60 protein-coding genes, 2 tRNA genes and 1 rRNA gene (1 of these 63 cut by a window edge) are annotated in these 54,667 nt (G+C 69.6%); 19 read left to right on the forward strand and 44 right to left on the reverse strand.

Going from position 1 to position 54,667, the window contains the following annotated elements:
- Positions 1-93: ribosomal RNA gene (locus KBX00_RS25145) — 16S ribosomal RNA — on the reverse strand; the annotation flags it as partial.
- A gap of 744 nt (positions 94-837) precedes the next feature.
- On the opposite strand from KBX00_RS25145, the gene KBX00_RS25150 reads away from it, so the two are divergent.
- A complete protein-coding gene (locus KBX00_RS25150) occupies positions 838-1,065 on the forward strand; it encodes a hypothetical protein (protein ID WP_210830535.1) in 228 nt (75 codons plus the stop codon).
- A gap of 4 nt (positions 1,066-1,069) precedes the next feature.
- Here KBX00_RS25150 and KBX00_RS25155 read toward each other — a convergent pair whose 3' ends face one another.
- The 6 genes from KBX00_RS25155 to KBX00_RS25180 form a co-directional block, all read right to left on the reverse strand.
- Positions 1,070-1,867 (reverse strand): carbon-nitrogen hydrolase family protein, encoded by a 798-nt coding sequence (locus KBX00_RS25155; protein WP_210830536.1) that lies wholly within the window; start codon positions 1,865-1,867, stop codon positions 1,070-1,072.
- Positions 1,868-1,930: 63 nt separating this feature from the next.
- Positions 1,931-3,226: an ATP-dependent Clp protease ATP-binding subunit ClpX gene (gene clpX, locus KBX00_RS25160; protein WP_210830537.1), complete on the reverse strand. Its 1,296-nt coding sequence runs from the start codon at positions 3,224-3,226 to the stop codon at positions 1,931-1,933.
- Positions 3,227-3,434: 208 nt separating this feature from the next.
- On the reverse strand, positions 3,435-4,097 hold the full coding sequence (locus KBX00_RS25165) for an ATP-dependent Clp protease proteolytic subunit (protein WP_164447422.1): 663 nt from the start codon (positions 4,095-4,097) through the stop codon (positions 3,435-3,437).
- Positions 4,098-4,111: 14 nt separating this feature from the next.
- A complete protein-coding gene (locus tag KBX00_RS25170; protein ID WP_099850373.1) occupies positions 4,112-4,753 on the reverse strand; it encodes a ClpP family protease in 642 nt (213 codons plus the stop codon).
- A gap of 170 nt (positions 4,754-4,923) precedes the next feature.
- Positions 4,924-6,270 (reverse strand): trigger factor, encoded by a 1,347-nt coding sequence (gene tig, locus KBX00_RS25175; RefSeq protein ID WP_210830538.1) that lies wholly within the window; start codon positions 6,268-6,270, stop codon positions 4,924-4,926.
- 157 nt (positions 6,271-6,427) lie between these two features.
- Positions 6,428-6,501 (reverse strand) — tRNA-Pro (locus tag KBX00_RS25180).
- 270 nt (positions 6,502-6,771) lie between these two features.
- On the opposite strand from KBX00_RS25180, the gene KBX00_RS25185 reads away from it, so the two are divergent.
- Positions 6,772-6,845, forward strand: a tRNA-Gly gene (locus tag KBX00_RS25185).
- Positions 6,846-6,898: 53 nt separating this feature from the next.
- Here KBX00_RS25185 and KBX00_RS25190 read toward each other — a convergent pair.
- From KBX00_RS25190 to KBX00_RS25220, 7 genes are all read right to left on the reverse strand, one after another.
- On the reverse strand, positions 6,899-8,146 hold the full coding sequence (locus KBX00_RS25190; RefSeq protein WP_301548588.1) for a site-specific integrase: 1,248 nt from the start codon (positions 8,144-8,146) through the stop codon (positions 6,899-6,901).
- Positions 8,146-8,364, reverse strand: a complete 219-nt coding sequence (locus KBX00_RS25195) for a helix-turn-helix domain-containing protein (protein ID WP_210830539.1) — start codon at positions 8,362-8,364, stop codon at positions 8,146-8,148. The genes KBX00_RS25190 and KBX00_RS25195 overlap by 1 nt, the downstream gene beginning before the upstream one ends.
- Before the next feature lie 21 nt (positions 8,365-8,385).
- The gene (locus tag KBX00_RS25200; protein WP_210830540.1) at positions 8,386-10,185 is read right to left on the reverse strand and encodes a replication initiator; all 1,800 of its coding nucleotides are present in this window, start codon (positions 10,183-10,185) and stop codon (positions 8,386-8,388) included.
- Positions 10,182-10,823, reverse strand: a complete 642-nt coding sequence (locus KBX00_RS25205) for a DUF2637 domain-containing protein (protein ID WP_210830541.1) — start codon at positions 10,821-10,823, stop codon at positions 10,182-10,184. Before KBX00_RS25205 ends, KBX00_RS25200 begins: the two co-directional genes overlap by 4 nt.
- On the reverse strand, positions 10,820-12,202 hold the full coding sequence (locus tag KBX00_RS25210) for an FtsK/SpoIIIE domain-containing protein (protein ID WP_301548589.1): 1,383 nt from the start codon (positions 12,200-12,202) through the stop codon (positions 10,820-10,822). The genes KBX00_RS25205 and KBX00_RS25210 overlap by 4 nt, the downstream gene beginning before the upstream one ends.
- Positions 12,203-12,240: 38 nt before the next feature.
- On the reverse strand, positions 12,241-12,540 hold the full coding sequence (locus KBX00_RS25215) for a hypothetical protein (RefSeq protein ID WP_210830543.1): 300 nt from the start codon (positions 12,538-12,540) through the stop codon (positions 12,241-12,243).
- Between the two features lie 95 nt (positions 12,541-12,635).
- Entirely contained in the window at positions 12,636-13,064 is a 429-nt protein-coding gene (locus tag KBX00_RS25220; RefSeq protein ID WP_210830544.1) for a hypothetical protein, read from the reverse strand.
- A gap of 124 nt (positions 13,065-13,188) precedes the next feature.
- Here KBX00_RS25220 and KBX00_RS25225 point away from each other — a divergent pair, with 124 nt between their 5' ends.
- The gene (locus tag KBX00_RS25225; RefSeq protein ID WP_210830545.1) at positions 13,189-13,404 is read left to right on the forward strand and encodes a hypothetical protein; all 216 of its coding nucleotides are present in this window, start codon (positions 13,189-13,191) and stop codon (positions 13,402-13,404) included.
- 23 nt (positions 13,405-13,427) lie between these two features.
- Here KBX00_RS25225 and KBX00_RS25230 read toward each other — a convergent pair whose 3' ends face one another.
- The 4 genes from KBX00_RS25230 to KBX00_RS25245 form a co-directional block, all read right to left on the reverse strand.
- Positions 13,428-14,153 carry a GntR family transcriptional regulator gene (locus KBX00_RS25230; protein ID WP_210830546.1) on the reverse strand — a complete coding sequence of 242 codons (726 nt, stop codon included), beginning with the start codon at positions 14,151-14,153 and terminating at the stop codon, positions 13,428-13,430.
- Between the two features lie 70 nt (positions 14,154-14,223).
- Entirely contained in the window at positions 14,224-14,502 is a 279-nt protein-coding gene (locus KBX00_RS25235) for a hypothetical protein (RefSeq protein WP_307869075.1), read from the reverse strand.
- Positions 14,499-14,741: a hypothetical protein gene (locus tag KBX00_RS25240; RefSeq protein WP_210830547.1), complete on the reverse strand. Its 243-nt coding sequence runs from the start codon at positions 14,739-14,741 to the stop codon at positions 14,499-14,501. Before KBX00_RS25240 ends, KBX00_RS25235 begins: the two co-directional genes overlap by 4 nt.
- The gene (locus KBX00_RS25245; protein WP_210830548.1) at positions 14,734-14,985 is read right to left on the reverse strand and encodes a hypothetical protein; all 252 of its coding nucleotides are present in this window, start codon (positions 14,983-14,985) and stop codon (positions 14,734-14,736) included. Before KBX00_RS25245 ends, KBX00_RS25240 begins: the two co-directional genes overlap by 8 nt.
- 383 nt (positions 14,986-15,368) lie before the next feature.
- On the opposite strand from KBX00_RS25245, the gene KBX00_RS25250 reads away from it, so the two are divergent.
- Positions 15,369-16,592 (forward strand): helix-turn-helix domain-containing protein, encoded by a 1,224-nt coding sequence (locus tag KBX00_RS25250; RefSeq protein ID WP_210830549.1) that lies wholly within the window; start codon positions 15,369-15,371, stop codon positions 16,590-16,592.
- A gap of 24 nt (positions 16,593-16,616) precedes the next feature.
- Positions 16,617-17,084, forward strand: a complete 468-nt coding sequence (locus tag KBX00_RS25255) for an NUDIX hydrolase (protein ID WP_307869076.1) — start codon at positions 16,617-16,619, stop codon at positions 17,082-17,084.
- 34 nt (positions 17,085-17,118) lie between these two features.
- Here KBX00_RS25255 and KBX00_RS25260 read toward each other — a convergent pair whose 3' ends face one another.
- The 3 genes from KBX00_RS25260 to KBX00_RS25270 all read right to left on the reverse strand — a co-directional run bounded on the left by KBX00_RS25260 (position 17,119) and on the right by KBX00_RS25270 (position 21,109).
- Positions 17,119-18,672, reverse strand: a complete 1,554-nt coding sequence (locus KBX00_RS25260; RefSeq protein ID WP_301548598.1) for a DUF262 domain-containing protein — start codon at positions 18,670-18,672, stop codon at positions 17,119-17,121.
- 475 nt (positions 18,673-19,147) lie between these two features.
- Entirely contained in the window at positions 19,148-19,990 is an 843-nt protein-coding gene (locus KBX00_RS25265) for a hypothetical protein (protein WP_210830551.1), read from the reverse strand.
- A 738-nt stretch (positions 19,991-20,728) separates the two neighbouring features.
- On the reverse strand, positions 20,729-21,109 hold the full coding sequence (locus tag KBX00_RS25270; RefSeq protein WP_210830552.1) for a VOC family protein: 381 nt from the start codon (positions 21,107-21,109) through the stop codon (positions 20,729-20,731).
- A 583-nt stretch (positions 21,110-21,692) separates the two neighbouring features.
- On the opposite strand from KBX00_RS25270, the gene KBX00_RS25275 reads away from it, so the two are divergent.
- Together KBX00_RS25275 and KBX00_RS25280 are read left to right on the forward strand one after the other, a co-directional pair.
- Positions 21,693-22,265, forward strand: coding sequence for a hypothetical protein (locus tag KBX00_RS25275; protein WP_210830553.1), 573 nt, complete (start codon positions 21,693-21,695; stop codon positions 22,263-22,265).
- A gap of 30 nt (positions 22,266-22,295) precedes the next feature.
- On the forward strand, positions 22,296-22,577 hold the full coding sequence (locus tag KBX00_RS25280; protein ID WP_210830554.1) for a hypothetical protein: 282 nt from the start codon (positions 22,296-22,298) through the stop codon (positions 22,575-22,577).
- A gap of 239 nt (positions 22,578-22,816) precedes the next feature.
- Here KBX00_RS25280 and KBX00_RS25285 read toward each other — a convergent pair whose 3' ends face one another.
- Positions 22,817-23,851 carry an acyl-CoA desaturase gene (locus tag KBX00_RS25285; RefSeq protein ID WP_210830555.1) on the reverse strand — a complete coding sequence of 345 codons (1,035 nt, stop codon included), beginning with the start codon at positions 23,849-23,851 and terminating at the stop codon, positions 22,817-22,819.
- 137 nt (positions 23,852-23,988) lie between these two features.
- Between KBX00_RS25285 and KBX00_RS25290 the strand changes: the two genes are divergently transcribed.
- Entirely contained in the window at positions 23,989-25,269 is a 1,281-nt protein-coding gene (locus tag KBX00_RS25290; protein ID WP_301548590.1) for a sensor histidine kinase, read from the forward strand.
- Complete coding sequence (locus tag KBX00_RS25295; RefSeq protein ID WP_210830556.1) at positions 25,221-25,856, forward strand: response regulator transcription factor; 636 nt, start codon at positions 25,221-25,223, stop codon at positions 25,854-25,856. The genes KBX00_RS25290 and KBX00_RS25295 overlap by 49 nt, the downstream gene beginning before the upstream one ends.
- Positions 25,857-26,033: 177 nt before the next feature.
- On the opposite strand, the gene KBX00_RS25300 is transcribed toward KBX00_RS25295, so the two are convergent.
- On the reverse strand, positions 26,034-26,573 hold the full coding sequence (locus KBX00_RS25300) for a hypothetical protein (RefSeq protein WP_210830557.1): 540 nt from the start codon (positions 26,571-26,573) through the stop codon (positions 26,034-26,036).
- A 112-nt stretch (positions 26,574-26,685) separates the two neighbouring features.
- Between KBX00_RS25300 and KBX00_RS25305 the strand changes: the two genes are divergently transcribed.
- Positions 26,686-27,918 (forward strand): GNAT family N-acetyltransferase, encoded by a 1,233-nt coding sequence (locus KBX00_RS25305; RefSeq protein WP_210830558.1) that lies wholly within the window; start codon positions 26,686-26,688, stop codon positions 27,916-27,918.
- Positions 27,919-28,013: 95 nt separating this feature from the next.
- Complete coding sequence (locus KBX00_RS29740; RefSeq protein WP_210830559.1) at positions 28,014-28,334, forward strand: hypothetical protein; 321 nt, start codon at positions 28,014-28,016, stop codon at positions 28,332-28,334.
- A 66-nt stretch (positions 28,335-28,400) separates the two neighbouring features.
- On the opposite strand, the gene KBX00_RS25315 is transcribed toward KBX00_RS29740, so the two are convergent.
- The 4 genes from KBX00_RS25315 to KBX00_RS25330 all read right to left on the reverse strand — a co-directional run bounded on the left by KBX00_RS25315 (position 28,401) and on the right by KBX00_RS25330 (position 31,347).
- Positions 28,401-28,868 carry a ribose-5-phosphate isomerase gene (locus KBX00_RS25315; protein WP_210830560.1) on the reverse strand — a complete coding sequence of 156 codons (468 nt, stop codon included), beginning with the start codon at positions 28,866-28,868 and terminating at the stop codon, positions 28,401-28,403.
- Positions 28,869-28,937: 69 nt separating this feature from the next.
- The gene (locus tag KBX00_RS25320) at positions 28,938-30,134 is read right to left on the reverse strand and encodes a DUF1015 family protein (RefSeq protein ID WP_210830561.1); all 1,197 of its coding nucleotides are present in this window, start codon (positions 30,132-30,134) and stop codon (positions 28,938-28,940) included.
- 112 nt (positions 30,135-30,246) lie between these two features.
- Entirely contained in the window at positions 30,247-30,585 is a 339-nt protein-coding gene (locus KBX00_RS25325) for a hypothetical protein (protein WP_210830562.1), read from the reverse strand.
- 138 nt (positions 30,586-30,723) lie between these two features.
- Entirely contained in the window at positions 30,724-31,347 is a 624-nt protein-coding gene (locus tag KBX00_RS25330; protein WP_210830563.1) for a disulfide bond formation protein DsbA, read from the reverse strand.
- Positions 31,348-31,563: 216 nt separating this feature from the next.
- On the opposite strand from KBX00_RS25330, the gene pepN reads away from it, so the two are divergent.
- Positions 31,564-34,113 carry an aminopeptidase N gene (gene pepN / locus KBX00_RS25335; protein ID WP_210830564.1) on the forward strand — a complete coding sequence of 850 codons (2,550 nt, stop codon included), beginning with the start codon at positions 31,564-31,566 and terminating at the stop codon, positions 34,111-34,113.
- A gap of 78 nt (positions 34,114-34,191) precedes the next feature.
- Complete coding sequence (locus tag KBX00_RS25340; RefSeq protein ID WP_210830565.1) at positions 34,192-34,755, forward strand: Uma2 family endonuclease; 564 nt, start codon at positions 34,192-34,194, stop codon at positions 34,753-34,755.
- Between the two features lie 72 nt (positions 34,756-34,827).
- On the opposite strand, the gene KBX00_RS25345 is transcribed toward KBX00_RS25340, so the two are convergent.
- The 16 genes from KBX00_RS25345 to KBX00_RS25420 all read right to left on the reverse strand — a co-directional run bounded on the left by KBX00_RS25345 (position 34,828) and on the right by KBX00_RS25420 (position 48,727).
- Positions 34,828-35,241: a DUF5130 family protein gene (locus KBX00_RS25345; protein WP_210830566.1), complete on the reverse strand. Its 414-nt coding sequence runs from the start codon at positions 35,239-35,241 to the stop codon at positions 34,828-34,830.
- A complete protein-coding gene (locus KBX00_RS25350) occupies positions 35,228-35,512 on the reverse strand; it encodes a hypothetical protein (protein WP_210830592.1) in 285 nt (94 codons plus the stop codon). The genes KBX00_RS25345 and KBX00_RS25350 overlap by 14 nt, the downstream gene beginning before the upstream one ends.
- Positions 35,513-35,582: 70 nt before the next feature.
- Entirely contained in the window at positions 35,583-37,046 is a 1,464-nt protein-coding gene (locus tag KBX00_RS25355) for an amidase (protein ID WP_210830567.1), read from the reverse strand.
- Positions 37,047-37,173: 127 nt separating this feature from the next.
- Positions 37,174-37,602: a PIN domain-containing protein gene (locus tag KBX00_RS25360; RefSeq protein WP_210830568.1), complete on the reverse strand. Its 429-nt coding sequence runs from the start codon at positions 37,600-37,602 to the stop codon at positions 37,174-37,176.
- Positions 37,599-37,817 (reverse strand): type II toxin-antitoxin system VapB family antitoxin, encoded by a 219-nt coding sequence (locus tag KBX00_RS25365; protein ID WP_269737856.1) that lies wholly within the window; start codon positions 37,815-37,817, stop codon positions 37,599-37,601. The genes KBX00_RS25360 and KBX00_RS25365 overlap by 4 nt, the downstream gene beginning before the upstream one ends.
- Before the next feature lie 28 nt (positions 37,818-37,845).
- The gene (locus tag KBX00_RS25370) at positions 37,846-38,865 is read right to left on the reverse strand and encodes an amidohydrolase family protein (RefSeq protein WP_210830569.1); all 1,020 of its coding nucleotides are present in this window, start codon (positions 38,863-38,865) and stop codon (positions 37,846-37,848) included.
- Positions 38,865-39,389 (reverse strand): 3-hydroxyanthranilate 3,4-dioxygenase, encoded by a 525-nt coding sequence (locus KBX00_RS25375; protein ID WP_210830570.1) that lies wholly within the window; start codon positions 39,387-39,389, stop codon positions 38,865-38,867. Before KBX00_RS25375 ends, KBX00_RS25370 begins: the two co-directional genes overlap by 1 nt.
- A complete protein-coding gene (locus KBX00_RS25380) occupies positions 39,386-39,838 on the reverse strand; it encodes a RidA family protein (RefSeq protein WP_210830571.1) in 453 nt (150 codons plus the stop codon). Before KBX00_RS25380 ends, KBX00_RS25375 begins: the two co-directional genes overlap by 4 nt.
- Before the next feature lie 337 nt (positions 39,839-40,175).
- The gene (locus tag KBX00_RS25385) at positions 40,176-40,949 is read right to left on the reverse strand and encodes a 2-keto-4-pentenoate hydratase (RefSeq protein ID WP_210830572.1); all 774 of its coding nucleotides are present in this window, start codon (positions 40,947-40,949) and stop codon (positions 40,176-40,178) included.
- Positions 40,946-42,001, reverse strand: coding sequence for a 4-hydroxy-2-oxovalerate aldolase (dmpG, locus tag KBX00_RS25390; protein WP_210830573.1), 1,056 nt, complete (start codon positions 41,999-42,001; stop codon positions 40,946-40,948). The genes KBX00_RS25385 and dmpG overlap by 4 nt, the downstream gene beginning before the upstream one ends.
- Positions 41,998-42,927: an acetaldehyde dehydrogenase (acetylating) gene (locus KBX00_RS25395; RefSeq protein WP_210830574.1), complete on the reverse strand. Its 930-nt coding sequence runs from the start codon at positions 42,925-42,927 to the stop codon at positions 41,998-42,000. Before KBX00_RS25395 ends, dmpG begins: the two co-directional genes overlap by 4 nt.
- Positions 42,924-43,718 carry a 2-keto-4-pentenoate hydratase gene (locus tag KBX00_RS25400; RefSeq protein ID WP_210830575.1) on the reverse strand — a complete coding sequence of 265 codons (795 nt, stop codon included), beginning with the start codon at positions 43,716-43,718 and terminating at the stop codon, positions 42,924-42,926. The genes KBX00_RS25395 and KBX00_RS25400 overlap by 4 nt, the downstream gene beginning before the upstream one ends.
- The gene (locus tag KBX00_RS25405; RefSeq protein ID WP_210830594.1) at positions 43,715-45,196 is read right to left on the reverse strand and encodes a 2-hydroxymuconic semialdehyde dehydrogenase; all 1,482 of its coding nucleotides are present in this window, start codon (positions 45,194-45,196) and stop codon (positions 43,715-43,717) included. Before KBX00_RS25405 ends, KBX00_RS25400 begins: the two co-directional genes overlap by 4 nt.
- 20 nt (positions 45,197-45,216) lie before the next feature.
- Positions 45,217-46,548, reverse strand: a complete 1,332-nt coding sequence (locus KBX00_RS25410) for an NAD(P)/FAD-dependent oxidoreductase (protein ID WP_210830576.1) — start codon at positions 46,546-46,548, stop codon at positions 45,217-45,219.
- Positions 46,545-47,825: a kynureninase gene (gene kynU, locus KBX00_RS25415; protein WP_210830577.1), complete on the reverse strand. Its 1,281-nt coding sequence runs from the start codon at positions 47,823-47,825 to the stop codon at positions 46,545-46,547. Before kynU ends, KBX00_RS25410 begins: the two co-directional genes overlap by 4 nt.
- Before the next feature lie 8 nt (positions 47,826-47,833).
- Positions 47,834-48,727 carry a tryptophan 2,3-dioxygenase gene (locus KBX00_RS25420; RefSeq protein WP_210830578.1) on the reverse strand — a complete coding sequence of 298 codons (894 nt, stop codon included), beginning with the start codon at positions 48,725-48,727 and terminating at the stop codon, positions 47,834-47,836.
- A 148-nt stretch (positions 48,728-48,875) separates the two neighbouring features.
- Between KBX00_RS25420 and KBX00_RS25425 the strand changes: the two genes are divergently transcribed.
- The 3 genes from KBX00_RS25425 to KBX00_RS25435 all read left to right on the forward strand — a co-directional run bounded on the left by KBX00_RS25425 (position 48,876) and on the right by KBX00_RS25435 (position 50,795).
- Complete coding sequence (locus KBX00_RS25425) at positions 48,876-49,325, forward strand: Lrp/AsnC family transcriptional regulator (RefSeq protein ID WP_210830579.1); 450 nt, start codon at positions 48,876-48,878, stop codon at positions 49,323-49,325.
- Between the two features lie 72 nt (positions 49,326-49,397).
- Positions 49,398-49,946, forward strand: a complete 549-nt coding sequence (locus tag KBX00_RS25430) for a hypothetical protein (protein ID WP_301548591.1) — start codon at positions 49,398-49,400, stop codon at positions 49,944-49,946.
- A gap of 12 nt (positions 49,947-49,958) precedes the next feature.
- Positions 49,959-50,795 (forward strand): class F sortase, encoded by an 837-nt coding sequence (locus KBX00_RS25435; RefSeq protein ID WP_210830580.1) that lies wholly within the window; start codon positions 49,959-49,961, stop codon positions 50,793-50,795.
- Between the two features lie 282 nt (positions 50,796-51,077).
- On the opposite strand, the gene KBX00_RS25440 is transcribed toward KBX00_RS25435, so the two are convergent.
- The gene (locus KBX00_RS25440) at positions 51,078-51,611 is read right to left on the reverse strand and encodes an HNH endonuclease (RefSeq protein ID WP_210830581.1); all 534 of its coding nucleotides are present in this window, start codon (positions 51,609-51,611) and stop codon (positions 51,078-51,080) included.
- A 250-nt stretch (positions 51,612-51,861) separates the two neighbouring features.
- On the opposite strand from KBX00_RS25440, the gene KBX00_RS25445 reads away from it, so the two are divergent.
- The 3 genes from KBX00_RS25445 to KBX00_RS25455 all read left to right on the forward strand — a co-directional run.
- Positions 51,862-52,914, forward strand: coding sequence for a mechanosensitive ion channel family protein (locus KBX00_RS25445; RefSeq protein WP_210830582.1), 1,053 nt, complete (start codon positions 51,862-51,864; stop codon positions 52,912-52,914).
- A gap of 223 nt (positions 52,915-53,137) precedes the next feature.
- Entirely contained in the window at positions 53,138-54,538 is a 1,401-nt protein-coding gene (locus tag KBX00_RS25450) for an MFS transporter (protein ID WP_210830583.1), read from the forward strand.
- 63 nt (positions 54,539-54,601) lie between these two features.
- Positions 54,602-54,667, forward strand: the beginning of a protein-coding gene (locus KBX00_RS25455) for a globin (protein ID WP_210830584.1). 363 nt of this gene lie beyond the right edge of the window; only the first 66 of its 429 coding nucleotides appear in the window; it begins with the start codon at positions 54,602-54,604; its stop codon lies off the right edge, out of view.

Genomic DNA, 54,667 nt, shown 5'->3' on the forward strand with positions numbered 1-54,667 from the left:
GCTCGAGTACCCCGAAGGGCCTTTCCGCTCGACTTGCATGTGTTAAGCACGCCGCCAGCGTTCGTCCTGAGCCAGGATCAAACTCTCCAACAAAAACCTGTCGAAAAATCCATCCCAGCAACAAAAAATGTTGCCAAAGGAATCCAAACCAACCAGAAAAACTGGCCAGCCCGGGAAAAAATCAATTTGGCACTGGCTTATCAAGCACCCTGTTGAGTTCTCAAAGAACAACCACACACCAAACTCGGCTCCGTTGAGGAAACCGCGCCCGGGGCAACCGCTCCAAACTATCCGAACCCCGCTCCGAGGTCAACCTGAGGAATCAGGTGAATCGTAGCTAGCTCGGGGCCCACGCCAACGCTCGCCTTTCGGCGTCAACAGCTGTCGTGGAGAACCGCAGACCGGCCGATCACCACTCAAGGCAACCCGCCCGGCTCCTGCCGGCTCCAGAACACTACCCGGTCGGCTTCGCGTTCGCAACTCCATCTCGTAGAGTCGCTCCGCACCGCCCGGCCTCGGCCTCGCTTCGACGTGGTCTTCGCGTTGCCGGCGCCCGTTGTCGGCCGGTTTGCCCGACCTCCCGCGTGCAGAGAGAAAGTTACGCGGCCGCCCTGGAGAAGGCAAATCATCGTTCGTCGATGCGATGCTCGGCTTGTCGGGCACCGGGACGAGTCGGTCCCCTCGCGGGGCTGACCGGGATGGGCGGTGGGCCGTGGCCGAGCCGGATCCGTCCAGACGCACTGCCGGACAGGGCCGACCAGGTGCACTCACGCCGTCCATGCGGAGTGTCTTTGCGCCGACGACCACGCAGGGTCCCGACGTGCCAGAGTGTCTGGCATGGATGACGTGTCCCGGCCCATGAGCCCGGTCCTCGCCGAGGACGCGCTGCTCGGCCTCCTGCTACCGATATGGCAGTTGCTCATCGGGGCCTTCGTACTCTTCGCGGTTCTCGTCTCGATCGGCCGCCTGGCTCGACGCGGCCCGTCCCGGATGAGTACCGCCCTTCTGATCACCGCCGCCGCCATCGCCGGCTTCGCAGTTGTCGGTGTGTTGCTTCAGGGATAGGTCGTCAGAGCCGGCGGTTCGCCAGACTCGGCAACTCGGCACGAATCCGGTCCAGGCGGTCCAGGTCGATGTCGGTCACCGCGAGCCCAGGGCCGTCGGGCAGCTGGGACAACACCGTTCCCCACGGATCGATCACCATGCTCCGCCCGTAACAAGTACGGCCAGGCTCATGGTCACCAGTCTGCCCGGCTGCCGCGACGAAGCACTGGTTCTCGATCGCGCGGGCCCGCAGCAGCACCTCCCAGTGGTCCCTTCCGGTGTGCATCATGAAGGCCGCCGGCACCACCAGCAGTTGGGCGGCGCCAACGGTGGCCAACTGTCGGTAGAGTTCCGGGAAGCGAAGGTCATAACAGATGGACAGGCCCACCCGCAGCCCCTCGACATCCACCACGACCGGCTGGTCGCCGGCGGCCACCGTGGCGGACTCCTGATAGGAGACGCGGCCCGGGATCTCCACGTCATAAAGATGGATCTTGCGGTAAGCGGCGGCGAGTGTGCCGGACCGGTCAAAGACCAGCGTGGTGTTCCAGGTACGACCCGGGTCGGGGCCTGCCTCGTGGAAGGAGCCGGCGATCAGCCAGACACCGCGCCGACGCGCGGCAGCGGCGAAGAACTTGCCCACCTGGCCGTCTGCGGACTCTGGCGCCGGCATCCCGGCACCGGGGCCGAGGTAGTCGACGTACTCCGGCAGCAGCACCAGGTCCGCGCCGGCATCGGCAGCGCGATCGATCAGGGCCTCCGCGGCGGCGAGATTCGCCTCTCGGTCATGCCGAGAGTTCAGCTGGCAGACGGCGACGCGCATGGCTGCCAGCGTACGGGTGAGCGGGCGGTCGGGCACAGTTTGCGGTCGTGGCGCCAGCCGGGATCAGGCGGACTTCTCCTCGCGCTCGCGCCGAGCGCGGCGACCCGTGAACTCGCGCGGAACGATCGTCGGGTTGACGTTCTCCAGTACCGCCTCTCGGGTGATGAGCACCCGGGCGGCGTCAGGGTTGCTGGGTACCTCGTACATCACGGAGAGCAGGACCTCTTCCATGATGGCGCGCAGCCCGCGAGCGCCGGTGCCGCGCAGCATGGCCTGGTCGGCGATCGCTTCGAGGGCCGGCCGTTCGAACTCCAACTCGACGCCGTCCAGCTCGAACAGGCGCTGGTACTGCCGGACCAGGGCGTTGCGCGGCTCGGTGAGAATCCGCACCAGCGCGGTGCGGTCCAGGCTCCGGACGCTCGTGATCACCGGCAGCCGGCCGATGAACTCGGGGATGAGCCCGAACTTGAGCATGTCCTCCGGCATCACCTGGCTGAAGATGTCGTCGGTGGAGCGGTCGGAGACGGCGCGGAGACGGGCGCCGAAGCCGGTGCCGCCGTGCCCCGTGCGCGCCTCGATGATCTGATCCAGGCCGGCGAAGGCACCACCGCAGATGAACAGCACGTTCGTGGTGTCGATCTGGATGAACTCCTGGTGTGGGTGCTTACGACCGCCCTGCGGGGGCACGTTCGCGACGGTGCCCTCAAGCATCTTCAGCAGCGCCTGCTGGACGCCCTCACCGGAGACGTCACGGGTGATCGAGGGGTTCTCCGACTTGCGGGCGATCTTGTCGACCTCGTCGATGTAGATGATGCCGGTCTCGGCCCGCTTGATGTCGTAGTCCGCCGCCTGGATCAGCTTGAGGAGGATGTTCTCCACGTCCTCGCCGACATAGCCGGCTTCGGTGAGGGCGGTGGCATCGGCGATCGCGAAGGGCACGTTCAACATCCGGGCCAGAGTCTGCGCCAGGTGGGTCTTGCCACAACCGGTCGGACCCAGCAGCAGGATGTTCGACTTGGCCAACTCCACACCGTCATTGCCGGAGCCCGGCGCGCCGGCCGCCTCGGCCTGGATCCGCTTGTAGTGGTTGTAGACCGCGACGGCGAGCGCCTTCTTGGCCCCCTCCTGCCCCACGACGTAGTTGTCGAGGAACTGGCAGATCTCCATCGGCTTGGGAAGCTCTTCCCACTTCACCTCGCCGGACTCGGCCAGCTCCTCCTCGATGATCTCGTTGCAGAGATCGATGCACTCGTCGCAGATGTAGACCCCGGGGCCCGCGATGAGCTTCTTGACCTGCTTCTGCGACTTCCCGCAGAAGGAGCATTTCAGTAGGTCGCCGCCGTCACCGATCCGTGCCACCTACGTTCTCCCTGCACTCATCGGCCGGAGCCCCGGCCACGACCTGCGGACGCTGACGCTCCGCCCGTCTTTCTCCCACTCCGCCGGTCGCCCGGCGAAGCGGTACGGACCCGACGTTACCCGCTGCCGGAGGTTTCTCCGACCCCCAAAACGGGTGTGTCAGAGGTCGGTCGGCAACGAGCCCGACCGACCTCTGACCCGGTAGCGGTCAGCTGGCCGCGTTCGCGGCCAACAGACCCTTCTTACGACTGGTGAGGATCGTGTCGACCAGCCCGTACTCGCGGGCCTCCTCGGCCGTCATGATCTTGTCACGGTCGATGTCCTTGCGGACCAGGTCGACCGGGCGGTTGCAGTGCTTGGAGAGCATCTCCTCCAGCTGCGTACGCATCCGCAGGATCTCCTTGGCTTGGATCTCGATGTCCGAGCCCTGCCCGTAGCCGCCCTCGGTGGCCGGCTGGTGGATGATGATGCGCGAGTTCGGCAGGGCCATCCTCTTGCCCGGAGTGCCCGCCGAGAGCAGCACCGCGGCGGCCGAGGCGGCCTGGCCGAGGCAGACCGTCGAGATGTCCGGCCGGACGTACTGCATGGTGTCATAGATCGCCGTCATGGCGGTGAACGAGCCGCCCGGCGAGTTGATGTACATGATGATGTCCCGGTCGGGGTCCGTCCCCTCCAGGGTGAGCAGCTGGGCCATCACGTCGTTGGCCGACGCGTCGTCCACCTGGACGCCGAGGAAGATGATGCGGTCCTCGAAGAGCTTGTTGTACGGGTTGGACTCCTTGACCCCGTACGACGTGCGCTCGACGAACGACGGCAGAACATAGCGGTTGTGCACGGCCGCGAACTGGGGCGGCAGGCTCAGGTCGGTCATCGTCTGCTCCTCGATCAGCTCAGGGTCCCGGCGCCCTCGGGAACCTGCGCGGCCCCCGTGATCACCTTGTCGATGAAGCCGTAGTCGACGGCCTCCTGGGCGGTGAACCAGCGGTCCCGGTCCGAATCCGCCTCGATCTGCGCCGGCTGCTGACCGGTGTGGAAGGCGACGCGCTCCTGGAACATCCGCTTGGTGTACAGCATCTGCTCGGCCTGGATCGCGATGTCGGCGGCGGTGCCGCCCATCCCGCCGGAGGGCTGGTGCATCATGATCCGGGCGTGCGGGAGCGCGTAGCGCTTGCCCTTCGTTCCCGCGCAGAGCAGCAGCTGCCCCATCGACGCAGCCATGCCCATCGCCACGGTCGACACATCGTTGTCGATGAACTGCATCGTGTCGTAGATGGCCATGCCCGAGTAGACCGAGCCACCGGGCGAGTTGATCCAGAGGTTGATGTCGCGGTCCGGGTCCTCCGCGGCGAGCAGCAGCAGCTGCGCGCAGATGCGGTTGGCGACCTGGTCGGTCACCTCGCTGCCCAGGAAGACGATCCGCTCCTTGAGCAACCGGTTGTAGACCGAGTCGTCGAGGTTGCCAATGGTGTCACCGCCGCGGGCCTCGATCGCCCGTAGCGGCTTCGCTGGGATGTGCATGTCGGTCATGGCAGCCCTTCGCTCTCCGTACCGTCGTGTCCGACACTAACCGCTTGGCCGGTCGCCGGACTCCCGGTCCGGGCACTGTTCGCTCTCAGCGCAGCAGGCCGGAGGCGTACCCGGAAAAGGGCTCGGGCCACCACCCACCGCGACCGGCGGACGATGGCCCGACCCGGTGATCAGTGCTCGTGCGAGTGCTCCTGCTCGCTCGCCTCACGCAGCGCGTCCATGGTCACCACGTTGCCGGCCGCGTCCTTGATCGTGATGCGCTCCATCACCGAGGCCAGCGCCTTGCCCCGCCGGACGTCGCCGTAGACCGCGCCGGCGGTGCCGGAGCGGACCAGCTGGTCGTAGTACTGCTGGGGGGCCATGCCGGCCCGCTGGGCGCGGTGGACGATCTCGTGACCGAACTCGTCGTCGGAGACCTGCACGTCCTCGGCGTCGGCGAGGGTGTCCAGCAGCAGCTGAACCTTGACGCCCTGGGTGGCGGCGTCGGTCAGCTCGGCGTCGATCTGCTCCTCGGTCTTCTCCTCGGCGGCGAGATAGTCCTCCATCGAGGCGCCGATGCGCTCCAGCTGGTCGGCCATCGCCTCCTTGCGGCTCTCCACCTCGTCGCGGATCACACCTTCCGGCGCCGGCACGTCGGCGGCCTCGACGAGCTGCTCCAGGGCCTTGTCGCGGGCGGCGTAGATCTGCTCGACCCGCTTACCCCTGGTGACCCGGTCGCGCAGATCCGCCCGCAGCTCCTCGATGGTGTCGAACTCGCTGGCGAGCTGGGCGAACTCGTCGTTCAGCTCGGGCAGCGCCTTCTCCTTGACCGTACGCACGGTCACCAGCACGTCGGCGTCACGACCGGCGAAGTCGCCGCCCACGAGCTGGGTGGTGAAGGTCGTGTCCTCACCGGCGGAGAGGCCCACGACCGCCTCGTCCAGGCCCGGCAGGAGCTGCTTGCTGCCTACCTCGTGCGAGATGTTGCTGGCCGAGCCGCCTGGCACCTCCTCGCCGTCGACGGTGGCCCGCAGGTCGATCTGGACGTAGTCGCCCTCGGCGGCGGCACGCTCGACGGTCTTCAGGGTGGCGAAGCGCTCACGCAGGCCGTTCACCTGCTCGTCGATCTCGTTGTCGTCGATCTGCAACTCGTCGACGGTGACCTCGATCGAGGCCAGGTCGGGCACGGTGATCTCGGGCCGGACATCCACCTCGGCGGTGAAGTTCAGCGAGTCACCGTCGTTGAACTCGGTGATGTCGACCTCGGGACGGCCAAGAGTCTTCAGGTCGTGCTCACGGACCGCAGCGAGGATGTTCTGCGGGATCGCCTCCTGCACCGCCTCGTTGAGCACGGTGCCCCGGCCGACCCGCTGGTCGATGATCGCCGGCGGTACCTTCCCCTTGCGGAAGCCGGGGATCTGGATCTGCTGGCCGATCTCCCGGTACGCCTTCATGAGGCTCGGCTCGAGCTCGACGAACGGCACCTCGATGGCGAGCCGCACGCGCGTCGGGCTCAGAGTCTCGACGGTGCTCTTCACAGGCGTACTCCTTGACGGATCTCGGTTGAGTCTGGGCGCACTTTCGGCCCATCGAGTGTAGGCGAGCCGGCACGCCGGACCAGCAGCACCCGGGGCCGGCGGCGGGCCTGCCCCGCGTGCCGGTCGTCCGGGTGCCGCCATCTGGTGCTTGCGGCAGTCGGGGTGGCGGGATTTGAACCCACGGCCCCTCGCTCCCAAAGCGAGTGCGCTACCAAGCTGCGCCACACCCCGTGGCGACGAGCAGTCTATGCCGTCCCTCCGACAACCGACTGCCGGGGCGTCCCCCAACGCGCCGAACGAGGACAAACCAGACACCCGCGCTCCAGGTCAGCCGGGCAGCCGGCCGGCGCAGTTTGCGGGATGTTGCGGTTTCCCGGCCTCGTGAGACCGCAACATCCCGCATGTTGCGGAGCGATCGAGGCCGGCGCGCGGGGGATACGGCCGCGCGGGCGCCGTGGGTGTTGGGTAGGCTGTCGGGCGCACCCGGTCCTCCGGGTGCACGCGGGCGTAGCTCAATGGCAGAGCTTCAGTCTTCCAAACTGACGGTGCGGGTTCGATTCCCGTCGCCCGCTCCACGAACTCCGGCCCAGGTCAATGGCACGATCGCCGAACCTGGGCCGTTCCCGTTCTAGCTCTCTTTGATCTTGCGTGCCATTGGCGTGCCAGTAGCGCCCGCCGTGCCGTCGGAGGCGGTCTTACGTGCCGGTCGCGTGGCCTTCTTGCCCTTGGTCGGCTTCTGCTTGGCCTTGGCCGTCGCGCGCTTGGTCTGCTTGGTGATGCGGCGGTCCATGGCGTCGGCGATCTCCCGGTCGCGCTCGCTGTTGGCGTGCTGGTAAATCAGGGCCGCCCGCATGCTGGCGTGACCCATCCGGTGCATCAGGTCACGGGTGCTGGCCCCGGTCGCCGCCGCCAGGTTGTTGCCGGTGTGCCGCAGATCGTGGAAGTGGAACCCGTCTGGCATGCCAGCCGCCCGCAGCGCCGCCGCCCAGCCGACCGCGCGCCGGAAGTTGCCGGAACGCAGTACCGCCCCCTTGTCCCCGGTGAAGACCAGCGCCTCCGGCCCCTTCCCCACGAACTCATCCAGGTGATCGGCCAACACAAGCCGTGCCGCCGCCGGCAGCGTCACCACCCGATTGCCCGCCTCCGACTTCGGCGGCCCGAACTCCATCCGGTTACGCAACGCCGCCAGCTTGCGCGGCACCCGCACCGTGCCCGCCGTCAGGTCGACGTCGCCGCGCCGCAGCGCCGCCAGCTCACCCCAGCGCAGCCCGGAGAACGCGGCGACGATCACCAGCGCGGAGAACCGGGCCGGCATCCGCTCGGCGAGCGAGAGCACCTGGGCTACGGTCGCCACCGGCCGCTCCGGTGTGTGGTAGCGGTCATAGCCCGGGATCCGGCACGGGTTCTGCCGAATTAGCTCGTCCTCCTTGACGGCGGTGTTGAGGATCGCCCGAAGGAGTGAGTACGCCTTGACCGCCTGCGGTTCGGTGGTGCCACCGTCGAGCAGCGTGCGCCGCCAGGTCCGGATGGTCTGCGGCTTGATCGCGCCCAGGGCGAGCCCACCGAGGTGCGGACGGATGTGCAGCCGGAACAGATCCTCGTAGTTCTCGCGGCTGCGCGGCTGGAGCTTCCGTTCGGCGATCCACTTCCGGCCGTACGGCTCAAGCTTGATTTCGCCCGCCTCCGGGGCCGACCAGTCCCCCTTGATGATCTCCGACTCCACGACGGTCAACCACTTGCCTGCCTGCCGTTCGGTCTCGAAGGTGCGCGGCGCCTTCCGCTCCAACCCGTCCGGCCCGACGTACCGCGCTTGGAACCGCCCGGACGGCAGCCGCCGCACGTTGCCGAAACGCCGCCGGCCCTTGCTGCCCGCCATCAGGCCACCTCCCCCAGGTAGTCACGCAACTGCGCCCGGGTCATCGGCACCACCCGGTTTGTCTCGATGTACGCGGCCACGGCGGACGCCTCGAAGCGCACCAGCCGGCCGACCTTGACGAACGCGATCCGCCGCTCAGCCACCAGCCGGCGCACGAATCGCGGCGTTGCCTTCAGGCGAGCGGCGACCTCATCGGCGGTCAACAGCTCGTCATCCATGCGGTTGCTCCTCCCCCTGGTTCAGGCCGCGAGCGCGGCGGGTCGATCGGTTGCCGAAACAGCGCCGGCTGTTCGCTGCCGTGCTGTTTCAAGGTCTGCCCGCCACCGAATGCGGGCCGAGATGGCGCGGAGGAGTCGGTGCTCCAGCGGCGGCACGTCAGGGTCTTCGGGTCGGGCGAGTTCGAACCGGTACCGGTTCGGCCCGTCTGCCTCGTCGGCCGCCGCCTGGTCGTGTTCCTCGGTGTCGGCCATGCCGCCGGCCACGATCGCGCGAACCCAGGCCCGGTTGTCCGCCCGGTGGTCGGCGAGGGTCTTGCCGGACCACTGGCGGGAGACGAGGACACGGCGTCCGGTAAAGCCGAGGGTGGAGCGTTGGTGGACCTTCCCGGTACACCGTCCAGGCGTCAAGCCCGGCTTGACGCCGTCCGGCTGAACTCTGTACAGCAGCCAGTTCGCACAGGTCGGCGAGCACGGCAGCACCGCAAGTTCCGCGTGCAACCGGTCGAAGTGCGCCTTCTGCGCGTCAGAGCGTGGCCGAGCCTGGTCGGTCAGATCCTTGGTGACGTACTTCGTCACATAGCGGATCGACCGTTCCGCATCCTTCGTGCCCTGCTCGATGCCCCGAGCGTCGATCCGGCCGAGGCGGGCGACGTAGGCGGGTCGGCTGTCGGGTTCCTCCAGGGCGTCGAGGGCTTCACCCCACGTTGGCAGCGGCTCGCGGGTCTTTGGGTCGACGTATTCCTGTCGGTCGACGTCCCAGACCGGCGGCTTGTCCACCGAGTACACCGGCTCGCTGAACGACGGCCACCACACCTGGTGATAGGTGGCGGCGGCGATCTGCTTGAGCAGCCGACGCGGCAGGGTGCCGCGGATCGCGAAGTGCGCGTGCGGCGCGAGCCGCCGTTGCAGCTCGACCGCACCCGCGTACTGGACGTTCCAGCCTGCCGCGCGGCGCACGTTCTGCCACCACCTGTCGAGCACTCGGGCGAAGTGGATCGCGTCCAGCGCGGCCCGCCGGTAGTCGTACGCCTGTGGGTCGACGGGCGTGCCGAGTACGTCATCGTTCGGGCCGTGCCGCTGTCCGCACGCACAGGGTGCGATGTAGGGGCCGCGCCGCAGGTGGGAGTGCACCGCGCCGTGGGAGCCGAGCGTCAGCGTGACGAGCATCGACGGCCGGTGCGTCTTGCCGGTCTTGCCGGAGTAGGCCCGGCCGACGGTGCGCGGGTCGACGGGCAGCCGGGGCAGGTCCGGTGAGTCCTGCCGCCGCCTGGTCGACCGCTTACGCCGAGGCCGCTCGTCCCGGTCTTTCGGGGTGAGGTGCCCGCGCAGGCTCGTCTCACCCAGCGCCTCATCCAACTCCGCGATGGCGGCGTCGATCTCGGCCAGGTGCGCGACCCGCTCGTCGGGGGTCATCGGTTGGTACTGGACCGCTTCCCGTTCGAATTCCAGGTGAGCGCGTACCCGCACCAGGGCGAGCGCGTCTTCTCCGGGTTTGTCGGGGCGGATGGTGGGTTCGTCGGCGAGGTGCCAGCCTTCCCGGATCTGCTGGATGCGCAGCCGCCGGCCCCGTTCCGCGCACGGCTTGCACTTCGCCGCCAGAGTCGCCCCGCAGGGCACCTCTACCACCTCGGTCACGCCGGTGGCGGTGTCGGTGCGGCGCAGGGCAAGGGGTCGGACGCAGACGCCGTGTTGTTCGGCGAGCTGCTTGAGCGCGTCCTTGGCGAGGGGTTTGCGCATCCGGTCGGCCCGCGACCCGGGCCGAGGCTGCTCGACAGCGTCGGTGGCCGGGGCTGCGGTGGGGATGAGTTCGAGTTGGCTCACCGGTCATCTCCCGGACCGGCAGGGGTGCCGTTGCGGGGCGTGAACGCTGCCGCCGGGACGGGCACGAGACCGGGACGCCGTTCGCGCTCGGTCGACGGCACGGGCCGCAGGACCACCGGCCGAGGCTCCTCGTCGGCATCTCGGACGACGGTCGCCGCCTGGTCGTCGTCGGAGGGCACCGGCAGCCTGTCGCTTCCGGTCGGTACGTCACTGCTGCGTCGTTCGTTGGTCGGCTTGTCGACGGGCGGCGGTACCGGGGCAGTGGAGAACACGAGCTTGGACAGCCCGAGGAACGCCAGCGCCGGGACGGCGGACAGCAGCCAGCCGGACAGGCCCGGCTTGGCCACCGCGAGTTGCGCGGCCAAGGACAGTGCTACCGCGCACACGAGCAGGAACATCGGATACCCGATGGGGCCGCCGGTGCGACGGCGTTGCCGGATGGTCAGGAGTGCGGCCAGGGGTAGGAGTTCGGAGATGGCGGCGTTGGCCCAGCCGAACCAGTCCCCGGTACCGGTGGGCGAGTTCGCCATGGTCCAGTCATGGACGTGCGTGAACGACGCCGCTCCGGCGAGCCCGCCGACGACGAGGACGATGAGCACCAGGACCACGCCCTCCACCCTCTGCGCGTTGCTCTTCACCCGGTCACCTCCCGCTCGTCGGTCGCGTGGTCGAGTCGGCGGTAGGTGCGGCCGAGGGAGCGGATGTCGTCGTCGGTGAGGTAGGCGAAGCGGACCCGGACGGGTTCGCGGACGCCGTCGAGGACGACGAACCCCACCCCCGGCGACGTTTCGGGGATCCGGTCGCAGAGTGCGCCTCGGTCGCGGGCGGCGTCGCCGAGGACCATGTCCACCTGCTCCGGTTCGGTCAGCCGCAGGCCGATGCGGGTCGGGAACAGGTCCCGGAACGGCAGCACGTCTTTGCGCGGGTCCTGGAGCGCGGCGATGACGTGCACGCCCACGGCGCGGCCCTGCGACAGCAGCAGGCCGAGGGATTCCTTGATCCGGTCGCGGATCTTCCGGTCGGTGATGTAGGCGGTCAACGCGGCCAGCTCATCGATGACCAGGACCAGCAACGGTTCGGCCACCGTCGGCACATGCTGCCGCGTCACCCCCCGCAGCCGGGACGCCCGCAACCGCATCCGCTTGACCGCCTCGTCGAGGACGCCGGCCATGCCGTCGGGGTCGTCGTAGGCGAACCGGGCGAACAACGGCACCCCGGCCGCCAGCTCCATCCCGCCCTTGGGATCGAACGCCCACACCTCGACCAGGCCGAAGCGGATGCCGCCGGCCAGGGAGCGGATGAGCGACCACAACACCGAGCCCTTGCCCGCACCGGTCGCTCCGGCGATGAGGACGTGTGAGCCGGCCAGCCGCAGCCGGTACGGCTGCCCGTCTTCCCGGACGCCGAGCGGTAGTCCGCCGAGGTCGGGCACGTCCGTCACGGGTAGCGGCGTCACGATGCGGGCGAGGGGGTCGCGGCGCATGAAGCGGACCACGACCCGGTCGGGGCGGTCGGTGGAGCGGGCTTGCCCGGTGTGCTGGCGGAAGGCGTAGGCGAGACGTTCCGCAGCCTGGCCCCAGTCGTCGGGGATCTGCCCGGGAAGCATGCGCACGGTCAGCTCATCGCCCCACCGGTCACAGCGCACCCGCAGCAGCCGGGGCACGTACCGGTCGCCGCCGAACACCGTCGCTAGGCCGCAGGTGGCCATGACCGACGCCCACCGAGGCCGATACACCACCAACGCCCGAACCCGAGCGACGAGGGGATACCAGCCGAACCGCAGCCACGACACCGGATGCCACCGCCACCACCCCACACACCCGGCAGCCACGGTGGCGACGACGGCGGCCAGGGCCAGGCCACCGAACTCGGCCCGGATCCACAGCGCGAGACCGGCCGGGCCAGTGAGCCACCAGTAGCGAACGGCCAGGACGGTGAGGCGAAACAGGCCCCGGGCCAGCCACCAGAACACCAGCAGCCAACCCGGCACCCGCCACGCCGGCAGACGCACATTCATCGGCGCAACGGGGATCTTGTCCCCCGGAATGATGTTGATCAGAGGCACACGCCACCGCCCTGACCACGGCGACCACGGCCAAGCGTGGAGATGCACGACCGGCACGACATGCGCCGCAAGTCGAACCGACGCGGCTTCACCCACCGGCAGCAGCGGGGGCAGCGGATCGCGTAGACCAGACCGGAAGCCGGCGGCAACCGCAGCACCGACCGGACCGCCGCCTCCACCTCCCGGAAGGCGTGCCGCAGGTCGGCCAAGCTGGTACGGACCACCAGGAGCAAGGCCCCGACCAGCAGCGGCACGACTGCGATCAGGGCAGGGTGAACTACGGTGGGCATCACGCCCTCCTTCATCAGACGAGGGATGAGGTAAGCGCGGGAGCGGGCCGGGACTCTTGGCGGGGAAACGACCCGCCCCGCGCGCCAAACAGAACTCAGGCGGCCACCGCACCCGGCACCGACGCCGCCGGCCGGATCGCCGAGGCCCGCAGGGAGTAGGCCATCCGGGAGCGGCAGTCACCTGAGGAGCGGCCGGGCTTGCACCGCTGCGAATCCACATACGGGGTCAGGGTCAGGCCCTCGAACTCCACCGCCGGCGGATAGCCAGGCACGGTGGACGGTGGCGGCACCGGCTGCTGCGCGGCGACCACCTTGACCTTGACCTCAGTGGAGCGGCCGAACTTTCCGGCCTCCGGGTCCAGGTCCATCACCCGCACCACCCAGACCCGCTCCCCGGTCTCCTTGTCCCGCGCCTGGTTATCCGCCTCACCGCGCCGCTCAAAGTCGATCTGCGGCGACACACCCAGGCACAACGCCCCAGCGGGGAAGACGTACTCGGACGGGACCGGCACCTTCAACGTCATCGGAACCACGCGCGCAGCCTCCTAGTCTCACCAGTCATCACCCTGACAACCGGTTGAGTTAACAAGCTACGTCAGCTTGTAAGTACAAGCAAGGTTGAATGTGAGTCGATTGCACAATGTGGAGATGGGTGCGATGGCCACAGTGGGAGGACGTGTGCGGGAGCGTGTGACGGCGGATCGGCTGACGCTGGTGTCTATCGTCGGCCGGTGGTTCCACCTGCACCAACCGGTCCTGATCGAGCGCGGACGGTCCTACTGGGTCGACTACGAGACAAGCAAACTGTGCATCGATCGAGGCAACGGCCACGTCACGCGAGCCGCCGACTGGATGTGCCGCTGAGCCACCAAGGAGAAGACGGCACCTCAGGACACGGCGTAGGTGTCTTCGATCTCGTGGCGGCTGCCGGGCATAACTAGGACCGATGTCATGATGGGGTCGCCGGACGCCTGGTGCACGGTGATGACGACGCTCATCACTGACTCGTCGGCCGGCACGTCCAGGGCGTCGGCCTCGTCTGGGCTGATGCGGCGGGCGGTCATGCGTTCGGTGGCGTAGTCGGCCCGTAGGCCCTTCTGCCGCGCGATGACGTCGAGCAGGCCACCTGGGATGGGCTCCGGCTTGGTGATGTCCGTGCCGACCGCGATGTCCACCGGCACAAAGGTGGCGATCAGGTCGACCGGTCCGATCTCCGTGACGGTGCGGCGGCGGCGTTCGTAGACCGGCGTGCCCTCAGGAAGCTTCAACTCGGCCGCGATGCGAGGGGAGGCAAGGACCGGGCCGACGTGCAGAATCTCCGTGTCGCCGGTCTCGTCCAACTCGACGGCGTCGCGGGCGTACTCCGGTGAGGTTCGGCCGGCGGCGGGTCGGCCGCGTACGAAGCTGCCCCTGCCCTGCTGCGACTCGATCCAGCCGTCCTGCTTGAGGATGCCCAACGCCTTGAGCACCGTCGGGCGAGAAACCCCGAACTCCGTGCAGAGCTGATTCTCCGACGGCAGCGCCGCACCGGGCGCGTAGTCACCATCCTCGATGCGCTTCCGCAGCGTGTTCAACACGCGCAGGTATTTCGGCGTCGGAATCTCGTACGCCATCGCGGGCACCCCACCTATGAACGCTGCATGTATTACAGCAGCTTATGAGTTGTTTGCATGACAGAACAAGTCAGCTCAGCCGTTCGGCTGTCACGCCCTCCACCGCAGCGTCCAACCACCCCGACCACGACGACGCCTGCACCCGTTCCGGACGGGTCGCGCCCGGCCACCGCCGAGGCAAGCAGCCGTACCGGCCGAACACCCGCAGCGCCGCCCGCCGCTGCGGACACGGACCATCCACCCCGCAGGCCGGGCACTGTCCGTCCGCGCTCGACGGGGTGTGCCGGTCAAGCTGCGACTGCGCCGCCCGCAACTGATCCTGTACCGCCCCCGACAGGTACGTGGTCACTGGGCCGCACCCTTCGGTGCGAACAGTCGGGTCGGCACGAGGACTTGGGTACGTTCGCCGTGTTGGTGGCGTGGGGTGACCTTGGTGCCCTCGACCCAGATCCACTGCTCCCGCTCCGGGCGATTGAGCACCAGGCGAACTCCGGTGACCCGCAACGTCACCGGCCCGTCGGCCGGGCGGTAACGGTCGGCGGCGTCGATGTGCAGCACCGCGCCGAGCCGTACCCGTAGGTCAAACACCACGCCTCCTCGTCGTCTGCCGTGCCGTCCCGGGCGGATCGGTGTGTTGAGGGGCGATCTGGAGGCCGGCGATCCGTGCGAAGACCTCTCGCCGCGCCAGCGCCTCCCCGGTGGTCGGGTTGATGGCGTAGCCGGCGAGCCAGATCCAGCCGTCATACGTCGGCCGGTCACAAATCGAGGACACCCGCAGCCACAACGCCCGGTCACCGCCGAACTGCACCGACGCCCGACCGTCCAACAGCACCAAGTCACCCGGATTCGGTGCGCCCGGTGGGAAGGTGCGCGGCCTGCGAGGCACCGAGGCGGGCGGGCTCAGTCGGGACCGTCGTTCGGGTCGCGGTCCCATGCCAGCACCCACCCCGGGCCAGCCTCAGCAGGACACCGAACGACCGGACCCCGCACAGTCCAGACAGGACCGCCGGGCCAGCGGGCGCGTGCGCTCCGCTCCCCGGCCGATCGTCCGGACCTCGGAACGGGCGAGGGTGTACTTCCAGCCCGCGCCGGAGCAGGATTGGCAGTTGGTCGATACGTTCAGCCCCGTCATGCACACAGGCTGTGGCACGAACCACCCAGCGACCCGGAAAAACCTTCCGGGGTCGCCGCCGACCGAGGGGAGACAGTGAACCCATGCGCGGGACCACCACCACCCTGACCATCGGCGAACGCGTCGCCTGGTACCGCCGTCGACGCGGCCTATCGCAAGAAGTCCTCGCCGGACTCATCGGCCGTACCGCCGACTGGCTCGGCAAAGTCGAGAACAACCGGATCGACCTGGACCGCCTGTCCGTCATCAAGTCGCTCGCCGAAGCCCTGGACATCTCCCTCGGCGACCTGCTCGGCGAACCCTCCCTGCTCGACTGGACCACCGACAGCGGCACCCACACCGTGCCCGCGCTGCGCGCCGCCCTGATGAACTACCGCGCCCTCGCCCCGTTCGGTGCCGGCACGGACGCGGAACCGCCCAGCATCGCCGTGCTCAGGAAAGAGGTCGGGGCACTCTGGGATGCCTACCAGGACTCCCGATTCGGGTACGTCACCAGCCGGCTACCCGACCTGCTCCACCGCGCCCAGCTCGCAGCCGACCACCACGACGGCAACGACCAGGACCACGCCCGCCGACTCCTCGGCCTCGCCTACCAGCTCGCGGCCACCCAGCTCACGAAACTCGGAGAGAGCGACCTCGCCTGGATCGCCGCAGACCGCGGCCTGTCCGCCGTCCGACCCACCGGCGACCCGCTCATCACCGGCTCCCTGTTCCGATCCGTCGGCCACGCCCTACACGCCACCGGCCGCTACACCGACGCCGTACGCCTCACCGAAGACGCCGCCGGCTACCTCGAACCCCACCTCAGCCAGGCCACCCCCGCGCTGCTGTCCGTCTACGGCACCCTGTTCCTGTCCGGCTCCATGGCCGCCGCACGCGCCAACGACGCCGGCACCACCCGCACCTTCCTCACCGCAGCCGACCAGGCCGCCAGCAAACTCGGTGCCGACGCCAACCACCTGTGGACCGCGTTCGGCCCGACCAACGTCGCCATCCACCGCGTCGCCACCGCCGCCGAACTGGGAGACCTGCAAGTCGCCATCGACCTCGGCCCCCGCGTCGACACCACCGGCCTACCCATGGAACGCCGAGTCCGGCACGCCCTGGAAGTCGCCCGCGCCTACAGCACGTGGAACCGGGTCGACGACGCACAATCCATCCTGCTCGACGCCGAACAGATTGCCCCCGAACAAGTCCGCCACCACTTCCTCAGCCGCCAACTCGCCCTCACCTGGGTACGCCGGCAACGCGGCAAACCCTCCGCCGAGCTGGTCAGCCTGGCCCGCCGGCTCAAGGTGCTCGACTGACCCCAGCCCGTCTACGCTGCCCTGGTGACGGCCAACGAGACGCCACCCATGGCAACCCCACGCGTCGCCGCAGGCGCCCTCTTCCTCAACGACGACGGTCACGTGCTCCTCGTACGCCCCAGCTACAAGAACCACTGGGACATCCCCGGCGGCTACGTCGAACCCGGCGAATCACCACGCGCCGCATGCCTGCGCGAGGTGGAAGAGGAACTCGGTCTCAAGGTCCCACTCGGGCCGATGCTGGTCGTTGACTGGGCACCCGCCGAGAACGAAGGCGACAAGCTCCTCTTCATCTTCAACGGCGGAACACTCAGCATCGCCCAGGAAAACACCATCCGCTTCGCAGATGGGGAAGTAATCGAGTGGCGCTACGTCGCCACAGACGACGTGGAGCACTACGGGCCGCCCAGGCTAGCCCGCCGGCTGCGGGTAGCAGCAAAAGCACTAGTCGACACAAAAGCGATTTATGCAGAACACGGCACGCCACAGTAGCACCGACACCGGCCCAACTAAGAAGGTCCGCGCCTTAATTCCCATTCACTTTCCGGCCAGTCTTCGAGTGCCTACTTTCCTTATAGCCGGTGTTGCAGTAGGGGTGAGTTACTTGCCCATTTTCAGGGGCGCCAAGCCCGCCATCTTCTTTTCGAATCTTATGGTCGATCGAGACAGACCCCTTCGGCACGCGAGCCCTACATATTGCACAGCTTGGGGCGGCATTCAAGTAGGTTCTCAAGTAGATAGTGTTCTTTGTTTCCGAAGAGAAGTTGCGTCCATACTTCCGATCTTCCGTGCTCTGTGGTTTGATGTGCGACTTCAGGCGGGGCTGATCTCTGAGAAGCCCGATGATTTTAACCTCGTCAGCCTCGCCCGAGGAAAGCGCTTCGAACAGAGTGAGATACATTTGCAAGATCGGTGACAGCGAACGCAGCCCAGCCCCGTAGGCCCCAGCCAACTGATTTCGAAAGTAGCTGTACTGGACCAGAAAGTCCTCAAAATTCGACCGGACGTCCGTGAACCTATTCAGGTCCTGTTGCCTTTCGAGTTCCATAGCAAAGGCTACTGCGGCAAGAAAGGCGGGGGGCTGAAACCTTCCTGTCGAGCCGTAAAAGTAGACAGCAGGATGCAGTCCGAGAGAAGCCGGGCCGTTGCCAGCTATCCGACTTGCGGCTCTACGAACCGCCTGCATGAACTGGATTGTCACACTTCCGTCCCGGTCATCCGGAAGCGCCTCAGACTTTATGCGTCCGCCAGCTTGGCGGCCTTCCCTGCGTTGCCACATCTCGGGCTTTAGGCCATTTACCCAGTTGACGAGCTCGAACACCATGTTCAAACTGTCGGCGGAATACCCCTGTCCACCCGCCGGAAGGTCGGCACTTCTTATAGGCATCTCTAAGTCAGGCTTGAAGATGAGAGCGTAGACCTCTTCAGCGATACTCTCGATTTGAACCTGAGTCGTGTTATCGAATTCCGACCAATACTTGTGCCCAGTGCCTGCTCGAATAAATGCACGGGCAGCCATAGCGTTAGGCTTACGTCGCGCCTTAATAATATCGAGTTCCGTCTGATTAATGGGCGTCGCATGCTGATTAATTTTATAGAATGAATCCTCGGCTTTACTCGCCTCGCCGACCACCCACTGAAGATGAACGGCAAACGAGCTTAGATTGCGCGCAAGCCGGATCTGCTTGTCAGTACTTGCTTCCGGGTTGCGCAATGCCGAGGCCAAGGACCTGTACGATCCCACTCGACTATCGACTGCATGCCTCGCCGCCTCCGCCGCCTTCTTCTGTTCTCTGGGAATGTTGTCAGCGAAAAACCTAGCGGATATTTCTTTATCCCCGTAGTCGTCGTTCACCCAAGCCGCCAAAGCGCTTAGACGATGCGCTCCGTCTATGACAAAGATATTCCCACTCTCAGGTGACCGCCATAGGATTATCGAGGGAATTAGGTCCCCTTCGAGAAAGCTCTCGACTAGTTCTGCCACTTTCTCTGGAGTCCAGTTTGAAGTCTCCCGCTGAAAATCAGGCTTACGCAGAACGTGATAGGTGAAGCTCTCCAATGAAAGATCCGTGACTTTCATTGTGTTGGTTAAGCTCGATGGGCCAGCCGCTCCACCAGATGTGACGATCCGGAAATCCTCACGCCTAATAAGCGCGTCCAAATTTACCAGGTGCTTAGCCACTCCAACCGTCCCTTTCCTCGCAGCCTACGTAAGCTTCTCAGCAGCAGTTAGCAGTTAGCAGATTTGCTGCCGAATCCCTCTCAATAGGATCAAGGCGGCCCGCAAGCGGGGCCGCGCCGGCTGGCCCCGGCCTGCTGGCGGCCTCCGGCCGGCATCGGCCGCGGCCAGCCGGCCACGCGGACGGAGAAAAACCTCCAAGACCTCGGGGCTCTGCCCCAGCCCCAGCCCTCCTCAGGGCGGATCATCTCGCCGAGCACCGCAAGGGCTATCAGCCTCCCCGGATTGGGCCAAGGTTGTTCGTCCGGAGTGCTCCCACCTTGTCCCGTCCTTGGAGACTGATAGGTCGGTGCCTGCCCGACCAGGAGCTCCGCACTCAGTGTGGCTGCGTCCACCCCTGCCCCTCATCGTCGTAACCCAAATAAACCGAGGGTGGCCGAGTCTCGTTCCCAGCAACGGGTGCCGGCAGCTGGGCGGCTGCAACCTTGATGCTGTCACTCAACGCCTCCATCGCCTTCTGAAGAACGTCGGGGTTGTCTGTCCTGACAGCAGCTGTGGCCCGGAAATCCCCGCCAGCGACGTGGAACTCCACGATGGGCTTGTCGATAGGAACTGGACCGGTGCCCGACTCACGCGCCCGATCTTTGCGTACTTGAAAGCGTAGGACGAGCAGCTTAAGGCCATCCCAGATGGCGGAGGCCGCGAGATTCGGTCCGAGCGCCACCAGTACCGGCCAGCCCATCTCAACGATGACGCGAGCCGGAGGAAGGGCTGAGAACTGAAACAGTCGAGAGCCAGTGACCGGGAATTCGCGATTTATGAGTTGGAGAGCCGCAACGAGATCAATATTGGCGAAGCGCCCAGCGGCAATCGTGACGGAGACGACAGGCTGAGATGGCGTCGGCCACTCCTCTGGGGGGAGATTTTCTTGGGCGGAGTAGGACCATCCCCGAGCCAAGCCCGACCTCTCCCAGTCGTCCTCATGAACATCCACCTCCAACCAGAGCCCCAAGCCGCCCCGCTCTGTCGGTCGTAATGACGCAACAAGATTTCTGGTGCGGATCGGAAGCAGGCTGTCGTGATGACCGTTCATCGGCACCTCACCACGCACGAACTGATCATGCATGGAGCGAAGCGCTTCCTCGGCCAGCCTGACCCCACCGTATGCCTTAATCGGGTCGGTGGTGGCAACGAAACCGACGACTCGCTTCCAACTCACTTAAACCTCCGAGGAGCGACGAACAGACGCCGTGCCCGTTGCCCGATGGGCTGGACAACAAGGGGCAACCATGGTCAACACGAGGCGGGGGACGACGAAGGCCCTCGACTTGCGTTTCAGCAGTTCAAGGGCCTTGCCGTGCCCCGGTAGCGGGTAGAGGATTCGAACCTCTAGCTCTCGCGACGGATTTGCAGCTCTGCCCTGTCCGCGCGAGCAGCGTACGACAACGCGAACGTGGTAGCTAACAAGCGGCGGTCCGAATGCCGACAGGCGCGGTCCGCCCCAGTTGACGATCGCGAGGTCACCGGCCTCCGCCGAGGGCGGGGCGATCGGCTGCCGCGCCGCTCCGCGGCTTGCCACCGGGTACCCGGGTCCAGGCGCGCGGAGGGCCAGCAACACGGCAAGCCGCCCCCGACCCGACCGGCCGGGGGCGGTAAGCCACACGCCGCCGGACAACCGCGCGCCGCCGTGCCAGCCACGTGCCAGTAACCGACGTCTTAGACGGTCACGAGTGGTCATGATCGGGCAGGACGACACCGCCGCTGACCAGGCGATCCGGGCAGATCAGGACAGCCGAGAACGATCTTCCAAACTGACGGTGCGGGTTCGATTCCCGTCGCCCGCTCCACGGTAGTGGCCCAGGTCAGACGCGGTACCGACCTGGGCCATATGCATGCCTGCCGCTTGCCTTTCCGGGGCACACCTGCACAGCACCGACAACTTCGGAGCGATGGGCCGTCAGAGTGGGTCGAGGCGGCGCTTGAGCAGGCAGAACTCGTTGCCTTCTGGATCGGCGAGGACATGCCAGGACGCATCCGCAGGCTGACCAATGTCGAGGAGTTCGGCCCCAGCGGCCAGGAGGCGTTCGAGCTCGGCGTCCTGATCGCGGTCCGTGGGGTTCACATCGATGTGCAGCCGGGCATGCCCGTTCTTCGGCTCGTCGTCGCGGATGAGGAAGATCGTCGGCTGCGGGCCACCGAATCCTTCGCGCGGGCCTATCTCGATGTAGACCTCCTCCTCACGATCGAGCTCGACGAAGTCCAGGACCTCGCACCAGAACCGCGCCAGCACCTCGGGGTCGCGGCATTTGAGCACGATTTCACCGATTCGGCATGCCATTGACGAGACCTACTCTCAGAACGGGAACTGCCGGGGGCCGCACGCGGATCTCATGGGCTCCCCGCATTGAGTGCAAGCCCGCGATCGTACCGGGCGGGGCCAGTGGGCTCGGAGTTCAGGCCCTCGCCTGGCTCGGGGGCCGAGGAACAGGCCGGCCCATCTCCACAGCATGCCGGTCACCACCTGCCGACGAGCCATCTCACGCGCCACTGCCAGGCCCAGCAGCCAGTGGCCGACCTCGGAATGCCGGTCTGGGTCGAAACCCAGATGACCAAGATTCACCCGCCCGTAGCCGACCAGTGTGACACCGCCGGGCCAGATGAGCAGGGTCCAGCCGCACCGACCACGACCATCTGCCCCACCGCGAGGCGGTGTGGATTCGCCAGGCGGGGCTCGGCCGGCACCGAATCGTGGTGGGGCCGGGTGCTCCGCCACGTCCTGTCCCCCAGTCGCGCCTGTCCGCCCGAGCGGGGACAGCAAGGGCCAGTCAGCCGTCAGCGTGGCAGACGCGGCGTACTGTCGCTGTCCCGCGATCAGAGAAATATGGGCACCTCGTGCGCGTGGTGCTGCCACGATTGCCACCGTGACTGGCGACGGGCCGACCGGTGACTCCCGCGTCTGGCGTAGCGCGCTGCTGGCTCGCGTGGTCGCGGAGATCGAGGCGGAGATCCGTCGGGCGTGGGAACGTCTTCTCCTCGATCTCGAAATCGAACCCGATTCCGCCGAGGCGGTCGAGGTGGCCTGGCTGGTGGTCAATGATCCGGCGGCGTACGACTGGCGGACCGTCGACGGCGCGCTCGACCGGTTGAGCTGTCCGACGTGCGGATCACGGCTGGCCCAGGGGCCGGCCGCGTGCGACACGTGCGAGTTCCATCACCGGATGCGCTTCGGTGCCCGGGAGGTGGACCGTCGGCACGTTCCGCCCGGCAACGAGCATGCCCTGCGGGTGGCGAGTGCGGTGGCGCGTACCCGTCATCGGTATTCGGCCCGGGCCCGGGTGGGCTACGAGCTGATGGTGCCGGGCCTGGTTGCCGGTGCGCTGCCCACCACCAGGCAGGCGCAGGCCGCCAAGGCCCTGATAAACAAGCTGACCGATGATGAGTGTGACCGCGTGGTCAGCTTCGCCCAGGTCGAACAGTTGGCGCACGGTCGCTGATCCCGACCCTCAACGAGCTTTGGAGTGGCCATGTCCGGTGCACCGGAGCCGGGTTTGCAGCCGGAGTGGCTGCGGCCCGACCAGGAGCAGGGTGATCCGATCCTGGTGACCGTCGACGGGCACGACTTCCGGGTGTGGGCCCGGGCGGACCGACCCGGCACGTACGACTTCGACTGGCTCAGCGGGCCGCACGAGTACGGTTTCGGGCTGTCCCGGTCCGACGGCTCGGTGATGAGCCTGGCCGAGATGGAGGCGGCGATCCGCGAATTCCTCGCCGAGATCGACCCCGCCACCGGTTACCTGGCGGAGTGACAGCCTCCGGCAACGGCAAACAGCAGAGCCGGCACCGTCACCGAGAGCAGAGCCGGCGCTGCAACCAGGTGACGACAAGTTCGTCGAAGCCGGGGGCGCGGGCGGCACGGAGCCCTCGATGAAGACCACCGCCGGGTACGGACCTGGCGCGGACGGTCGAACCAGGTCACCGACCAACTCGTCGCCGGCGTGCCGGAAGGACAGTCCCGTCGACACCGGCTCGAACAACACCGCTCGGATCATCCACGCCGTGCCGAGGCGAACCGTGCGGCATGTTCCGCGCGGGCGGGGGCACCGACCTCGTGCAGGTGTCGCAGTGCCTGGCGGTAGGAGTCGAGCAGACCGGTCTGTTCGTAGGGCACGCCGATCTCGGCGCAGTACGCCTGTACGACGGGTTGGGCCCTGCGCAGGTTCGGCGTCGGCATGGCGGGGAAGAGGTGGTGTTCGATCTGGTAGTTCAGGCCGCCGAGCGACGCGTCGGTGAGCCAGTTGCCATGCACGTTGCGGGAGGTCAGCACCTGCTTGCGCAGGAAGTCCTCGGCGCCGGTCGGGTGCGGCATGCCCTTGTGGTTGGGGGCGAACGTCAGGCCCAGATAGACGCCGAACAGGCCCTGGTGCAGCAGCAGGAAGGCGACGGCCTGGAGCGGCGTGAGGACCATGAGAAGCGCCGCGAGGTAACCGACGGCGTGCAGTACCAGCAGGGCGCTCTCGGCACCGCGACTCCGCACCGTGCCGGCGCGCAGGGCCTTGACGCTCGACACCTTGAGGCTGACCGCGAGCAGCGTCAGCAGCGGGAAGAACAACGCGGCCTGGTGACGGGTGATGAAGCCCTTCAGCCCGCGCCGGCCGGAGGCTGCCTCGGCGGCCCAGATGAGCACCTCGGGAGCCACGTCGGGATCGAGGTCGTCGTGGTTGGGGTTGTTGTGGTGGCGGGTGTGCTTGTCCATCCACCAGCCGTAGCTCATCCCGACGCCGAGGTTTCCGGCGAGCAGCCCGGCGAGTTCGCTGGGTCGCCTGGTGCGGAAGACCTGACGGTGGGCCAGGTCGTGGGCCACGAGTGCCACCTGGGCGAACGTGACGGCCAAGAAGACTGCCGTGATCATCTGCCACCAGGACGAGCCGATGACGAGGAACGCCGTCCAGCCGCCGACGTACATGAGCGTGACGATGCCCAGGCGGAGGAGGTAGTAGGCGGGTCGGCGCCGCATCAGTCCCGCTGCGGTGATCCGGCGGGCGAGCGCGGCGAAGTCGCTGCCGGTCGTCGTGGTCGTCATGGTTCCAGCGAACCGTCCACGATCCGCGCCGTCAGGAGCGCTGTCCCCCGCTGTCGAGGGGGTGCTGGCACCACCGACGAACGGCGGCCACCGTGGGCAGAATGTGACCTGTGGACGTGGCCGGAGTTGGTGAGCGGATGGCCCCGTGGGTCCGCCGGGGGATGCGTTCGGTGGGGGCCGGGTTGGCCGCCATCGGGCTGGCGCTCACGAACGTCCCGCTGCTCGTCCTGTCGATCGTCGCGTTGGTGCTGGTGCCGGTGCCCTTCCTCGGCATGGCGCTGGTGCCTTGGACGACGATCCTGGTCAGGATGCGTACCGATCTTGAGCGGCGGATCGCCGGTCGAGCCGGCGTGCCGGTGGTGCGCCCGTACCATCCGCCGCCGGACCGGAGCGTGCCCGGCGGGTGGCGTCGCTTCCGGTGGGTCGTCACCGACCCGGCCACCTGGCGGGATCTGGCCTGGCTGGTGCCGGGCGCCCTGGTCGGGATCATCCTCGGCGTGATCACGCTGGCCGTACCGCTGTACGGGCTGGCGGGGCTGACGCTCACGCCGGTGTGGATCTGGCTCGGCACCGGCTGGTACGGCTACGGGACCGCCTGGTCCGTCGACTCGGTCGGTGAGGCGCTGCTCTGCGTCCCGCAGGGTGCGGCGATCCTGGCCGCCGGCCTGTGGTCGGCACCGTGGTTGCGGCGCGTCGACGCCTTGTTCGACCGGCTGCTCCTCGCGCCGACCAGGGCCGCCGACCTCCGGCTGCGGGTCACCCAGTTGACCGTGACCCGGGCCGACACGGTGGACGCTCAGGCCGCCGAGTTGCGCCGCATCGAACGCGACCTGCACGACGGCGTCCAGGCGCGGCTCGTCTCGCTGGGCATGATGATCGGTCTCGCCGACGAACTGATCGACCGGAATCCGGCCGCGGCGCACGAGCTGCTCGCCGAGGCCCGCGAGTCGAGCGGCACGGCGCTTGTCGAGCTGCGGCACCTGGTACGCGGCATCCACCCGCCCGTACTTGCGGAACGTGGTCTGGAGGGTGCGGTGCGGGCGCTGGCGCTCAGTCTGCCCGTGCCGATCACGGTCGACGCCGACCTTTCCGGCCGGCTCGACACCCCGGTCGAGTCGGCGGCGTACTTCGCCGTGGCCGAAACGCTGACGAACGTGGTCCGACACAGTCGCGCGCGCCACGCGTGGGTGTCGCTGCGCCACGTCGAGGAACGGCTGACGATGGTGGTGACCGACGACGGTGCGGGCGGTGCCGACTCCGCCGCCGGCACCGGCCTGCGCGGTATCGAGCGTCGCCTCGCCGCCTTCGATGGCACGATGGCGCTGTCGAGCCCGCCCGGTGGGCCCACCGTCGTCACCATGGAGCTGCCGTGCGCGTTGTCATCGCCGAGGACCACGCCCTCCTTCGCGACGGACTGACGCGAATCCTGCAGGCTTTCGACTTCGATGTCGTCGCGTCCGTCGACAGCGGCCCGGCCCTGCTGCCCGCCCTGGTCACGCACCGGCCCGAGGTGGCCGTGGTCGACGTCCGTCTCCCGCCCACGTTCACCGACGAGGGCCTGCAGGCCGCGATCGCCGCCCGGAACCGGATACCCGGACTACCGATCCTCGTGCTCTCCCAGCACGTCGAGCCCCTGTACGCCCGGGAACTGCTCAGCACTCCCCGGGGTGGGGTCGGTTACCTGCTCAAGGATCGGGTCTCGAACGTCGGCGAGTTCATCGACGCGGTCCGCCGCGTCGCCGCGGGCGGCAGCGCCATGGACCCCGAGGTGATCACACAGCTCCTCGCCCGCCGGGAGCCGCTGGCCGCCCTCACCGTCCGGGAACGGGAGGTGCTCGGCGAGATGGCAGAGGGGCGCTCCAACGCCGCGATCGGCACCAAGCTCCGGATCACCGAGAAGGCGGTGAGCAAGCACATCAACAACATCCTCACCAAGCTGGACATGCCGCCCTCCGACGACCACAACCGCCGGGTGCTGGCCGTGCTGGCGTACCTCAACGCTTGAGCGACCGCGAGCGTGTCCGCGCGGGGATGAATCGCGCCGGGCGGGGTAAGCAGGCCGCCGTCCTGGTGGAGTGACGACCTCGGTCGCGGTGCCACGCGGCCACCACCGGGCGGGCCGGCCGACGGGTCGGTCCGCCCGGCGACCGGGAGACCTCACGCGCTTTCCGGCAGCACCGGCCTAGTTGGTCAGCCAGTTCCAGGCGTCCATGATCCACTGGGTCTGTTGCAGGAACGCGACACCGAGGCCGGTCAGGAAGACCGCCGTGACCAGGTGTGCACCCCGGGCGGTGCGGCGTACCCGACCCAACTGCCGTTCCAGCACCACCCGGCCGAGCAGCCGGGCCAGGGTGAACAACCCGGCCGCGACCAGCAGGCTCAGCACGAAGATGACGACCGGTCCGACCAGGTCACCGCCGCCGGAGATCGCCCAGATCCCCCAGCAGACGAACGCGAACAACGCCCCCGCGAAGCTCCACTCGCCGCCGCGCTTCAGGCGGGCCACATGCCAGCTGAACGGCTGGCGCGGCGCCGGCTCGCCCGGCCAGCCGGTGCCGGTCGGCGCGTGCTCCACCGTCGGGAACGGCTCGGTACGCGGCGAGCGGGCGCCGACCTGGGCCACCCCCCGGCGGTACGGGTCGCGCTGCGGCGGCACCCCGCCATCGGGCTGCGGTGGCACCTCGACGGTCCGCTCCGCCCACGGTTGCGTCTGCTCGGCCATGTCGTTTCCCTCCCCTTCCACCGACGGCACCCCCGGACGCCGCTGGAGACTTCGAGGGTAGCCAGCCCGCAAATCGGTCGCCGTACCCACACCGATCGGCTAGACACGAGCGGTGACCACCTCCACCCTGCCGATCGAGACCGCCCAGGCCGACGACTTCGACGAGATGAACGGGTTCCTCGGTTCCCTGTTCCACCATCCGGTCGACAGCGAGGCCCAGGATGCCGAACGTCCGATCTTCGAACCGGAACGCGCCCTGCTGGTACGTGACGGATCGGACCTGGTGGCCACCGCCACCGCGTTCACCCGGAGGCTCGGCGTGCCCGGTGGGGACCTGGCCGCCGCCCACGTGAGCATGGTCGGGGTCGCGCCCACCCACCGTCGGCGGGGTCTGCTCACCGCGTTGATGCACCGCCAGCTGCGTCAGATCTACGACAGTCACCGGGAGCCGGTCGCGGTGCTCTGGGCCAGCGAGGGCCGGATCTATCCGCGCTTCGGCTACGGCCTGGCCTCCCAGCGGTTCCACGTCTCCGGCGAGACCACGGAACTGCGGCTACCGGCGCCGATGCCCGGTGAGGGCCGGCTGTGCCTGGACCGCCCGGCCGACCGCCGGGCCGAGCTGGCCCGGGTGTACGAGCGGGTACGCGCCGATCGGCCCGGCTGGTCGGCGCGCGACGACCGGTGGTGGCGGTACGTGCTCGTCGACCCGGAGGCGCACCGTGGCGGCGCCACCGAGCGGCGGGTGGTGCTGCACGAGGGGCCCGACGGTGTCGACGGCTACGGGCTGTTCCGCACCAGGGCCGAATGGGACGACGGGGGCCCGAACAGCCTCACCACGGTCGACGAGGTGGTGGCGAGCACCCCGGCGGGGTACCTGGCGATCTGGCGGATGCTGCTCTCGCTCGACCTCACCCGACGGCTGGCGTGGATGCGGGCGGCGGTGGACGAGCCGTTGCTGCGGCTGCTGAACGAACCACGCCGACTCAACTGCCGGCTGGTCGACGCGCTGTGGGTACGGGTGGTGGACGTGCCGGTCGCGCTCGCCGCCCGACGCTACGCCACCGACATCGACGTGGTCATCGAGGTGACCGACCACCTGCTGCCGGAGAACACCGGCCGGTGGCGGCTGCGCGGTGGGCCGGCCGAGGCGATCTGCACACCGGCGACCGGACCGGCCGACCTGGCCTGCGACGTACGCTGCCTCGGCGAGCTGTACCTCGGCGGCGTGACCGCGACCGCGCTTGCCGACACCGGTCGGCTCCGCGAGCTGCGCCCCGGCGCGCTCACCGCCGCCGGTCCCGCCTTCACCTGGCACCGAGCCCCCTCCGCAATGGAGATCTTCTGACCCGTCACCGCCCGCCTTGCGCCCCGTTTCTCACGGCCACAACTGCATGATCGGCGAAGCGGGCGGGTGGACGGCGGTACGGGTACGGTCGGGGGGTGGCGGATGGCGGGGAACGGCGGCGACGACGGCACCGGCAGCACGGCGCCCAGGGTGGTGGGGTCGACGCGGCGGCCAGCACAGCGGGGGTGCACGACGGCGGTGAGGCGCCGCGTGGGCGACGCAACGGCACCGCCGAAGAAGGCGAGCGAGGGCTGCGCGGGCTGGTCGGGTCCGGTTCGTCGCAGGTCAGCGTGACCGCGGCGATGCGAGCGCGGGACGCCGCCCGGCCCACCGACGACGACCTCGCCGCGGCGGCGGACCGGGTCGTCATCGTCCGCCGTAACTGGACCCCCCGCGACGAACTGCCCCGCCGCTGACCCGCCCTGATCCGGGTTCGGGTGTCGCCGACCCCGGATCAGGAATCACGGCCGAAGGGTCGCCGGTCAGGGCAGGTCGGGCAGCTGCCGGGTGCGCTCGTACTCGGCGACCTGGGTGATGCGCCGAGCGTGCCGGTCACTGCCCGAGAACGACGTCGTCAGGAATGCCTCGACGATGGCGGTGGCCTCGTCGAGGGTGTGCTGGCGGGCACCGACGGCGACCACGTTGGCGTCGTTGTGCTGCCGGCCCAGCTGGGCGGTCTCGACGCTCCAGGCCAGCGCCGCCCGCACCCCCGCCACCTTGTTCGAGGCGATCTGCTCGCCGTTGCCCGAGCCGCCGATGACCACGCCCAGGCTGCCCGGGTCGACCACCACGCGGGTGCCGGCGTGCAGGCAGAAGGCCGGGTAGTCGTCCTCCGGGTCGTAGGCGTGCGGGCCGATGTCGACCACCTCGTACCCCTGCTTGGCGAGGTGGTTGGCCAGGTGCACCTTCAACTCGAAACCGGCGTGATCGGATCCCAGGTAGACGCGCATACCGCGCAGTCTGTCAGGCCCGTCCCACGAGGCGGCGCCGGGGCGGTGCCCGGTGGGACGGGCACCGGATCAGGCCAGTTCGGCCACCACCAGGCCGCCGCGCGCCTTCGGGGTGAACCAGGTGCTCTTACGGGGCATCTTCTCCCGGGCCAGGTTCACCGCGACGAAGTCGTCGACGGTCACCGGCGCGATGAGGATGGCAAGTTCGGCCCGACCGGACTGCACCTCACCCGTGAGCCAGCTCGCCGGATAGTCACCGCCGACGTAGGTGATCCGCTTGTCGCCCGGGTCCAGGCCGAGGGCGTCGCGCAGCAGCAGCCGCTCGACCAGGGCATGGTCGAGGTTCTCCAGGCGACCGGCGCCGGAGTGCGGCAGCGTCACCGCGTACGCCTGATCGGGGAGCTGGAGCACGACGGTGCCGCCGCTGGTGGGGACCTCGGCCGGGCCGTCGACCGCGGTGATCCGCGCCCCGGCGGCGGTCAACCGCTCCAGCAGCTCCTCGTGGGTGGTGGTCAGCTCGCTGACCAGGCGGTTGTACGGCTGGATGGCCACCGAAGCCGGGGTGGTGACGACCGCCAGGAACCGGGACATCCCGCCGGTCTGCGCGGCCAGGCTGCGATGGTTGCCGTCGGCGACGACCAACTCGCCCCCACCGGCCAGGGCGGTCAACTCGTCCTGCTGCGTGCCGGGGCCGACCAGCCAGATGGCGTGGGTACGTCCGGCCTGGTCGGTGTCGGTGGCGGCGGGTGCCCCGGCCGTGTCGGTGGCCGCCGCGAGGGCGGCGTGCAGCTCGTCGCCGCGCCCGGTCTGCAACAGCAGCACCGGTGAGAGCAGGTGCCCCAACGCCTCGGCCAACGCGACCCGTTCGCGCACCTTCGCGATGAAGACGTCCTCGTTGCGGATGACCAGGCCGGGTTCGTCGGCCCGGGTGGAGATCTGGTCGGTGTCGACCATGGCGAACAGCCCGTAGGCCGACTCCTCGCCCGGCGCGCTGATCCGGTACAGCACCACCACCTGTTCGGCCGGGGTGTAGCTGCCGTCGGCCTTCGCCTCCGCGAGCCGGGTCACCGCGTCCGGCAGGGCGTCGGCGAAGGACCTGCCGAGGCTCTCCGGTGCCTTGTGGGGCATCTCGATGCCGAGGGCGCTGTGCGGATTCGCCTCGATGATCGCGGTGATCTCCGCGTCGTCGGCGAACTCGTCGTAGTTCTGGGCGCCGGTACCACCGGTGGTGATCCAGGCGCGGGAGATCGGGTGCACGACCGTCATGACCGTTGACGCTACCGGCGGCGCGTCGGGTGCCGCCGCCGGACCCGCCCTGCGCCCACCAGATGAAAGCAGCGTCACCGGCCTGACCCGTCAGGTGTGGCGGGGGCCGTCCTCAACGCTCCGTCTCCACCGCCCGTCGATGCCGGCCGGTCGGCGCGGGCACCACGGTGGGGCTACGCGCCGGTGCCGGTCGTGGCCCCTGGTTGCGGATCTCGCGACCGGGAGGGGTCAACCGCGAGGTGGCGGGAACCGCGGCGACGCCCACCGCTGCGTTGCGCCCGAACCCGCCGGCCGCGTTCGGGCGGCGATCCTGCCGGGGAGCGGACCAGGTGCCGGCCCGACCGTTCCCGGAGGTCGGCGAGATCCGGTCCGGCGCCGGCCGGAGCACACCTCCGCCGCCGCTCTCCTCCCGACTCCAGCGATCGTCGACCGGGGCACGATGCTTGGCCACCAGGTACCTCCACGAGCGGTGAGGCTGCGGACATCCGGACAAACGAGTCCGTAACCGCACCGGTGACGCCGGGCCCGGCAGCGGCGTCGCTGCCGGGCCTCGACGGGGCGGCGTCAAGAAGGTGCCCTGCCTTGCCGCTCAGTCGAAGATCGGGTCGAGGTCGCGGCTGCGCTTGAGTTCGAAGAAGCCGGGGGTGCCGGCGACCAGCAGGACACCGTCCCAGAGCCGACCCGCAGCCTCGCCCTTGGGCGCCGGGGTGACCACCGGCCCGAAGAAGGCGACCTGCCGACCGTCCGGGCCGGGGGCGTGGATGACCGGGGTGCCGACGTCGGTGCCGACCGGCCGCATACCGGCCTCGTGGCTGGCCCGCAGCGGAGGGTCGAGGTCGCGGTCGCCGGCCGCCTCGGCCAGCGCCGGGTCGAGTCCGGCGTCGGTCAGGGCGGCGACGTACAGGTCCGGCCCGAGCGGCTCCTTGCCGAGATGGATCCGCGTACCCAGGGCCGTGTAGAGCGCCCGCACGGCGTCGGCGCCGTGGCGCTGCTGCACGGCGACGCAGACCCGCACCGGCCCCCACCCGTTGCGCATCAGCTCCTGATAGTCGTCCGGCAGTTCCCGACCCTCGTTGAGCACCGACAGGCTCATCACGTGGAAACGGACGTCGACGGGGCGGACCCGCTCCACCTCCAGCAGCCATCTGGACGTGAGCCACGCCCACGGGCAGATCGGGTCGAACCACATGTCTACGCTGACGCGCTCGTTCACGACGAGATCCCTTCGCAATGGTGACGCCGACTCACCGGCGTACCTCCGATCTTTCCTCGGCCGTCCGCACTCACGCGAGGATCGACCCGTGACCTCGCCCACCACTGCCTACCCGTACATGGAAGACTCAGGCCCGGACCGGCCGTCACGAGCGGTCGACGGACCATGCGACCGTGACTGACGGCGAGAGTGGGATGGAGACGAACAGTGCCGGGAGTGCGCAACCTGACACAGGTCGAGGCGACCGAGCGGGCCCGCCTGCTCGACGTGACCGGGTACGACATCAGTCTGGACCTGTCCAGTGCTGTTCACGCCGCCGACGGTCGTACCTTCCGGTCGACCACCGAGGTGCGGTTCGGCTGCGCCGAGCCGGGGGCCAGCACGTTCATCGAGGTGGCGGCCGACTCGGTACGCTCGGCGACGCTCAACGGCGCCCCGGTGGACCTGGCCGGCTTCTCGGCCGAGAAGGGGCTCACGCTGACCGGGCTGGCCAGCGAGAACACGCTCGTCGTCGACGCGGACTTCGCGTTCTCCAACTCCGGGCAGGGGCTGCACCGCACCGTCGACCCGGTCGACGGTGAGACCTACCTCTACAGCCAGTTCGAGACGGCCGACGCGCAGCGGGTCTTCGCCTGCTTCGACCAGCCGGACCTGAAAAGCATCTACACCTGGCACGCCACCGTCCCGGAGCACTGGAAGGTGATCTCCAATATGCCGGTGGAGCGGGAGGAGGCGGCCGGCGAAGGTCACAAGACCGTGCACTTCGCCACCTCCGCCCGGATGAGCACCTACATCACCGCACTGTGCGCCGGGCCGTACCACGAGGTCAGGCACACCCACGACGGCATCGACCTGGGCTACTTCTGCCGGGCCAGCATGGCGCAGTACCTGGACTCCGACGACCTGAACCTGGTCACCACGCAGGGCTTCGACTTCTTCCAGGAGCAGTTCGGGGTGCGCTACCCGCTGCCCAAGTACGACCAGTTGTGGGTGCCGGACTTCAACGCCGGCGCGATGGAGAACTTCGGCTGCGTCACCCACGCCGAGTCGCACTACCTGTTCCGCTCGCAGGTCACCGACTTCGAGTACGAGCAACGGGCCAACACCGTCCTGCACGAGCTGGCGCACATGTGGTTCGGCAACCTGGTCACCATGCGCTGGTGGAACGACCTGTGGCTGAACGAGTCGTTCGCCGAGTGGGCCAGCCACTGGTGCAACACGCACGCCACCCGGTTCACCGAGGCGTGGACGACCTTCCTGTCCATCCGGAAGAACTGGGGCTACCGGCAGGACCAGCTCTCCTCCACCCACCCGGTCTACTGCGAGATGCCGGATCTGGAGGCCGTCGAGGTCAACTTCGACGGCATCACGTACGCCAAGGGCGCCAGCGTGCTCAAGCAGTTGGTCGCCTACGTGGGCGAGGAGTCCTTCCTGGCCGGTCTGCGCGCCTACTTCGCCCGGCACGCCTGGGGCAACGCCACCTTCGACGACCTGTTGTCCGAGTTGGAGACCGCCTCCGGTCGCAAGTTGACCACCTTCGCCTCCCAGTGGTTGGAGACCGCCCAGGTCAACACCCTGCGCCCGGAGCTGACCGTCGACGCGGACGGCACGTACCAGCGGGTGACGGTCCGTCAGGAGGCGCCGGAGGGCTACCCGACCCTGCGTACCCATCGGATCGGGGTGGGGCTCTACGACCTCACCGACGGCCGGTTGGTGCGCCGCGAGCGGTACGAGGTCGACGTCGACGGCGAGCTGACGGAACTCACCGAACTCACCGGTGTGCGCGCGGCCGACGTGCTGCTGCTCAACGACGACGATCTCAGCTACACCAAGCTGCGGCTGGACGAACGGTCCATGGCCACGGTGGTCCAGCACATCGCCGGTCTCGACTCGTCGCTGGCGCGGGCGCTGTGCTGGACCGCCGCCTGGGACATGACCCGCGACGCCGAACTGGCCACCCGTGACTACGTCGCCCTGGTGCTGGCCGGGCTGCCGGCGGAGACCGACATCAACCTGGTCACCGCGACGCTGCGCCAGGTCAGCAGCGCGCTCACCTTCTACGCCGACCCGGCCTGGGCCCCGACCGGCTGGGCGGACCTGGCCCGTACCGCGAAGACCGCGCTCGCGGCGGCCGAGCCGAGCAGCGGCTTCCAGCTGGCCTGGGCCCGGGCGTACGTCTCCGCGGCCCGCTCCGGCGAGGATCTGGCCGTGCTGCGCGGCTGGTTGGAGGGCACCCAGGTGACCCCGGGCCTGACCATCGACACGGAGCTGCGGTGGAGCGTGTTGCAGGCGCTGGTGGCCAACGGCGTGGCCGGGGCGTCGGAGGTCGAGACGGAGCTGTCCCGGGACAAGACCTCGAGCGGTGAGCGGGAAGCCGCGTACGCGCACGCACTGGTGCCGACCGAGGCGAACAAGGCCGCCGTCTGGGCGCAGTTGACCGGCCCCGAGGCGCTGCCGAACTGGCGGAACCGGGCGCTCTTGCAGGGCTTCAGCCACCCCACCCAGGTGGAGCTGATCACGCCCTACCGGGACCGGTACTTCGCCACGGTCGGGCAGGTCTGGGCGACCCGGGACAGCGAGCCGGCGCAGGAGTTCGCCATGCTCATGTACCCGGCGTACCTGGTGCAGGACGACACCGTCGAGGCCACCGACACGTGGCTGGCACAGGAGGGTCACCCCGGGCCGTTGCGGCGGCTGGTCGCCGAGGGCCGCGACGGCGTGGTCCGCGCCCTCGCCGCGCAGGCCCGGGACGCCCGGACGGCCTGACAGCGCTCCACCGGCCCGGGAGCGTCGTGGTTACACGACGCTCCCGGGCCGTTATCGTGGCCGAAGGAGGTGCACGTGATGGCACAACCGACATACGAGTGGCGCCCACCGGAAGGCGGCTGGCGGGAGCAGGATCTCGCCGAATTGCCGGAGGACGGAAATCGCTACGAGATCATCGACGGGAGCCTGCACGTGACGCCACCGGCCGGCTACGGACACCACTGGCTGGCGGACGAGATCCGGTCGGCGATCCGTGCGTCGGCACCGACGGAGTGGATGATCATCCGTGAGGCCGGGGTCCGCGCCCCGGGCGGCAACCTGATTCCGGACATCACGGTGCTCAAGCCGGGTGCGCCGCCGGACGGCATGTGGGCGGATCCGGCGTACGTCGCCCTCGTCGTGGAGATCGAGTCACCAAGCAGCCGACGCCACGACCGGTTCACAAAGCCCGCGCTCTACGCCGAGGCCGGCATCCCGTTCTACTGGCGGGTGGAACGGGGCGACTTCGGCCCGGTGGTGTACCGCTACGAGTTGGTCAAAGGTGTCCACTACAACCTGCTCGGCACGGTAGGGCCCGACGATCCGGTCGAGGTGACCGAACCCTGGCCGATGCGGCTGGATCCGTCCGCCTGGCCCAGGTGAAGCTGGGAATCCTGGCCATGCAAAAGCCCGGCCGCGCGCGACGCGGGCCGGGCCTTGTCGTACGGGTCGGGCTCAGCCCTTGCCCGCGTAGCGGGAGAGCTGGTCGAGGCCCTGGATGATGCCGCCGGCGAGATCACCGCCACCGAACGCGGCCACCATCGACAGTGCGGCGATCTTGGCGTACGTGTCCGGGACGCGCTTGCGGGCGTACCGGCCGGTGACGATCTCCAACTGCCGCTGGTTGGGTGAGACCGCGATAAGCACCGACCTTTCGGGCTCGGCGAGCTGCCGGTGCAACCGCTCGGCGTGCTCCCGGATCGGCTCGTCGAGGCCGCCGACGAAGACGGAGAAGACCAGGCCGGTCGTCCGGTCGGCCACCCGCAGCGCCTCGTCGATGCGCAGCAGCTGGCGGGTCGAGAACGGCCCGTCGAGCACGTCGGGCGGGTTCTCCGTCCCGGCCGCGTGCTGCTTCTCACCAACGGTCACTTGCGCCTCCGGTTCCACCGACCGGCGCCTCGGCACCGGCCTGTTCCTGCGTGCGGCTGGTCAGCGCGGGCGCCTGTGCCCCCATTGACAGCGCGGTGCCCGCGGAGTCGGCCAGTTCCTCGGGGCGGCCGAGGAACCACACCGGCGTGAAGGTGAACGGCCGGCCCGGCCGGTAACGCTTGGCACCGCCACCACCGCCCTGGCTGCCCGCGTAGACGAGGCCGGCGATCACCAGCACGATGGCTGCCGGGATGCCGACGAAGACCAGCAACGTGTCGGTTACAGACAATCCCAACGCCCCCAGGCGGAAAGAGAGATCTTCGATCGGGTCGGGTGGCGGATCACCGCGGTGACCTCCCGACTCCGCTGTCATTCACGTTAGCGGAGCCGACGCTTCGCCAGACTGCGGGGTGCCGATCCCATCCGCCACTGGAGGTCTCCAGTTGCGCAGCGGTCGCGATCAGCCTCGCGTCGTCGCCGTAGCGGCCGGTGAGCAGCACGCCGACCGGCATCCCCTCGGCGCTCACGCCGACCGGCAGCGAGACCGACGGTTGGCCGGTGACGTTGAAGACCGCGCAGTACGGGGAGAAACGGCGTTGCCGGTCGAAATCCTCCGCCGGGGTGCGTCCCTGGGTGAACCAGCCGACCGGTGCCTGCGGGGCCGCCAGGGTGGGACAGAGCAGCAGGTCACAGCCGGCGGTACGGCGGGCACCGAGGCGTACCTGGGCCTGGATCTCGCCGAGGGTCGCGGTGAGCGTGCCGGCGGAGATCCCGGCGGCCTGGTTCCGCAGGAAACGGGTCAGCGGCAGCAGCTCGGACTCCCGCTGCGGCGGCACCGGGGCGAGCGCGAGGACGTACCAGACGATCTCGAACAGCGGCCAGACCTGCGGACCGAGCGGCGCCGGCACCTCGACGACCTCGTGCCCGGCGGCGACGAGCAACTCCGCGGCCCGGTCCACCGCGGCGACACAGTCCGGGTGGACCGGCTCGTCGGCGAGCATCGGGGTGGTGAACCGGCCGACCCGTAGCGGGCCGGGCTCGTCGGCCCGGGCGGCGGCGAGATAGCCGCCCGGCGGCGGTGGCGGCGGCAGGTACGGCTCGCCGGGCACCGGCTCGGCCAGCACGTCCAGCAGCGCGGCCACGTCGGCGACGGTCCGGCCCAGCGGACCGCTTGTCGGCAGGCCGAAGGCACCGAAACCGAGTGGACCGCCGGAGACCAGGCCACGGCTGGGCTTGTAGCCGATCAGCCCGCACAGCGACGCGGGAATTCGCAGGGAGCCCCCGCCGTCGGAGCCCTGCGCCACGGGCACCAGGCCCGCCGCGACGGCCGCCGCCGCGCCGCCGCTGGATCCACCGGCGGTGTACGCCAACGCCCACGGATTGCGGGCCGGCGGTGCCACCAGGGTCTCCGAGTACAGCGAACAGCCCAGCTCGGAGGTGGTGGTCTTGCCGAGACTGACCAGGCCGGCGTCCCGCATGAAGCGCACCACGTCGGCGTCGACGGGCGGTACGAAGTCGGCGAAGGCGGCCGAACCGAAGGTGGTGCGGACCCCAGCGGTCAGGGTCAGGTCCTTTATCGCGGTCGGTACCCCGTGCAGTGGCCCCCGCCGATCGACCGGAGTCGCGTCGGCGGCGCGGGCGGCTTCGCGCGCCAACTCCGCGGTGACGGTGACGAAGGCACCGACCGTTTCACCGAGCGCGTCGACCCGCCGCAGGTGGTGCTCGACGAGGTCCACGCTGGACAGCTCGCCACGGGCGAGCGCGGCGGCCTGTTCCAGCGCGGTCAGGTCGTGCGGCTCGGCCATGCCGCCATCCTGCCCGCTCAGGCCACCCGTTGCCGCCTCGACACGAGTATCGCGGCCGCAGAAGGCCTTCGACGTCGCCTGTGGGACGCGACCCGCTACCGGCGAGCCACTCCAGACCCGCTCTCACTCAGGAGAGGGTTCCCGGTGGCGACACCCATTCGGACCGTGGTCCACCGACCTCCGCCAACAGGTCGAAATCCTGGTCGTAGTGGAGAACGGTGGCGCCGTACTCAGCGGCAGAGGCCGCCACCATGAGATCCACCGGGCTCGCTGCCCGATGGTGTCCCCGGGCGGTCAACGCGAGTTGCAAGTCTCGCGCTCTCGTGGCCACGGCCTGGGTGATCGGAAGGTCGATCATCAGCTCGGCGCGCCGGGCGCGTACCGTCGTCGCGTTCCTGAAGTCGCGGGCGCTGCGCCCGTCCTCCAGGTCCAACGGTAGGCAGGTCGCGGCCAGCCTCTCCTCGAGCAGCGCCAGGATCCGCTTTCCGACGATCGGCTGGCGGAGGCGACCCCAGGCCGAGGTGTCGATCAGGTACAGGCCGGGCGGAGGGGTCACGCTGCGTCCCACTTGTCGCCGGGTGTCTTGTCATCCTCCAGCAGGCCGGTCCAGTCCCGATCGATGGAGAGCAACTCCCGGATCGCCTCCATCCGCTCGCTGCGCTCGGCGACCATCCGAAGCGCAGCGTGAATGGTGTCCTTCTTGCTCTTGGTGCCCAGTTCACGGCGGGCTCGTTCGAGCAGGTCATCATCAAGATCAATAACCGTCTTCACCAGCCGAGTGTATACAATTACCCCGTCTTTATATACCGTCACGGCCGAGGAAGCGGAGGGCGTTGGTGGAGAGCAGGCTGGTGCGCTGGGCGTCGGTGAGGAAGTCGGCCTGGTGGACCACCGCGCCGGCCGGGCGTTCACCCAGGGGGTACGGGTAGTCGCTGCCCACCAGCACCCGCTCGGTGCCCATGGTGTCCACGAGCAGCCGCAGGGCGGGAGTCGAGAAGACCACCGAGTCGACGTAGAACCGGTCGAGGTAGGAACTGGGCGGGGCGGCGGAGGCACCGCGTACCAGGTCGCCGCGGCGGTGCCAGGCGTTGTCGGCGCGTCCCAGCCAGAACGGGAAGCTGCCGCCGCCGTGGGCGAAGCAGATCCGCAACGTGTCCGGCACCCGGTCGAACACCCCGCCGAGGATCATCGCCAGCACCGACAGGTGGGTCTCGGCAGGCATGCCGGTGAGCCACCGGGCCATCCAGCGGTTCAACCGGGGACTACCGGCCATGTCCCACGGGTGGACGAAAACCGGCGCACCGACCTCGGCGCAGTGGGTCAGGAACGTCACGATGCCGGCGTCGTCCAGGTCCCGGTCGCCGACGTGATTGCCGATCTCCACGCCGACGTGGCCGGCCGCGAGGCAGCGGTCCACCTCGGCGCAGGCCGCCTCCGGGTCCTGCAACGGCACCTGACAGAACGGCAGCAGCCGGTCCCCGCCCGCGGCGGTGACCTCCAGGGTCAGGTCGTTGAAGATCCGGGCCACCTTCACCGCCTGGTCGGCCGGCCGGTCGTAGCAGAAGAAGACCGGGGTGGGCGAGACCACCTGCACGTCGATCCCGTCGGCGGTCATGTCGGCCAGCCGGGTGCCGGCGTCCCAACACTCCGCGCCGACCGGGCGGAACGGGGTCTCCCCGATCATGATCATCGCAGCGCGCTCCGAGTCGACCCGGAGCCAGGGCCAGTCGGACCCGCCGCACGCCGCGGCCAGGTCCGGCCAGCCCTTTGGCACGACGTGCGTGTGCACATCCACCACCGGAGCCACCGACGGCACCATCAGCCCTTGCCCGGGTGCAGGGTGCCGCAGTTGTCGCAGGTACGCGCCGACTCGTCGGCGTAGAACGCGGCGAAGACCGGAGGCAGGTCGGCGGCGATGTCCCGGACCTGCAACTCGACCTCGTGCACCGGGTGGGAGCACTCGGGGCAGTACCACTGGAACTTCTCCAGCGTCCCCTCCTCGCGTACCCGCTCGATCACCATCCCGATCGACCCGGCCTCCGGCCGCTGCGGCGAGTGCGGCGTGTTCCGGGGCAACATCCACATCTGACCCTCGCGCACGTGCACCGTACGCGGCCCCTCGGGCAGCATCAGGTTGATGTGCATGTTGCCCTTGACCTGGTAGAAGAACTCCTCGTACGGGTCGACGTGAAAGTCGGTGCGCTGATTCGGCCCACCGACCACCATCACGATGAAGTCCTCGGACCCGGGCAGCATCTCCTTGTTGCCCACCGGCGGCTTCAGCAGGTGCTGGTGCTCGGCGATCCAGCCGGGGAAGCTGAACGGCTCGGCGATCTCACTCATGACTGGCCTCTTTCTGGGAGCAGGGCGACGGCCTGCATCTCGATCAGCAGGTGCGGATGCGGCAACTGGTGCACGGCGACCGTCGTCCGGGTCGGTCCGGTCGCGTCGAAGAACTCCGCCCACACCTCGTTGTATCCACCGAAGTCGTTCATGTTCACCAGATAGGTGGTCACCTGGACCAGGTCGGTCAGCTCGGCACCGACCGACCGGAGCAGGTCCGCGATGTTCTCGATCACCGCCCGCGTCTGCGCCCGGATGTCCAGATCGGTCGTGCCGAACTCGTCCACCGCCACGCCCGCGAACGTGTTGTCCGCCCGCCGCGACGACGTCCCCGACACGAAAACGAACCCACCCGCCACCTTCACATGCGGAAACGCCCCCCGAGGCACCGCCTTCCCGGCAACAACCCGGGCCCCGTCACCCCCACTCACGACAGACCTCCCCGACATCCGGACGGGACAGCACCCACCCCAACCCCCCACCCAGCCGGCACCGACACCGGCGCCGTCGACACCAGACCCGATCCACCCGACCCGGGCACCATCCACCCCGGACCCCGTCCGCCCGGCGCGGTCACCACCCACCCCAGATCAAACCCACCTGACAGCGGCGCACGAACCTCGACCACGTCAGGGCTTCCGGGCAGCCCGACCGACGACAGACCCCACCCACCTGGCACCGGCGCGCGAAGCCCGACCACGTCGGGGTTCCGGGCAGCCCGACCGGCGCAGGGATCAAGCCTGACCGCCCGGAGCCGGTCGGGCTGCCCGGAACCCCCACCCCCGCTCACGACGCACTCCGCAACGAAGCCGTACCGAGCTTCTCCACCACCGCCCGGACATGAGCACCAGCACGCAACGGCACCGCAGCCGTCGCCGCGCCCGCCAGGAACACCCAGCCCGAGCGCAACCGCACCCCGTGCCGCCCCGCCAGCCGAATGCCCTCGTCAAGCGCCCGTCGCGGGTCGCCGAGGATGGCCGCCGTCGAGCCCACCTGCGCCAACCGCCCGTCGATCTCCAACAGCACGCCCAGGTTGTCCAGGCCGTCCGGCACCGGCGACCAGGGCCCGATCACGAACGCGCCGGCCGAGGTGTTGTCGGCGATGACGTCCGGCAGGGAGAAGGTGAAGTTCGCGTACCGGGAGTCGATCAACTCGATCGCCGGAGCGACCGCCCGTACCGCTTCGGTGAAGTCACCGACCGGCTCACCGGGCTCGGGCAGCCGGTCCAGCAGGAACGCCACCTCCGGCTCGACCCGGGGATGGATGAACGCGGACACGTCGACCGTGCCACCGTCGGGGATCCGCATCGGGTCGGTGAGCCGACCCCAGATCACTTCGTCCACCCCGACCTGGGCCATCTTCGCCTTGCTGGTCAGCCCCATCTTCAACCCGACGAGCCGCTCCCCCCGGTCCAGCCGGCGCTGCACCAGGGCGGTCTGCACCGCGTACGCGGCGTCGACGTCCAGCCCGGTCTCGGCGGCGAGCTGAGCGATCGGGGTAGCGGTGTCGGCGGCCGTGCCGAGCGTCTCGGCGACCCCCGCGATGTCCGGCCCGATCATGAGTTCTCCTTGCCGGCCAGGTCCAGCGCCACATCGACGATCATGTCTTCCTGCCCGCCGACCATCCGACGTCGGCCCAGTTCCACCAGGATCGAACGGACGTCGACGCGGTAGCGCGCCGAGGCCCGTTCGGCGTGGCGCAGGAAGCTGGAGTAGACCCCGGCGTACCCCAGGGAGAGGGTCTCCCGGTCGACCTGGACGGGCCGGTCCTGCAATGGGCGGACGATGTCGTCGGCGGCGTCCATCAGGGCGAAGACGTCACAGCCGTGCTGCCAGCCGTGCAGCTCGGCGACCGCGACGAAGACCTCCAGCGGCGCGTTGCCGGCGCCGGCACCCATGCCCGCCAGGGAGGCGTCCACCCGCACGGTGCGGCCGGCCGGCGACCCGACCGGGCCGTCGCCGGCGACCCGGCCGTGCTCGACGGCGAGCACGCTGTTGGCGACCCCGAGGGAGAGGTTGTGGTGGGCGTGGATGCCGATCTGCGTGGTCGGTGCGAGGACCTGCCGGTACGCGTCGACACGCTGCGCCACGTCGGATATCAGCAACCGGCCGCCGGAGTCGGTGACGTAGACGCAGTGCGCCCCGTAGGACTCCATCAGCTTCGCCTGGGCGGCCAGCCCGACCGGGTCGTTCATGTGCGACATCATCAGGAAGCCGGCCACGTCCATGCCGTTCTCCCGGGCCCAGGAGATGTGCTGGGCGGAGATGTCGGCCTCGGTGCAGTGGGTGGCGATCCGGACGCTCGTCACCCCGAGCGCCCGGGCGGCCTTCAGGTCGGCGATGGTGCCGATGCCGGGCAGCAGCAGGGTGGTCAGCTTCGCCCTCGTCATCACCTCGGCCGCCGCCGCGATCCAGTCGGCGTCGCTGGCCGCGCCGTGGCCGTAGTTGACGCTGGACCCGGCCAGACCGTCACCGTGGGCCACCTCGATCGCGGCGACCCCGGCGGCGTCGAGCGCGGCGGCGATGGTGCGGACCTGGTCGACGGTGTAGCGGTGCGCGATGGCGTGCATGCCGTCGCGCAACGTCACGTCCTGGATGTACAGCTCCGTCATGGGGCCGGCACCACCTTCCGCAGGGCGGCCAGCCGCTGCGCGGTGCGCAACGCGGCCGAGGTCATGATGTCCAGGTTCCCGGCGTACGCGGGCAGATAGTGCCCGGCGCCGGAGACCTCCAGGAAGACCGAGACCTGCAACCCGGTGAGCTGCCGTCCGAGCGACGGCACGTAGGTGTCGACGCGGTCGAACTGCACGTCCTGCTTGAGGCGGTAGCCGGGGACGTACTCCTGCACGGTGGCCACCATGTCGCCGACCGAGGCGGCGATGGCGTCGCGGTCGGCGTCGGGGTCCGGGCAGAGGCAGTAGATGGTGTCGCGCATCAGCAGTGGCGGGTCGGCCGGGTTGAGCACGATGATCGCCTTGCCTCGATCTGCGCCGCCGACCACCTCGATGGCCCGGGCCGTGGTCTCGGTGAACTCGTCGATGTTGGCCCGGGTGCCCGGGCCGGCCGACCGCGAGGCGATCGACGCGACGATCTCCCCGTACGCGACCGGGGTCACCCGCCGTACCGCGGCGACGATCGGCACGGTCGCCTGCCCGCCGCAGGTGACCATGTTCAGGTTGGTCTCGCCCAGGTGCTCCTCCAGGTTGACCGGCGGCACGACGTACGGGCCGACCGCCGCCGGGGTCAGGTCGATCACGGTCCGCCCGTGTGCCCGCAGCACCGCGTCGTTGTGCCGGTGCGCACCCGCCGAGGTGGCGTCGAAGACCAGGTCCACGTCGGCGAACTCGGGCAGCGCGACAAGACCCTCGACACCCTGCGCGGTGGTGGCCACGCCGAGCCGGCGAGCCCGGGCCAGCCCGTCGGAGGCGGGATCGATCCCGGCCATCGCCACCATCCGCAGCGAATCCGACAACCGCAGTACCTTGATCATCAGGTCGGTGCCGATGTTGCCCGACCCGATCACCGCCACACCCGTCATCCGTGCACCTCCTTGGTGAAACAGGTCCGCACCGAACCGAGACCGGAGATGCGCGCCTCGTACGCCGCGCCCGGTGTCACCGCCACCATCGGGCCGAGCGCGCCGGACAGCACCACGTCACCGGCGCGCAGCGGATCACCGGCGCGGGCCGACGTGGCGGCCAGCCAGGCCAGCGCGTGCAACGGATTGCCCAGGCAGGCCGCCCCGGCACCCACCGACACCGGTTCACCGGCGTGTTCCAGGACCATCCCGCACAGCCGCAGGTCGACCTCGGCCGGCCGGCGGGGCGTGGTGCCGAGCACGAACAGGCCGCTTGAGGCGTTGTCGGCCACCGTGTCCACGATGGAGATGTCCCAACCGGCCACCCGCGAATCGACGATCTCGATGGCCGGCAGCAGATGGTCGACGGCGCGCAGCAGGTCGGCGGTGGTGACCCGGTCGTCGGGCAGATCGGTGCCGAGCACGAAGGCGACCTCCGCCTCCACCCGGGGTTGCCGCAGGCGGCCGATCGTCACCTCGGCACCGTCGGGCACCGCCATAGCGTCGGTGAGCACCCCGAAGTCCGGCTCGTACACCCCGAAGCTCTCCTGGACCGCCCGGGAGGTCAGCCCGATCTTCGCGCCCACCCGGCGCTGCCCGGCCGCCAGCCACTCGCCCACCTGGCGCTGCTGCACCCGGTACGCGGCCTGGACATCGCCCTCCGGCAGCAACCGCCCACGCAACGGTGGGCACGGTTTGCCGCCGGCTCTGGCCTCGGCCAACTCTCGCGCCGCCAACTCAACACCACTCATGACAGATCCACGCAGACGTTCGTCAGTTCGGAGTAGAAATTCAGCGAGTGCACGCCACCCTCCCGACCGATGCCGGAGGCCTTCACCCCACCGAAGGGGGTCCGCAGGTCACGTAGGAACCACGTGTTGACCCAGACGATGCCGGCGTCCAACCGGGCACCGGCCCGGTGCGCCCGGCCCACGTCCCGGGTCCAGACCGTCGCCGCCAGGCCGTATTCGGTGCCGTTGGCCAGGGCGTACGCCTCGTCCTCGTGGTCGAACGGCGCCACGTGCACCACCGGCCCGAAGATCTCCTCGCGGTTGGTCCGCGCGTCCGGGCCGAGCCCGGTCAGCACCGTCGGCTGCACGTACGCGCCGCCGTCGCGGGCGTCGTCGAACCGGGGCACCCCACCGCCGGCGAGCACCCGGGCGCCTTCGGCCCGCGCCAGGTCATAGTGCCCGAGCACCTTGTCCCGGTGGCCGTGCGAGATCAGCGGCATGTTCACCGTCGCCTCGTCGGCCGGCCAGCCGTACGCCAGTTCGCCGGCGCGCCCGGCCAACCGCGCGGTGAACTCCTCGAACACCGGCCGCTGCACGTAGATCCGTTCCGTGCAGAGGCACACCTGGCCGCCGTTGGTGAAACTCGACCGCACCGAACCGGCCACCGCCGCGTCCAGATCCGCGTCGGCGAAGACCAGCCCGGCGTTCTTGCCACCCAACTCAAAGCTGACCGCCTTCACCCCGTCGGCGGCGGCCCGCATGATGGCGCCGCCGGTGGCCGACTCACCGGTGAAGGTGATCGCGTCGACGTCCGGATGACGGGTGAGGAACTCGCCGGCCGAGTCGGGCCCGAAGCCGTGCACCAGGTTGAACACGCCGTCGGGCACCCCGGCCGCCGCCATCACCTCGGCGAGCAGGGTGGCCGACGCGGGCGTCTCCTCGCTCGGCTTGACCACCACCGCGTTGCCGCAGGCCAGAGCGGGGGCGACCTTCCAGGTGAGCAGCAGCAGCGGCAGGTTCCACGGCACGATCACCGCGACCACGCCGACCGGCTTGCGTACCGCGTAGTTGAGAGCCCGACCACCGGTCGGGGTGACCGTGGTGAACGACTCGGTCGGCGCGGTCGCCACGATCTCCGCGAAGGCCCGGAAGTTCGCCGCACCTCGCGGGATGTCCAGGGTGCGGGCCTGCGAGATGGACTTGCCGGTGTCGGCGACCTCGGCGGCCACCAGGTCGTCGAAGCGACGCTCCAACTCGTCGGCGATCCGGCGCAGCACCTCGGCGCGCTCCCGCTCCCCCGCCCGACCCCACGGACCCCGCAACGCGGTCCGCGCCGCCGCCACGGCATCGTCCACAGTGGTCTGATCCGCCTCGACCACCTCGAACACCGGCTCACCGGTCACCGGGCTGCGCTTGGCGAAGCGGGTTCCGGTGTCGACGAACTCGCCGGCGACGAAGTTGCGCAGCAGACCGGGACCGTCAGGTGCCCGCCCGGCCATCAGCCGGGGATCCCAGAGCGTCATCGGAGCCTCCTGAACCCGAGCGCCACCGCCGCGCCGGCCACCACCGCCAGGCCGGCCGCCGCCAGGCCGATCACCTGGTACTGCCGGCGGACCCGGCGGCGCACCTGCGCGTACGGGACGGTGGAGAAGGACACCAACTCGTACTGGGAGACGTACCGGCCGGGCAGCGTCCGCTCCAGAGCATGCTCCACCTGCTTGCGGGCCCGGAAGACCGGGGAGGCGACCTTGTCGCGCATCTCCACGAAGTTGGCAAGCGCCATCCGGGCGATCGCCTCGGCGTTGTCCTGCCGGCGGTGCTGGAACAGCGGCAGCGCCGCCGACCAGTCCCCGGCGCACTCGTCGAGGCAGCGGTCCAGCTCGACCACGTCCTCGAAGGCACAGTTCGCACCCTGGCCGTAGAACGGCACGATGGCGTGGGCCGCGTCGCCGAGCAGCGCGACCCGCCCGTCGACCTGCCACGGGTCGCACCGCACCGTGCCGAGCACCCCGACCGGGTTGTGCTGGTAGTCGTCGACCAGGTTCGGTGCGATCGCCGGCAGATCCGGATAGTGCTGCGCGAAGTGCCGCTCGATCGCCGCCGCGCTGCCTAGCGAGGCGAAACTCGCGGTGCCGTGGGTGGGCCAGAACAGGGTGCAGGTGAACGAGCGGTCCGGGTTGGGCAGCGCGATCATCATCGAGGTGCCGCGCGGCCAGATGTGCAACGCACCCGGATCCAGGGCGAAGTCGCCGCCCAGCGGCGGGATCGTCAGTTCCTTGTAGCCGTAGTCGAGGAAGTCGACGCTCTCGGTGACCAGGTCGTGGGCGAGCAACTGTCCGCGTACCGCTGAGCCGGCGCCGTCGGTGCCGAGCACCACCCGCGCGCCCTCGGTCACCGTGCCCCGCGGCGTCTCGAAGGTCATGGTCGCGGTGGCCGGGTCGAGCCCGACCAGCCGGTGCTCGAAGGCGATCCGCACCCCCGGCAGCTTGGCGGCGGCCGCCAGCAGGGCGTTGTTCAAGGCACCCCGGCTGATCGAGTTGATCGCGCGGTCGCCGGAGACGCTGTACGACTGGAAGTCGGTCGGCCCGCTCACCGGATGGATCATCCGGCCCCGCATCGGCAACGCGTCCGTCATCACCTGCTCGGCCAGTCCGATGCGACGCAGCGCGTCGAGCCCACGCTCGGAGAGCGCCAGGTTGATCGAGCGGCCCCGCTCGGGGGTGCCGCTACGCGGGTCCGGGCGCCGCTCGTAGAGTGCCACCGGATGGCCTCGGCGAGCCAGGAAGCAGGCCAGCAGGCAGCCGGCCAACCCGGCACCCACCACCGCAATCTCGTCGCGCTCCCCGGTCACCGGACCACCCCCGGAACCGTCGCGCCCAGCGCGTCGGCGACCCGCCAGCAGTCGTGGTACGTCGAGTACAGCGGCACCGGGGCGAACCTGACCACATCCGGCTCCCGGGCGTCGGCGATCACTCCGTGCTCGTGACGCAGTCGCTTGGTCAGCTCGTTGGCGCTGCCCGCGCCGATGCGTACCGAGAGCTGGCAACCGCGCCGACGCGGCTCACGTGGAGTGATCACCCGCAGGGGCCGATCGGCGGTGACCTCGTCGAGCAGCCGCTCCAGGTAGCCGGTGAGCCGGAGGCTGCGCGCCCGCAGCGCGGACATGCCGATCGAGTCGAACAGTTCCAGCGAGGTGCGCACCGGGCCCATCGCGAAGATCGGTGGGTTGGAGATCTGCCATGCCTCCACGGTGGCCGGTGGCCGGCTGACCGGGGCCATCTCGAACCGGGTCGCCGCCGCCGTGCTCCACCAGCCCTCGAAGCGGGGCAGCGTCGCGTCGCCGTGGTGGCGTTCGTGCACGAAGACCCCGGCCAGCGCGCCGGGCCCCGAGTTGAGGTACTTGTACGAGCACCAGGCGGCGAAGTCGACGTCCCAGTCGTGCAACGACAGCGGCACGTTGCCCGCCGCGTGCGCCAGATCCCACCCGACGACCGCGCCGGCGGCCCGGCCGGCCGCGGTGATCGCCGGGATGTCCATCAGCTCACCGGTGAGGTAGTTGACGCCGCCGAGCAGCACCAGCGCCGCGGTGTGGCCCTCGGCCGCCAGGTAGCCGGTGACGTCCTCGGTGCGCAGGGTGTCCTCACCGGGACGCGGCGCGAGCCGGACGATCGTGTCGTCCGGGTCGAGGCCGTGGAACCGTGCCTGACTGCGCACCGCGTAGCTGTCCGACGGGAAGGCGCTGTCCTCGATGACGATCCGGGTCCGCTCGCCGGCCGGCCGATAGAAGCTGACCATCAGCAGGTGCAGGTTGACCGTCAGCGAGTTCATCACCACGGTCTCCGTGGGCAGGGCGCCGACCAGGCGCGCGGCCGGCGCCGTCAGCAGCTCGTGGTACGGCAGCCAGGGCCGTTCCGCGGCCAGATGCCCCTCCACGCCGAGCTGGCCCCAGGCATCCAGGTCGGCCAGGAGTTCGTCGCGGGTGGCCCGCGGTTGCAGGCCGAGCGAGTTGCCCGCCAGGTAGGCGGCCTCCGGGTAGCGCCCACCGTCGGCCGGCGGCACGTGGAACAGGTGCCGGTGCCCCGGTTCGGCCGCGTCGAGGCGGCGTGCCTCGTCTTCCGTCACGTTCATCGTCACCCTCACATCGCCGTCCGGGCCGACCACAGTTCGGGGAAGACCACCCGGGCCATGCTGCGTTGCAGCCACGCCAGCCCGGCGGAGCCGCCGCTGCCCACCTTGGCGCCCATGGTCCGCTGCACCGCCTTGATGTGGTGGTGCCGCCAGTCGCCGAACTGCTCGGCCACCTCGGTCAGCGCCTCGCCGAGCAGCCGCAGGTGGTTGTCGGGCCCGGCGTCGGCGTAGATCTGCACCCAGGCCGCCTCGACGGCGGGGTGCGCCTCGTGTTCGGTGGCCACGTCCCGCGCCAGCAGGTCAGCGGGCAGGTCGTGGCCGTGCCGGGCGAGCAGGGCGACCACCTCGTCCCAGACGCTCGGCGTGGCCAGGGCGTCGGTGAGCTCGGTGTGCACCTCGGCCTGCCGCCGGAACGGGCGGATCAGTGCCGGGTCGCGCAGCCCGAGCAGGAACTCCAGGTGGCGGTACATCGCCGACTGGAAACCCGACCCCTCGCCGAGCAGGTTGCGGAAGCGGTTGAAGTCGGCCGGGGTCATCCAGCGCAGTCCCCGCCAGGCCGCGTTGAGCCCTTCCAGGTGCAGCGCGGCGCGGCGCAGCGGGGCCAACGCCTCCCACACCCGGTCGGCGCGCAGCAGCCGGGACGTCTCCCGTAGTTCGTGACAGGTCAGGCCGAAGTACAACTCCATGATCTGGCTGACCATCAGGAAGGACATCTCGCCCGGGTCGGCGCTGAGCGGCTGTTGTAGCCGATGCAGCGTACTGGCCTGCACGTACGCGTCGTACGGCACCCGCTCGGCGAACTCCAGGGTCGGTTCGCCGCCGTTGTGGGCGGCGCGCGCCACGCGCTGCCCTGCGGTGACCGGACGCACCTCCGTCCGGGGCCGCAGCTCCGTCTGCTCCATGCGTCCGCTCCTCCCGGCTCGCCCGTCCCGTCATGATCTCCCGTGCGGTTGGCCAGATGGAATGCCTGTTCAACGGCGCTTTCGGTGGTTGACCTAAGGAACGGAAGCCGCTCGCCGGCAATGACCTGCCGGACGTAAGGTCGCGGGCATGGACGAGATGGACTGGGCCCTGCTCCGCGAGTTGCAGGCCGACGCACGGTTGTCCTTCAGCGAGCTGTCCCGGCGGGTGCACCTGTCCCCACCCGCGGTCGCCGAGCGGGTACGCCGGCTGGAGGAAACCGGCGTGATCAGTGGGTACCACGCCCACGTCGACCTGGCCCGGGCCGGCCGCACCGTGGTCGCGCTGATCCGGATGTCCTGTTACGGCGCCCGGTGCATCCTGCACGACCCCGAAGTCGCGCGATGGCCGGAGATCCTGGAGATCCATCGGATCACCGGCGACGCGTGCAGCGTGCTGAAGGTCGCGGCCGGGTCGATCGGAGACTTCGAGGCGGTCATCGACCGTCTCGCCCCCTACGGTCAGCCGTCGAGCACGATGGTGCTCTCCACCCCGCTCGGCTGGCAGGCCGTCACTCCGCTGTCCGGCCCCGGCGGTTAGCCGCCGGGGCAGAGGGAAAGCCGCGCAGGTCGCCCCAGCAGGACCGGTACGCCGGTGCCGGGAGGGAGGATCATGCGAGGTCTGCGACAGTACGGAGGCGTCCAGCACGCCCTGTCGACCATCGCCCGACTGTTCGGGGCGTTCGTCCTGATCGCGGCGTTCGCTCTGGCCGGGCTGCTGCTCCTGCCCGGCACCGCACCCGCCAGAGCGGGTGAGAACACCTTCGTCGAGGTGACGCCCAACAGCGTCCAGGCCGGCTCCCGGGTGAGCATCCGGGCCAGCTGTGACAACGCCAACGATCGGCAGGCCGAGGTGACCTCGGACGCCTTCGACCGGGTCTTCCTCCGGCCGGACAACGGCTTCCTCACCGGCTCGGTCACCGTGCCGGGCAACAAGGCGGCCGGCGACTATCCGGTGCACCTGCGCTGTGACAACGACCGGACCGACAGCACCACGCTCACCGTGCTGAACATGGACCAGCCCACCAAGGGGCCGGCGACCGGTGGCGGCGGGACCGCCGACCGGGGCACCGGCTCGATGCTGCTGCTGGGCGGCGTCGCCACGGTGACCGCAGCGGTGGTCTTCGGACTGCTGAGCAGCCGGCGCCGGGCCGGTTCCTGACCGACCGTCGCCATGGCCGGCTTCCGCGTACCCACGCCGGAACCGGGCCCCGGTGCACGCCGGACCACCACCGGTCGCGGCCGGCGAGGCTGGCGGCGGGTGGTCGCGGCGGGCGGCCGGCTGGTCCGGGTCGCCGCGCAGATGGGCTCGGCCAGCGTCGCCACGCCCGATCCCGCGGCGGCACCGCTACCGCCCCGGCGGCCTCGGGCCTGGGCGGCGGGGGCCAGACGCTCCGGTCACTCCGGTCCAGGACTACCGGTGCTGGTCATCGGCTCGCTGATGCTGCTGATCATCGCGATGCTCGGCGTGGAGCGGCTGACCGGGCTGAGCGTGCTACCGGACCGGTTCATCGCCGGGCTCGCGCCGCCACCCAGGAAGGTCCCGCTGCTGGCGGCGAGCGAGCCGGTCGGCATCGAGATCAACAAGATCGACCTGGCGGCCCCGGTGCACAACGTGGGCATCGCGCCCGACGGCAGTATCGCCGCACCGCCGGCCGAGCGGGCCCAGGAGGCCGGCTGGTACGACCAGGGGCCCACCCCCGGCCAGTACGGCCCGGCCGTCATCGTGGGGCACGTGGACACCACCACCGGTCCGGCCGTCTTCCACCAGCTGCCCCAGTTGCGCGCCGGCGACCGGGTCGAGGTCGCCCGCTCGGACGGCTCGGTGGCGATCTTCGAGGTCGACCGGGTGGACCGGTTCGACAAGGAACAACTACCCACGGACGACGTCTTCGGTGACTTCAGCCGTCCGCAGCTTCGGTTGATCACCTGCGGCGGACGCTGGGTGGGTGGGGAGACGGGGTACGCGGACAACGTGGTGGTGTTCGCTTCGCTTGTCGAGGCTCGTTAGGGCTTGCTGTGGGGGTTTTCGGGGAGCCCGACCCGCTCCGGGCGGTCAGGCTTGATCCCTGCGCGGGTCGGGCTCCCCGAAAACCTGTTCGGCGCACTCTCCGCGCGGAAGGGCGGCGGGTGTCGTCCGCAGAGGCGGATGGCGGGGAATCTGGCGGGCGGACTTCCGGCGGTGATCCGATCTTGGATCGGGAGTGCCCCGGGGAGGGCGTTTTGGGTCCACGAGTTCGGGCATCGCCTGGGCCGGCGCGCGGGCCGGACGGGGAGTCGACGCCGAGGGCTGTCAGGCGGCTTCGGGTTCGCGGAGGTCCAGCCAGTTGGCCCAGCGCGGGTCGGGGGCGCGGTGGCCGAGCACCCGCCAGGCGATCCCCTTCGGGGCGGTCGGCAGCGAGTGCAGTCGCCAGCCCAGCTCGGCCGGGGTCTTGTCGCCCTTGGTGTGGTTGCACCTGGCACAGGCGGCGACCACGTTCTCCCAGGCGTGCCGGCCGCCCCGGCTGCGGGGGAAGACGTGGTCGATGGTTTCCGCCGGGCCTCGGCAGTAGGCGCAACGCCAACCGTCCCGGGCGAAGATCGCCCGGCGGGACAGGCCCACGTGGGTGCGGTAGGGCACCCGGACGAAACGGGTGAGCCGGACGACCGAGGGCACCGGCAGCGCGTTGCGGGCGCTGTGCAGGATGCCCTCACCGTCGGCGACACAAACCGCCTTGGCCGAGAGCACGAGAATCGCGGCACGACGTACCGACACGACACACAGCGGCTCGTAGGTGGCGTTGAGGACCAGCGCGCCGGAGCCCACCGTGGGTCGTATGTCAGGCATCGCGTCACCCTCCCGGTCAAGCGGCTTACCACTCGCCACCGCCGACCGGCGTCGGGCACAGCCCCACACCACGTCGACGCCGGCCGGATCACCGACGTCCGCTGCGCCAATAGTCCCTGATCGGAACCGGGAATGCACGTACTAATCCTGGGTAGCCCCGCGCCTTCCCCCGGCCGCGCTCGACCGGCCGGGCGGCGCCGGACGGTGGGTCGACGGCGGACCTGCCGACCGGTTGGGGTACGAACACAGGGTGACCGTCAGCAGCCTCAGCCCCACCCCCGCCCCGTCCAGCCCGGAGCCGGTCGAGACGCCCAGCCCGGAGTGCCTGGACGAGGCGCTGTGCAAGATCGTCTGGAACTGGACCGACTCGGTGTGGTTCGCCGAGGGCAGCTTCTGGATCCTCGTCAAGCCACTGCGGATCATCATGATCCTGCTGCTGGCGTTGGCCGCCCGGTGGCTGGTGCACCGCACCATCCGTCGGCTCGTCCGCAGCACCAGCGACGCCGGTGTGCCGACCATGCTCCGCCCACTGCGCGAGCGCATCCCGACCGCCGCCAACGAGCCCGGCGAGTTCGTCCCGGAGCGTCGCCGGCAGCGCGCCGAGGCGATCGGCTCGGTGCTACGGAGCCTGAGCACCGCGTTCATCTTCGGCATCGCCCTGCTGATGGTGCTCAAGGAGTTCAGCTTCGACCTGGCACCGCTGCTGGCCAGCGCGGGCATTGCCGGCGTCGCGCTCGGCTTCGGCGCGCAGAGTCTGGTCAAGGACCTGATCGCGGGGCTGTTCATGCTGATCGAGGATCAGTACGGGGTGGGCGACAACGTCGATCTCGGCGAGGCGACCGGCGTGGTCGAGGCGGTCGGACTTCGGGTCACCACAGTCCGGGACGCACGGGGGGTGCTCTGGTACATCCGCAACGGTGAGATCGTGCGGGTGGGCAACAAGAGCCAGGGGTGGGCGCTGGTGGTGGTCGACCTGCCCATCGGTTTCGCCAGCACCGAGGAGGCGACGGCCGTGCTGCGTACCGCCGCCGCGTCGCTCGCGGTGGACCCGGAGCTGGCCAGTTCGATCGTCGAGCCGCCGGAGGTGCTCGGCGTCGAGCAGGTCACGGTGGAGGGCACGGTGATGCGCACGGTGGTGAAGACGACCGCCGACGGTCAGTTCAGCGTCGGCCGGGAGCTGCGTCGCCGACTGGCTGAGGCGCTGGAGAACTCGGGTATCACGGCGAGGATCGCGGCGGGCCGCCTCTACCCCGGCATACCTACTCGACCGGACGCCGAGACCGGTCAAGGCGGCGCCACCTGAGCCGACCGGCGGGGGTCGCGACTGAGCGGCCCCCTCGGGTATCGTCCGTTCGTTCAGTCGGAGATGCGACCAACCAACCGTTCGCCCTAGCCAGTTGTCAGACGATCGGGCAGAATCCGGTGCACGCGCTTACCGAGCGGTGTCACGTCCTCGCTGATCTGCAGACCTGACGATGGTCCCGGGCCGCCATCACGAGTGGCCAGACACCGGGACGATGGAGGCGATGGTGTCCGACGAGCGACCTTCTCCGGAAGGGCCGGCCACCTTCCGGGAGGTTTTCGCCCAGCGTGAGTATCGGGCCGTCTTCGCGGCCAGCACGCTGACCTGGGTCGGTGACTACGTCGCCCGGGCGGCAGTCACCCTTCTGGTCTATCGGGAAACCGAGTCCGTGGCGTTGTCGGCGGCCGCCTTCGCGGTCTCCTACCTACCCTGGCTGGTTGGCGGCCCGTTGTTGGCCACGATCGCCGAGCGGCACCGGTTCCGTCAGGTGATGGTGGTCTGCGACCTCGTCCGGATGGCGCTGATGCTGCTCGTCGCCGTCCCGGGGATGCCGGTACCGGTGATCCTTGCGCTACTGTTCGCGACCACGCTGGCGAATCCACCCAGTCAGGCCGCGCGCTCGGCGCTGCTGCCGTTGATCCTGCCCGGCGACCGACTCGTCGTCGGGCTGTCCGTCAACGCCAGCGTGGGGCAGGCCGCCCAGGTGGTCGGCTACCTGCTCGGCGCTGCCGTCGCGACGTTCAGCCCCACCGCCGCACTGCTGATGAACGCGAGTGCGTTCGCGCTGTCGGCCGTGCTCGTCCGACTCGGAGTGCGCGACCGGCCACCGGCGATGACCAGCGCCCATCGCAGTCACCTGATCCGGGAGACCGCCGCCGGCTTCCAGATGGTCTTCCGGACACCGGTGCTGCGGGCGATCGCCGTCCTGGTCTTCAGCGCCATGCTCTTCTCCATCGTTCCCGAAGGGCTGGCCGCCGCCTGGGCCAACGAACACGCCGGCGAGAGCATGGACCCGGGGCTGGCGCAGGCGGTGATCATGGCCGCCACTCCGACCGGCTTCATCCTCGGCGGACTGATCATCAGCCGTGCCGTCGCACCGGCCCGCCGGCTGCTCCTGCTCCGGCCGTTGGCCGTGATCGCCCCACTAGCACTGGTGCCCGCGCTGTTGGATCCGCCGCCGGTGGTGGTGGCGCTGCTCGCCGCGGTCTGCGGATTCGCGGTCGCCGGGCTGATTCCGACGGCCAACGGACTTTTCGTCCAGGCCCTCCCGGACGGTTTCCGGGCCCGGGCGTTCGGTGTCATGGCGACCGGAATGCAGGTCATCCAGGGCGCGGCCGTTCTGGTCACCGGGTTGCTCGCCGAGCGGTTTCCGATCCCGCTCGTGGTGGGGGTGTGGAGCATCGCCGGGGTGTTGTTGATGTCGCTCGTCGTCCTGCGCTGGCCCGACCAGCAGACGGTGACCGCCTCCGTCGACGCCGCCCGAGCCGCCTCCGCCGCCGCGAGCACCGAGGCCACCGCGAGCACCGAGGCCACCGCCCCTGCCGGATCGTCGGGGGGCACCTCTGCCGAGGATCCCGGTCCCGGGCACGTGGGTCCGGGGCGGCCCCGGCACGCGGTGAGCTGAGCCACCCTCGTTCACCCGGTGCCGGCCGGGCGGGCGCCGGGGCGGGCCTGGCAGGATGGAACGGTGAATCCCGCAGGTGAGTCCGAAGGCCACGGCGAGGCGGTCACGTTCTTCGACGCCGTCGGCGGT

The sequence above is a fragment of the Micromonospora sp. C95 genome (assembly GCF_018070465.1).
Classification (GTDB): Bacteria; Actinomycetota; Actinomycetes; order Mycobacteriales; family Micromonosporaceae; genus Micromonospora.

Bases quoted from the DNA above. Each gene is read 5' to 3' on its own strand.
- KBX00_RS25150 (WP_210830535.1), top strand. From the start codon at position 838: ATGGATGACGTGTCCCGGCCCATGAGCCCGGTCCTCGCCGAGGACGCG.
- KBX00_RS25155 (WP_210830536.1), bottom strand. From the start codon at position 1,867: ATGCGCGTCGCCGTCTGCCAGCTGAACTCTCGGCATGACCGAGAGGCG.
- KBX00_RS25165 (WP_164447422.1), bottom strand. From the start codon at position 4,097: ATGACCGACCTGAGCCTGCCGCCCCAGTTCGCGGCCGTGCACAACCGC.
- KBX00_RS25170 (WP_099850373.1), bottom strand. From the start codon at position 4,753: ATGACCGACATGCACATCCCAGCGAAGCCGCTACGGGCGATCGAGGCC.
- KBX00_RS25190 (WP_301548588.1), bottom strand. From the start codon at position 8,146: ATGGCGGGCAGCAAGGGCCGGCGGCGTTTCGGCAACGTGCGGCGGCTG.
- KBX00_RS25195 (WP_210830539.1), bottom strand. From the start codon at position 8,364: ATGGATGACGAGCTGTTGACCGCCGATGAGGTCGCCGCTCGCCTGAAG.
- KBX00_RS25210 (WP_301548589.1), bottom strand. From the start codon at position 12,202: ATGAATGTGCGTCTGCCGGCGTGGCGGGTGCCGGGTTGGCTGCTGGTG.
- KBX00_RS25215 (WP_210830543.1), bottom strand. From the start codon at position 12,540: ATGCCCACCGTAGTTCACCCTGCCCTGATCGCAGTCGTGCCGCTGCTG.
- KBX00_RS25220 (WP_210830544.1), bottom strand. From the start codon at position 13,064: ATGACGTTGAAGGTGCCGGTCCCGTCCGAGTACGTCTTCCCCGCTGGG.
- KBX00_RS25225 (WP_210830545.1), top strand. From the start codon at position 13,189: ATGGGTGCGATGGCCACAGTGGGAGGACGTGTGCGGGAGCGTGTGACG.
- KBX00_RS25230 (WP_210830546.1), bottom strand. From the start codon at position 14,153: ATGGCGTACGAGATTCCGACGCCGAAATACCTGCGCGTGTTGAACACG.
- KBX00_RS25250 (WP_210830549.1), top strand. From the start codon at position 15,369: ATGCGCGGGACCACCACCACCCTGACCATCGGCGAACGCGTCGCCTGG.
- KBX00_RS25260 (WP_301548598.1), bottom strand. From the start codon at position 18,672: ATGAAAGTCACGGATCTTTCATTGGAGAGCTTCACCTATCACGTTCTG.
- KBX00_RS25270 (WP_210830552.1), bottom strand. From the start codon at position 21,109: ATGGCATGCCGAATCGGTGAAATCGTGCTCAAATGCCGCGACCCCGAG.
- KBX00_RS25280 (WP_210830554.1), top strand. From the start codon at position 22,296: ATGTCCGGTGCACCGGAGCCGGGTTTGCAGCCGGAGTGGCTGCGGCCC.
- KBX00_RS25285 (WP_210830555.1), bottom strand. From the start codon at position 23,851: ATGACGACCACGACGACCGGCAGCGACTTCGCCGCGCTCGCCCGCCGG.
- KBX00_RS25290 (WP_301548590.1), top strand. From the start codon at position 23,989: ATGGCCCCGTGGGTCCGCCGGGGGATGCGTTCGGTGGGGGCCGGGTTG.
- KBX00_RS25300 (WP_210830557.1), bottom strand. From the start codon at position 26,573: ATGGCCGAGCAGACGCAACCGTGGGCGGAGCGGACCGTCGAGGTGCCA.
- KBX00_RS25315 (WP_210830560.1), bottom strand. From the start codon at position 28,868: ATGCGCGTCTACCTGGGATCCGATCACGCCGGTTTCGAGTTGAAGGTG.
- KBX00_RS25320 (WP_210830561.1), bottom strand. From the start codon at position 30,134: ATGACGGTCGTGCACCCGATCTCCCGCGCCTGGATCACCACCGGTGGT.
- KBX00_RS25340 (WP_210830565.1), top strand. From the start codon at position 34,192: ATGGCACAACCGACATACGAGTGGCGCCCACCGGAAGGCGGCTGGCGG.
- KBX00_RS25355 (WP_210830567.1), bottom strand. From the start codon at position 37,046: ATGGCCGAGCCGCACGACCTGACCGCGCTGGAACAGGCCGCCGCGCTC.
- KBX00_RS25370 (WP_210830569.1), bottom strand. From the start codon at position 38,865: ATGGTGCCGTCGGTGGCTCCGGTGGTGGATGTGCACACGCACGTCGTG.
- KBX00_RS25375 (WP_210830570.1), bottom strand. From the start codon at position 39,389: ATGAGTGAGATCGCCGAGCCGTTCAGCTTCCCCGGCTGGATCGCCGAG.
- KBX00_RS25380 (WP_210830571.1), bottom strand. From the start codon at position 39,838: ATGTCGGGGAGGTCTGTCGTGAGTGGGGGTGACGGGGCCCGGGTTGTT.
- KBX00_RS25385 (WP_210830572.1), bottom strand. From the start codon at position 40,949: ATGATCGGGCCGGACATCGCGGGGGTCGCCGAGACGCTCGGCACGGCC.
- dmpG (WP_210830573.1), bottom strand. From the start codon at position 42,001: ATGACGGAGCTGTACATCCAGGACGTGACGTTGCGCGACGGCATGCAC.
- KBX00_RS25395 (WP_210830574.1), bottom strand. From the start codon at position 42,927: ATGACGGGTGTGGCGGTGATCGGGTCGGGCAACATCGGCACCGACCTG.
- KBX00_RS25400 (WP_210830575.1), bottom strand. From the start codon at position 43,718: ATGAGTGGTGTTGAGTTGGCGGCGCGAGAGTTGGCCGAGGCCAGAGCC.
- KBX00_RS25405 (WP_210830594.1), bottom strand. From the start codon at position 45,196: ATGGCCGGGCGGGCACCTGACGGTCCCGGTCTGCTGCGCAACTTCGTC.
- kynU (WP_210830577.1), bottom strand. From the start codon at position 47,825: ATGAACGTGACGGAAGACGAGGCACGCCGCCTCGACGCGGCCGAACCG.
- KBX00_RS25420 (WP_210830578.1), bottom strand. From the start codon at position 48,727: ATGGAGCAGACGGAGCTGCGGCCCCGGACGGAGGTGCGTCCGGTCACC.
- KBX00_RS25425 (WP_210830579.1), top strand. From the start codon at position 48,876: ATGGACGAGATGGACTGGGCCCTGCTCCGCGAGTTGCAGGCCGACGCA.
- KBX00_RS25430 (WP_301548591.1), top strand. From the start codon at position 49,398: ATGCGAGGTCTGCGACAGTACGGAGGCGTCCAGCACGCCCTGTCGACC.
- KBX00_RS25435 (WP_210830580.1), top strand. From the start codon at position 49,959: ATGGCCGGCTTCCGCGTACCCACGCCGGAACCGGGCCCCGGTGCACGC.
- KBX00_RS25440 (WP_210830581.1), bottom strand. From the start codon at position 51,611: ATGCCTGACATACGACCCACGGTGGGCTCCGGCGCGCTGGTCCTCAAC.
- KBX00_RS25450 (WP_210830583.1), top strand. From the start codon at position 53,138: ATGGTGTCCGACGAGCGACCTTCTCCGGAAGGGCCGGCCACCTTCCGG.